The following is a 55,607-nucleotide window of genomic DNA, read 5'->3' as shown; positions in this document are numbered from 1 at the left end:
GGTTGGTATCTATTTCCTTCAGGACGCTATCGGTGAGACCATTCTCGGAAATGGATACAACAGGGTTCATGCCGTGAGCGCGAGCGCGCAGTTCACGACGTTGGACAGACGATAATTGCAGCATGGAATAACCTTTCAAAAACGGCATTTTACCGAATGAAGAGAACCAGAACCAGCAAGGCTTGGATGCGTGAGCATATCAATGATACTTATGTCCAGCTAGCAAGGAAGGAAGGTTGGCGTTCGCGTGCCGCTTTCAAGCTGATGGAGATTGACGACAAGGACAAACTGCTCAGGCATGGAGAGGTTGTGGTTGATCTGGGGGCGACACCCGGCGGCTGGTCTCAGGTTGCTGTAAAAAGGGTTGGTGGTAGCGGATTGGTGTTTGCGCTGGATTTGCTGGAAATGGAGCCGATTCATGGGGTGAACTTCATTCAGGGCGATTTTCGCGAGGATGATGTACTCAATCAGTTGAAAGAAAAACTGGGTGATCGGCGAGTGGGGCTTGTAATGTCTGATATGGCCCCCAATATGTCAGGTGTTCCTTTGGTTGATCAAGCCAGAATCATGCACTTGGCTGAACTTGGCCTTGAATTTTCTCGGGAGCACTTGAAACCGGATGGTGCTTTTCTGGTCAAAGTGTTTCAGGGCAGCGATTATGAGTCTTTCGTGAAAGCATTGCGCGAGACTTTCAAAACGGTCGCAGTGCGTAAACCCGACGCTTCGCGTGACCGTAGTGCGGAGATTTACCTGCTAGGTCGTACATTGCGTTGACTGTTTTGATTAGAATGATGTTTTTTTCGCTCGACGTATCAGAAGGAGTGCACGCTTGAACAACATGTTCAAAAATCTCGCGGTCTGGATGGTAATCGGCCTTGTGCTGATGACCATCTTCAACCAGTTCAACACCCGCCAGGTCGCTACCGGTGCGGTTGAGTACTCCGAGTTTCTCGAAGAAGTGAAGCAAGGGCGTATCTCGAAGGTGATCATGGAAGGCCGCACGCTGAAAGCCACGACGAGCGAAGGAAAACGGATCACCAGTTATGCGCCACCGGATCTTTGGCTGGTTTCCGATTTGCTGAAGCATGGTGTGAAAGTTGAAGCCAGGCCTGAAGAGGAGCCGTCGTTCCTGATGAATATTTTCGTCAGCTGGTTCCCTATGCTGTTACTGATCGGTGTCTGGGTGTTTTTCATGCGCCAGATGCAGGGGGGCGGCAAGGGTGGCGCTTTCTCCTTCGGTAAGTCGAAGGCGCGGATGATGGACGAGTCTACCAATGTCATCACATTCGCAGATGTGGCAGGCTGCGATGAGGCGAAAGAGGAGGTTCAGGAAGTTGTCGATTTCCTGCGCGACCCTTCCAAATTTCAGAAACTCGGTGGCCGTATTCCCAAAGGGATTCTGATGGTTGGTAATCCGGGTACGGGCAAGACGCTGTTGGCCAAGGCTATCGCAGGCGAGGCCAAGGTGCCTTTCTTCAGCATCTCCGGTTCGGATTTTGTCGAAATGTTTGTTGGCGTTGGTGCAGCGCGTGTGCGCGACATGTTTGAAAATGCCAAGAAACATTCGCCATGCATCATCTTCATTGATGAAATTGATGCGGTTGGTCGTCATCGTGGCGCTGGACTGGGTGGTGGCAACGATGAGCGAGAGCAGACGCTGAATCAGTTGCTGGTCGAGATGGACGGTTTTGAGGGGCATAGCGGCACGATTGTGATTGCTGCAACTAATCGTCCCGATATTCTTGATCCGGCGCTGTTGCGTCCAGGGCGTTTTGACCGCCAGGTTGTCGTGCCTTTGCCGGATATTCGTGGTCGCGAGGAAATTCTCAAAGTCCATATGCGCAAAGTGCCTATTGCCGGTGACATCAAGGCTGACGTCATTGCGCGTGGTACGCCGGGATTCTCCGGTGCAGATCTGGCTAATCTGGTGAATGAAGCCGCACTGTTTGCTGCCCGTCGCAACAAGCGTCTGGTGGATATGGACGATTTCGAGATGGCCAAGGACAAGATCATGATGGGGGCCGAGCGCCGCAGCATGGTCATGACTGAAGAAGAGAAGATGAATACGGCTTATCACGAATCAGGCCATGCCGTGATCGCCAAGCTGATGCCAAAGTCCGATCCGGTGCACAAGGTCACAATCATTCCGCGTGGTCGCGCGCTGGGTCTGACCATGCAGTTGCCTGAGCAGGATCGCTATGCTTATGATCGTCAATATCTGATGAGTCGCATTGCGGTGCTGTTTGGCGGCCGGATTGCCGAGGAGTTGTTCATGGATCAGATGACGACCGGCGCTTCGAATGATTTCGAACGGGCTACCGCGATGGCTCGTGACATGGTGACGCGCTATGGCATGTCAGATTTGGGTGTGATGGTATATGGCGAAAATGAAGGCGAGGTGTTCCTTGGCCGCTCGGTAACGCAGCACAAGAACGTTTCCGAGGCGACCATGCAGAAAGTTGATGCTGAAATTCGTCGTATCATCGACGAGCAATATACCTTGGCGCGCCAGCTCCTTGAAGCAAATCGCGACAAGGTTGAGGCGATGACCAAGGCGCTGCTTGAGTGGGAAACCCTTGATGCGGAGCAGATTGATGACATCATGGCTGACAAGCCACCGCGTCCGCCAAAACCGACCCAAAGCGTTTCGCGTCCGAGTGCGTCGGATGAGACGCCCGGTTCGGAACCGACAGCGCCAGCAACGGCTTGATTTGACGCAAACCTGACAGGCCGGGAGTTTTCTCCCGGCTTTTTTATTATGAACATACTAAATTGCGGTAGTTATCGCTTCGAACTGAATCGTCCCTTGGTGATGGGGATAATTAACCTGACGCCAGATTCATTTTCGGGTGAAGGAATTGTGGGTGATGTTGATCGGGCGATTGCGCATGCCCGACGGCAATATGAGGCCGGTGCCGATATTTTGGATATCGGCGCAGAATCTTCGCGACCGGGTGCCGTTCCTACGTCGGAGAAAGAAGAGTTGCAACGCCTGTTGCCAGTTTTGCGCGTGATAACCCAATGGGGGGTGCCGGTTTCTGTTGATACCTATAAAGCAGGTGTGATGGATGCCGCTCTGCGGGCTGGCGCCAGCATGATCAACGACATCACTGCGCTCACTTCGCCGGAGTCGCTGGCGGTTGTTGCGGGCAGCGATTGCGCGCTTTGCGTTATGCACATGCAGGGCTTGCCGGGCACAATGCAGCAGGCGCCAGTCTATGGCGATGTGGTTGCAGAAGTTGGCAGGTTTTTGCGTCTTGCGGTCGACCGCTGTTCTGCTGCAGGAATCGATCGGCAGCGTATTGTGGTCGATCCTGGTTTTGGTTTTGGCAAAAGTCTGGCGCACAATTTGGCATTGTTTCGCGCGTCGACCGCAGCAGAGTGGTTGGGCTTTCCCGTGCTGGTTGGTGTGTCGCGTAAATCCATGCTGGGGGAGATTACCGGCCGTCCAGTCAATCAAAGACTCGCTGCCAGCGTGGCAGCGGCGCTGATTGCGGTGCAAAAAGGTGCTGCTATCGTGCGTGTGCACGATGTGGCTGAAACTAGGGATGCCTTGGCTGTTTGGTCGGCAATCGATCAGGGGGAGTGATATGAGCAGAAAATATTTTGGTACGGATGGCGTGCGCGGGCGGGTGGGGTTGTCTCCCATTACACCGGATTTTGTGATGCGGCTCGGATTTGCTGCCGGGAAGGTTTTCCTTGATCGCTGCACAATGCCTGCAGGAGAGCGCCCAAGCGTATTAATCGGCAAGGACACCCGGGTTTCGGGTTATATGCTTGAGTCGGCACTTGAGGCGGGTTTTTCTGCGGCTGGTGTCGATGTATGTCTGGTAGGGCCAATGCCAACGCCGGCAGTGGCCTATCTGACAAGAGCGTTACGCTTGCAGGCGGGTATTGTGATTTCCGCTTCGCACAATCCTTATTACGATAATGGGATCAAGTTTTTTTCCGCCGTCGGTACCAAATTGCCAGATGAGGTCGAGCAGGCGATTGAAGCGGGAATTGATCAGCCAATGTCGTGTGTCTCATCGGCTGAGCTTGGTCGGGTAAAGCGCATAGACGACGCACGCGGCCGTTACATCGAATTCTGCAAGAGTACTTTTCCTAACGAGTTCGATTTGCGTGGCCTGAAAATAGTAGTGGATTGTGCGCATGGTGCTGCTTATCACATTGCCCCGGATGTTTTTCATGAGCTGGGTGCAGAGGTTGTTGCCATCGGCGCGCAGCCGAATGGCTTGAATATCAACGCAGAGGTTGGTGCAACCGCACCACAGGCATTGCGCGAGGCTGTTTTGGCCAATCGTGCCGATCTGGGGGTTGCCCTGGATGGTGATGCTGATCGTCTGCAAATGGTCGATGCCGAAGGTAATCTCTATGACGGTGACCAGTTGTTGCTGGCAATCGTGCGTAGTCGAGCGAAAAAAGGTCCGGTGCAGGGGGTGGTTGGGACTTTGATGAGCAATTTGGCACTTGAGCATGCATTGGCCGAATTGGGTATCCCGTTCGTGCGTGCCGCTGTCGGAGATCGTTATGTAGTAGAGATGTTGCACCGGAATGGGTGGTTGTACGGCGGGGAAAATTCCGGGCACATCCTTGCCTTGGATCGTCATTCAACTGGCGATGGCATTGTGGCTGCTTTGCAAGTCCTGGCGGCGTTGAAGGAGTTGGGCGGTGATCTGAAGTCGCTTCTTGGTACTTTGGTGCTTTACCCGCAACGTCTGATTAATGTGCCGGTAAATAAAGGCTTCAACTGGGCTGACTGCCCGTCTGTGCTTGAGGCGCAACGAGAGGCTGAGCGCCGCATGGCTGGGCGGGGTAGGGTGCTATTGCGGCCGTCTGGTACGGAGCCACTGCTGCGCGTTATGGTTGAAGGGGAGGATTCGCGCGATGTGGCGGAAGTGGCGGAAGCGATTGCCATGGCCGTGAGGGCGGCTGCTTCGGGTGGGGAGTGATTGGTTCGAAGATTGACCGCCAAGCTTGACGGTCGTTATAATCCTAAGGTTTTTCCCGTTGGGATTTGTCCTTTATGCGCCGCAAGCTAGTAGCAGGAAACTGGAAAATGCATGGCAGCTTGTCTCTTAATGAGCAACTGTTGCGTGAGCTTGTGCTGGGTGTGCAAGGATTGGAATGTGACGTTGCGGTTTTTCCCCCGTTCCCGTTTTTGGCTCAAGCGCAAGTTTTGCTTGACGGAGCGGCGCTGTGTCTGGGGGCGCAGACTGTTAGTCAGCATTCCTTTGGAGCATTTACCGGGGAAGTGTCACCCGGTATGCTCAAGGAATTCGGTTGTCGTTATGTGCTCGTAGGACACTCCGAGCGGCGCACGTTGTTTGCTGAGTCGGACGATTTGGTTGCGGCAAAATTTCTTGCGAGCAGAGAGTCGGGGTTGATTCCGGTGCTTTGTGTTGGTGAGACGCTTCTGGAGCGCGAGGCGGGTCTTACTGGCGTAGTCGTGGAGAGACAGTTGCTGGCGGTGCTGGATAAGGCGGGGGTGGCGGCGCTGGGTGGTGCTGTTGTTGCTTATGAGCCTGTCTGGGCGATAGGGACTGGCGTGACGGCAACGCCGTTGCAGGCCCAGGAGGTGCATGCAGCCATTCGGGGCTTGGTGGCGAGTTATGATGCGCCGATTGCTGACGGCTTGCGTATTTTGTACGGTGGTAGTGTTAAGCCAGGGAATGCCCTGGAGTTGTTTGGGCAGCCTGATATTGATGGTGGTTTAATTGGTGCTGCTTCTCTCATTGCAAAAGATTTTTTGGCGATTTGTCGCGCCGCAAACTGATAGGCATACAAGATGAGCTGGTTGTTTTCTGTTGTACTGACGGTCCATATTCTGGTTGCGCTGGTGATCATTGCCTTGGTGCTGATGCAGCATGGCAAGGGGGCAGACATGGGGGCGGCATTTGGTAGTGGTGCTTCGGGAAGTCTGTTTGGGGCTTCTGGGTCTGCTAATTTTTTAAGTCGTACTACTGGCGTGCTAGCGGCTGTGTTTTTTTTGACTAGTCTGACCTTGGCTTATATTGCTTCGGACAAGCCAAAAACGACTGGTAGTTTGATGCAGGAATCGGTACAATCCGTGCCTGCTTCAACTGCGGCTCAGGGCGTGGGCGAGGTGCCTGGGGGGGCTGCTGGCGCGGCATCTAAGGCAAAAGATATACCAAAATAATGCAAGGTTTTCTTCCGGAATTTCTTTCCTCGCCGGTAGATCCGAAATGTAGTGCCGACGTGGTGAAATTGGTAGACACGCTATCTTGAGGGGGTAGTGGCGCAAGCTGTGCGAGTTCGAGTCTCGCCGTCGGCACCAAAGACTGAGCTGGCCGTTGCAATTCGGCGGGTTCGTATAAAAAACTGACAACTTGGCGGCGGATTATGGAAGCATACTTTCCTATCCTTTTGTTCGTGCTCGTGGGAGTTGCGGTCGGTGTAATGCCGGTTGCAATGGGCTTTTTGCTTGCTCCGCGGCGGCCGGATCCTGAGAAGCTATCGCCCTATGAGTGTGGCTTTGAGGCTTTCGAGGATGCGCGCATGAAGTTTGATGTGCGCTACTACTTGGTTGCCATTCTTTTCATTCTGTTCGATCTTGAAATCGCTTTCCTAGTTCCGTGGGCGACGGTTTTCTCGGATATGGTTGCCATCGATTCGTTGAAGATCTTTGGCTTCGTCGAAATGTTGATCTTCATGGGTATTCTGGCGCTAGGCGATATATATGCTTGGGCCAAGGGTGCTCTCGAGTGGGAATGAGGGCATCAAATGGCTATCGAAGGAATTCTTCAGGAAGGTTTTGTCACCACGACGGCTGACAAATTAATCAACTACATGCGTACGGGTTCGATGTGGCCGATGACCTTCGGTCTTGCCTGTTGTGCTGTTGAGATGATTCATGCTGGTTGTTCGCGTTACGACCTTGATCGCTTTGGTGTGGTTTTTCGCCCCAGTCCGCGGCAGTCCGATGTGATGATTGTTGCGGGTACGCTGACTAATAAGATGGCACCTGCCTTGCGCAAGGTGTATGACCAGATGGCAGAGCCGCGCTGGGTGATTTCCATGGGCTCATGTGCCAATGGGGGTGGTTATTACCACTATTCCTATTCGGTGGTTCGTGGTTGTGATCGCATTGTTCCTGTTGATATCTATGTACCGGGCTGTCCCCCTACTGCGGAGGCTTTGCTGTACGGGATCATTCAGTTGCAGAACAAGATTCGTCGTACTAATACTATTGCTCGCTAATTTTCGAGGCTGATCCCTATGTCTGCCAAGCTTGAAGCGCTTAGCCAAAAATTGCAGGCTCGTTTTGGAAGCAAGCTGTCGTCATTGAAGCTCGCTTTGGGCGAGCTGACCATCGAGGTGTCCCCGGTCGACTATCGGGAGATGATGCAGGTGTTGCGCGATGAGTCCGAGTTCTCTTTTGAGGAATTGATCGATCTCTGTGGGGTGGATTACTCCGCTTGGGGTGACGGTGCTTGGCAAGGCAAGCGCTTTGCTACGGTGGTTCATCTGCTGTCGATTGCGCACAACACCCGCTTGCGGGTTCGTGTGTTTGCCGACTCCGACGAGTTTCCTGCGGTTGATTCGGTTACCTCGTTGTGGACGAGTGCGAATTGGTTTGAGCGCGAGGCTTTTGATCTTTATGGCATCGCCTATGTCGGCCATGAAGATTTGCGCCGGATTTTGACTGATTACGGTTTTATTGGGCATCCCTTCCGTAAGGATTTTCCGATTTCCGGGTATGTTGAAATGCGTTATGACCCTGATCAAGGTCGGGTAGTCTATCAGCCCGTTACCATCGAACCTCGCGAAAACACTCCAAGAATTGTTCGCGAAGATACCTACGGGGATCCGTTACATGGCTGATATTCGCAATTACACACTGAACTTCGGTCCGCAGCACCCGGCTGCCCACGGCGTTTTGCGTCTGGTGCTGGAGATGGATGGCGAAGTTGTTCAACGCGCCGACCCGCATATCGGGCTTTTGCACCGTGCTACGGAAAAATTGGCTGAGACGCGTACTTGGGTCCAGTCGGTTCCGTATATGGATCGACTCGATTATGTGTCGACGATGTGTAACGAACACGCATATTGTTTGGGCGTGGAAAAGTTGCTGCAGATCGAAGTGCCGGAGCGCGGCAAATACATCCGCACGATGTTCGATGAAGTGACTCGCATACTCAATCACTTGTTGTGGATCGGCTGTCACGCACTCGACGTCGGTGCGATGACCATGGCGCTGTATACTTTCCGCGAACGTGAAGACCTGATGGATGCCTACGAGGCTGTTTGCGGTGCTCGTTTGCACGCTGCCTACTATCGTCCGGGAGGGGTTTATCGCGATCTTCCAGATCGCATGCCGCAGTATCGTGAGTCGACTTGGACCAGTGCCAAGCGGGCAGGTGATCTCAACGCAAATCGTAGCGGTTCTCTGCTGGATTTTCTTGAGGATTTTACCGAGCGTTTTCCGAAGTATCACGCTGAATACCATACGCTGCTGACCGATAATCGAATCTGGAAGCAGCGCTTGGTCAACGTGGGTATTGTCAGTCCCGAGCGTGCGATGCAACTGGGTTTTACCGGTGCCATGCTGCGTGGTTCCGGCATTGCTTGGGATTTGCGTAGAAAGCAGCCTTACGCGGCTTACGACAAGGTCGATTTTGATGTGCCGGTCGGCGTTAGTGGCGATAGCTATGATCGCTATTTGGTGCGTATGGAGGAAATGCTCCAGTCGAATCGCATCATCAAGCAATGTATCGCCTGGCTGCGCAACAATCCTGGTCCGGTAATTACCGACAACCACAAGGTTGCGCCGCCGAATCGTGAAAGCATGAAGTCCAACATGGAAGAGTTAATCCATCACTTCAAGTTGTTCTCCGAGGGCATTCATGTGCCACCGGGCGAGGCTTATGCAGCGATCGAGCACCCGAAAGGTGAGTTCGGTATCTATTTTGTTTCCGATGGGGCCAACAAGCCTTACCGCATGAAGATTCGTGCGCCTGGTTTTGCCCATCTGGCCGCCATGGATGAAATGGCAAATGGCCACATGCTTGCCGACGTCGTTACGATCATCGGTTCCCAGGATGTTGTTTTTGGCGAGATTGACCGCTGATGTTTTCCGCTGACACCCTAGAAAAATTTGCCCGCGAGGTCGCCAAGTACCCGGTCGATCAAAAACAGTCGGCAGTCATGGCTTGCTTGGCGCACGCTCAGGAAGAAAAGGGCTGGCTGCCGGCCGATGCAGTCGAGGCTGTTGCCGACTATCTCGGCATGCCAGCTATTGCTGCGTATGAAGTGGCGTCGTTTTACAACATGTATGACCTCAAGCCGGTCGGCAAATACAAGATCACTGTGTGCACTAACCTGCCTTGTGCGTTATCCGGCGGTTACCACGCTGGTGAATACCTGCAGCACAAACTCGGTATCGGCTACGGTGAAACGACTGCCGACGGCAAGATTACGCTGAAGGAAGGCGAGTGCATGGGGGCTTGCGGCGATGCACCCGTTTTCATCGTCAATAATCGTTCGATGTGCAGTCACATGCATCCGGAACAGATCGACAAGCTGCTTGAGGAGTGCAAATAATGGCGATGCTTGGTGCGATCAATCCGGTGTTGATGGCCGGTCTGGATGGTGACAATAGCTGGAGTCTGAAGGATTACGTCGCTCGGGGTGGTTACGAGCAACTGAAGCGAATCTTGGTTAACAAGATGACCCAGGAAGACGTTATTGGTGAAGTCAAGAAATCCGTGCTGCGCGGTCGTGGTGGCGCCGGTTTTCCGACCGGTCTTAAATGGTCGTTCATGCCGCGCTCCTTTCCCGGCGACAAGTACGTTGTATGCAACACCGATGAAGGTGAGCCGGGTACCTTCAAGGATCGCGACATCATGCGTTATAACCCGCATGCAGTCATTGAAGGTATGGCCATTGCCGCCTTCGCGATGGGGGCGACACGCGGTTATAACTACGTGCATGGCGAAATCTGGGAAATTTACCAGCGCTTCGAAGCCGCGCTGGACGAGGCGCGTGCTGCCGGTTTCATCGGTCAGAATATTTTGGGTTCGGAATTCTGTTTTGAGCTCTTTGCCCATCACGGTTACGGGGCTTATATCTGTGGTGAAGAAACCGCATTGCTCGAGTCGATTGAAGGCAAAAAGGGACAGCCGCGTTTCAAACCGCCATTCCCAGCCTCTTTTGGTCTCTACGGCAAGCCTACGACAATTAATAATACGGAAACTTTCGCTGCCATTCCCTTCATCCTGAAAATGGGCGGCGAGGAGTTTCTCAATTTGGGCAAGCCGAACAACGGCGGTACCAAGTTGTTCTCGGTTTCGGGTCACGTCAATCGCCCGGGTAATTACGAAATTCCATTGGGTACCCCGTTTGCCACGCTGCTTGAGATGTGTGGCGGCATGCGCGGTGGTCGCAAGCTGAAGGCAGTCATTCCCGGTGGTTCCTCCGCTCCGGTGATGCCGGCCGATGTAATCATGGATTGCACCATGGATTACGACTCAATCAGCAAGGGGGGCTCGATGCTGGGTTCCGGTGCCGTTATCGTGATGGATGAAACAGTTTGTATGGTCAAGGCGCTAGAGCGTTTGTCCTTCTTCTATCACGAGGAATCCTGTGGCCAATGCACGCCATGTCGCGAAGGCACCGCCTGGATGTACAAGGTAGTGCAGCGCATCGAAAACGGTTTGGGACGTCCGGAAGATATTGATCTGCTAAACAGCGTACTCGGCAATATTGCTGGTCGTACGATCTGTGCATTGGGTGATGCTGCAGCCTTTCCGGTGCAGAGTTTCCTCAAGCACTTTGGCAGTGAATTCGAGTATCACATTGAGCACAAGACCTGTCTGGTCCCGAAGGATCGTCAGTGGGCCGGTAGCGGTTTCCACAAGATCCCGGCCTGATGGCTTACGCGTTAGTTACGAAAGAACTGGCTACAAGGTAGCGACATGCTAGAAATCGAAATCGACGGCAAAAAAGCGCAAGTGCCTGACGGCAGCACGGTGATGGATGCCGCGCAGCAGTTGGGTGTCTATATCCCGCATTTTTGTTACCACAAGAAGCTCTCCATTGCCGCTAACTGCCGGATGTGTCTCGTTCAGGTAGAGAAGGCACCGAAGCCCTTGCCTGCCTGTGCCACTCCGGTGACCAATGGCATGAAGGTCTTCACGCATTCCGATCTGGCCGTCAAGGCGCAGAAGGGCGTAATGGAATTCCTGCTGATCAATCATCCGCTGGATTGTCCGATCTGTGACCAAGGTGGTGAGTGTCAGTTGCAAGACATGTCAGTCGGTTACGGCCCGATGAAGAGCCGCTACACCGAAGAAAAGCACGTCGTCTTTCACAAGAATGTCGGTCCGCTTATTTCAATGGAGGAAATGAGCCGCTGCATTCATTGCACCCGCTGTGTTCGTTTCGGTCAGGAAATAGCTGGCATCATGGAACTTGGGATGACCAACCGGAATATGCATTCGGAGATCACGACATTTGTCGGTCGTACGGTCGACTCCGAATTGTCGGGCAATATGATCGACTTGTGCCCGGTCGGCGCCTTGACTTCCAAGCCTTTCCGTTACACCGCTCGCTCATGGGAGTTGCAGCGCCGTAAGTCGATCAGTCCGCATGATTCAGTTGGCGCTAATCTTGTCGTTCAGGTCAAACACGACAATGTCCTGCGTGTCTTGCCGCGAGAAAACGAGGCGGTTAACGAGTGCTGGATTTCCGACAAAGAGCGTTTTTCCTATCAGGCACTGAACTCCGATGCTCGCTTGACCAAACCTATGGTCAAGCAGGGTGGGGAATGGCGTGAGGTTGAGTGGAATGTCGCGCTCGATTACGTAGCCCATGGCTTAAAAGATGTCGCGAGAGAATACGGTGGCAATGCGGTTGCCGCGCTCGCTGCACAGTCTTCCACTATTGAAGAGTTGTATCTGCTCGGTAAGGTCATGAAGGGGCTGGGCAGCGGTAACGTCGATTTCCGTCCGCGCCAGTCCGACTTTGGAACTGATTTCAAACGTGCGGGCACGCCATGGTTGGGTATGCGGCTCTCTGAGATCAAGGAACTGGATGCTGCACTGGTTGTTGGCTCATTCCTGCGTAAGGATCATCCGCTGATTGCTCAGCGCTTGCGTCAGGCAGCCAAAAAATGGACCAAAGTTAGTATGTTGTCGGTCACGGCTGACGACCAGCTGATCAATCTGCATGCCCAGCTTACTGTTGCACCGTCGCAATTGGTGTTTTCGTTGGCAGCAGTGGTCAAGGCTGCTGCTGAAGGCAAGGGACAGGCTGCACCGATGGGTTTGGAGCAAGTCCAAGTTTGCGATATTGCTCGCCAGATTGCGCTCAGTCTGCTTGAAGGTGAAAAACGTGCCATTTTCCTCGGTAACGTTGCTACCCAATCTGCTGACGCAGCCCAAATTCACCTGCTGGCACTGGAATTAGGCCGTTTGACGGGAGCAACCGTTGGTTTTCTCGGTGAAGGTGCCAACACGGTGGGGGCGCATCTTGCTTGGGCTTTGCCCGCCGGTGCAAATGCCCGGGTCATGTTCGAACAGCCGCGCAAGGCCTATGTGCTGATGGGGATTGAGCCAGAGTTTGACTGTGCTAATCCGCAATTGGCCATCGGGGCTTTGAAGCAGGCATCGCTGGTTGTTTTCATGTCAGCCTTCAAGCATGAGGCTGCGCTTGAGTATGCCGACGTGATGCTGCCAATTTCACCCTACACTGAAACCTCAGGGACTTTCATTAATGTTGAGGGTCGGGTTCAATCGTTTAATGGTGTCGTCAAGGCACGCGGCGAGGCTCGTCCGGCTTGGAAAATTCTGCGTGTTCTTGGCAACGTGCTGAATCTCGAGGGCTTTGACTATCAATCCTGTGAAGCGGTGCGTGATGCTGTGCTGGGGCAGGGTACGGAATTCGTATCCGGGCTGAGCAATGAACTTAACGGTGTAACGTTGTCGTTGCCCTTGACGCCTTATTCGGGTCTGCAGCGTATTGCTGACGTGCCAATTCATTTCGCCGATGCAATGGCTCGGCGTGCGCCGGCTTTGCAACAAACCGCAGATGCCAAGGCGCCTGTGTTGCGTGCTTGCGCAGCGACCTTGACAGGTCTGGGTCTGGTTGAGGGGGGTATGGCCAAGGTCCGTCAAGGCGGTGGTGTTACTACATTGTCTGTACAACTGGACGAAGGCGTGCCAGAAGCTTGTGTTCGCGTCGCCGCAGCACATCCGACGACAATCATGTTGGGTGAGATGTTCGGCGAAATCACCGTGGAGCGTGCATAAATGGACGCACTGATGAATTTCGGTCAAGGGATTTTTGGTGGTATTTGGCCGGCAGTCTGGACTTTGATCAAAATCGTTCTGATTGTGGCGCCACTGATGCTGGGCGTTGCTTATCTGACATATTTTGAACGTAAAGTGATTGGTTTCATGCAGGTACGGATCGGTCCCAACCGGGTTGGTCCCTGGGGTCTGATTCAGCCAATTGCGGATGGCCTTAAGCTGCTGCTCAAGGAAATCATCGTTCCAAGTGGCTCCGCCAAAGGTGTTTTCATCATTGCGCCGATGCTGGCTATTGCACCAGCCTTGGCCGCTTGGGCTGTCATACCTTTCACCGACTCTTTGGTTCTGGCAAATATTGATGCGAGTTTGCTGTATATACTCGCGATCACCTCGATGGGTGTTTACGGCATTATCTTGTCTGGCTGGGCATCGAACTCCAAGTATGCGTTTCTTGGTGCAATGCGCTCCGCTGCTCAAATGGTGTCCTACGAAATCGCCATGGGTTTTGCACTGATTACGGTGCTGATGGTTGCTGGCAGCTTGAATCTGGTGGAAATCGTTAATGGACAGGCCAAGGGGCAGTTCGCAGACATGGGGCTTGGCTTCCTGTCGTGGAACTGGTTGCCGTTGTTGCCGATGTTCTTGGTTTACCTGATTTCCGGAACGGCCGAATTGAATCGCGCGCCATTCGATATCGCCGAAGGCGAGTCTGAAATTGTCGCTGGTTTCCATGTTGAATACTCCGGGATGGCTTTCGCGCTGTTCTTTTTGGCCGAGTATGCCAACATGATCCTGGTTGCAGCGCTGACCTCCATCCTCTTCCTTGGGGGCTGGTTGTCGCCGGTAGGCTTCCTACCGGATGGCATCGTCTGGATGTTCGCGAAGATGTCCTTCGTGCTCCTGCTTTTCCTCTGGTTCCGCGCTACCTTCCCGCGCTATCGCTACGATCTGCTGATGCGTCTCGGCTGGAAAGTCTTCCTGCCCCTGTGCTTCTTCTGGGTCATCATCGTCGGCGTGTGGATGATCACACCGCTGAATATCTGGAATTGAGGAGAGAACTAATGGGTTCGATGAAGGAAGTCTTCAACAGCCTCTTCCTCAAAGAGTTGCTGAAGGGCATGTCGGTCACAGGCAAGTATTTCTTTGCCCGCAAGATCACCGTCCAGTATCCGGAAGAAAAAACGCCGCAGAGTTTCCGTTTCCGCGGCCTGCATGCCTTGCGCCGCTATCCCAATGGTGAGGAGCGCTGCATTGCCTGCAAATTGTGCGAGGCGATCTGCCCGGCGATGGCCATCACGATTGAGGCGGAGCCGCGCGATGATGGTTCGCGCCGTACGACGCGCTACGACATTGATCTAACCAAGTGCATCTTCTGCGGTTTCTGCGAAGAGGCCTGTCCGGTTGATGCCGTTGTTGAAACGCGGGTGTTTGAATATCACGGCGAGAAACGCGGTGATCTTTACTACACCAAGCAGATGCTACTGGCCAACGGTGACCGCTACGAGGCGGAAATCGCCGAAGATCGCGCGCTCGACGCGCCTTACCGCTAACAGGTGCATGTGATGGATTTCTCCACCGTTGTTTTTTTCTTCCTGTCGGCGATTCTGATTTTTGCCGCCTTGCGCGTGATTACCGCACGCAATCCGGTATATGCCGCACTGCACCTGATGCTCGCATTTTTCACGACGGGCGGTATATGGGCGATGTTGCAGGCTGAGTTTCTGGCAATTGCACTAATTGTTGTTTATGTTGGTGCGGTCATGGTGCTCTTCCTATTCGTGGTCATGATGCTCGACATCAATATGGACCGTATTCGGGAAGGTTTCTGGAATTACCTTCCATTGGGTGCATTGCTTGGTCTGTTGATGGTTCTGGAAATGGGCTTGGTGCTTGGTAGCAAGTATTTCCAGGTGCCAATCGCCGAGGCGGTAGTGCCTGCCGGTGTATCAAATACCAAGGAAATCGGTGCTTTGCTGGTTACGGACTATGTGTTTCCCTTTGAACTCTCTGCCATTATTTTGTTGGTGGGCATGATCGCTGCAGTGGTCCTGACTTTCCGTGGCGTCAAGAAGTCGAAAATTTCGAATCCCAACCAGCAAGTTTTCGTCAAGGCCAAGGATCGCATGCGCGTCCTGCAGATGCCTGTTGAAAAAGACTGAAACCGGGCCAGCCAATGCTAACTCTCTCTCTTTCGCATTTCCTGATCCTCGGCGCAATCCTCTTTGCGATTGCCGTCGTTGGCATCTTCCTCAATCGCAAGAATCTGATCGTGCTGCTGATGGCCATCGAATTGATGCTTCTTGCGGTCAACATGAATTTTGTGGCGTTTTCGCACTTCCTCGGCGATCTCTCGGGGCAGGTCTTCGTTTTCTTCATTCTTGCAGTGGCCGCAGCCGAAGCAGCTATCGGTCTGGCAATCTTGATCGTGCTGTTCCGCAACCTCAAGAGCATCCATGTGGATGACCTGGGCAGCCTGAAGGGTTAATCATGGAAATGCAAAAACTCTATCTGCTCATCCCGCTGGCGCCGTTGGTCGGCGCCATGATTGCCGGCCTGTTCTGCCGCATCATCCCGCGCTGGGTTGCCCATACGGCCACCATCGCCGGTGTCGCCATCTCGTTCATCGCCTCGGTCCTTGTTTTCCAGGACGTCATGGCCGGCAATACCTTCAACGGTACGGTCTACACCTGGATGACCAGCGGCGAATACACCTTCGAGGTCGGTTTCCTGATCGATACGCTGACTGCGACGATGATGCTGGTCGTCACCTTCGTTTCGCTGATGGTGCATATCTACACCATCGGTTACATGCAGGAAGATCCGGGTTACAACCGCTTCTTCAGCTATATCTCGTTGTTCACCTTCTCGATGTTGATGCTGGTGATGGCCAACAACTTCATGCAGCTGTTCTTCGGCTGGGAAGCGGTCGGCCTGGTTTCCTACCTGCTGATCGGCTTCTGGTACACCCGGCCGACGGCAATCTTCGCCAACATGAAGGCCTTCCTGGTCAACCGCGTCGGCGACTTCGGTTTCATCCTCGGCATTGGCCTGGTGCTGGCCCATTTTGGTTCGCTCGACTACGCCACCGTATTCGCCAAGGCGCCGGAATTCGTCAGTGCCACGATCAACATCTGGGGTGATCAGCAGTGGTCGCTGATGACGGTTACCTGCATCTGTCTGTTCATCGGTGCCATGGGCAAGTCGGCGCAAGTGCCGCTGCACGTCTGGCTGCCTGACTCGATGGAAGGCCCGACGCCTATCTCGGCACTCATCCACGCGGCAACCATGGTTACTGCCGGCATCTTCATGGTCGCCCGTACCTCGCCGCTGTTCGAACTGTCGACGACGGCCCTGTCCTTCGTCATCATCATCGGTGCGATCACCGCGCTGTTCATGGGCTTCCTCGGCATCATCCAGAACGACATCAAGCGCGTCGTTGCCTACTCGACGCTATCGCAACTCGGCTACATGACTGTTGCGCTCGGTGCTTCGGCTTACTCGGTGGCGATCTTCCACCTGATGACGCACGCCTTCTTCAAAGCACTGCTGTTCCTCGCCGCCGGCTCCGTGATTATCGGTATGCATCATGACCAGGACATCCGCAACATGGGCGGCCTGCGCAAATACATGCCGATCACCTGGATCACCTCGCTGATTGGCTCGCTGGCGCTGATCGGTACGCCGTTTCTGGCCGGGTTCTATTCCAAGGACTCGATCATTGAGGCAGTGAAGTTCTCGAACATCCCGGGTTCCAGTTTCGCCTACTTTGCGGTGCTGGCTGGTGTCTTCGTCACCGCGTTCTATTCCTTCCGGATGTACTTCCTCGTGTTCCACGGCGAAGAGCGTTTCGGGAAGGAGGCTCACGGACACGACGCGCACCATGACGACGATCACGGCGATCATCACCATGGTCTGGCACCGGGGCAGAAGCCGCACGAAACGCCGTGGGTAGTGACGCTGCCGCTAGTGCTGCTGGCGATTCCGTCGGTGATCATCGGTTATATCGGTATTGGCCCGATGGTGGCTGGCGATTACTTCAAGGGCGTCATCCATGTCGATAGCGTGGCCCACCCGGCGCTGTCGCAATTCCTCGAACATTTCCACGGTGCCGCTGCGATGGGCCTGCACGCCTTCTCGACGCCGCCGTTCTATCTTGCGCTTGCTGGTGTTGTACTTTCTTGGTTCTTCTACATGAAGCGTCCGGACATCCCGGCAGCCATCCAGCGTCGTTTTTCTGCGGTCAACACGCTGCTAGAAAACAAATACTATTTCGACAAGATCAACGAGTTCGTCTTTGCTGGTGGCGCTCGCGTTCTGGGCAAGGCCCTGTGGCGTGTTGGCGATGTCGGCATCATCGATGGCCTGATTGTCAATGGTTCGGCCAGGTTGGTCGGTTGGGTGGCGACTATCAGCCGCCTCTTCCAGACCGGCTACGTTTATCACTACGCATTCATGATGATCATCGGCCTGTTTGCGCTGATGACCCTCTGGATCAACCGCGCATAGCCTGAATAGCTCGCAGAACAGCAAGGAATAACATGTCGAATTACCCGCTGCTATCTCTCGCCATCTGGACCCCCATCATCGCAGGCTTTGTTGTCCTGCTGACTGGTGGTGACCGGAATGCGCCGTTGGCCAGAATGCTTGCACTGCTAGGTGCAGTTGCTGGTTTTCTGGTTACGATCCCTCTTTGGACAGGCTTTGATGTCGCTCAGGGGGGCATGCAGTTCGTCGAACTGCAGGGCTGGATTCCCCGGTTCAACATCAACTACCACCTCGGCGTCGATGGCATCTCGATGCTGTTCGTGATCCTGAATGCCTTTATCACGATCATCGTCGTCGCCGCTGGCTGGGAAGTGATTCAGAACAAGGTTGCCCAGTACATGGCTGCCTTCCTGATCATGTCCGGTTTGATGAACGGCATCTTTAGCTCGCTCGACGGCATCCTGTTCTACGTCTTCTTCGAGGCCTCGCTGATTCCGCTTTATCTGATCATCGGTGTCTGGGGCGGCGCCAACCGCGTCTATGCCGCGTTCAAGTTTTTCCTCTACACGCTGTTCGGTTCGCTGCTCTTTCTGGTCGCTCAGATGTACCTGTTCTTCCAGTCTAATGGTAGTTTTTCCATTCTCGAATGGCACAAGCTGCCGATTGAACTGGGCCCGCAAATCTGGATTTTCTTTGCATTCCTGATCGCTTTTGCTGTCAAGGTGCCTATGTGGCCGGTGCATACCTGGTTGCCTGACGCTCACGTTGAGGCACCGACCGGTGGTTCCATCGTGCTTGCAGCTATCGGTCTGAAGCTCGGAGCCTACGGTTTCCTGCGTTTCTCCTTGCCGATCGTTCCGGATGCTGCTCATGAGCTTTCCGGACTGGTCATCGCGCTTTCGCTGATCGCTGTCGTGTATATCGGCTTTGTGGCCTTGGTTCAGGCAGACATGAAGAAGCTGGTTGCCTATTCATCGATTGCACACATGGGTTTTGTCACGCTTGGATTTTTCATGTTCAGTGCGCTGGCTATCGAAGGTGCGTTGGTGCAGATGATTTCCCACGGTTTTGTGTCTGGCGCAATGTTCTTCTGTATCGGGGTCATGTATGACCGCGTTCATAGTCGCCAGATCGCCGATTACGGCGGTGTGGTTAATACCATGCCAAAATTTGCTGCATTGTTCATGCTGTTCTCGATGGCCAATGCTGGATTGCCCGCAACCTCCGGTTTTGTTGGCGAGTTCATGGTTATTCTGGCTGCCGTAAAATTCAATTTCTGGGTTGCCTTCCTCGCCGCTACTTCACTAATTCTCGGCGCTGCCTATTCGCTTTGGATGTATAAGCGAGTCATTTTTGGTGACGTAGCTAACGCGCACGTAGCCGAATTGAGTGATATCAATGCTCGCGAGTTCGCCATTCTTGGTGTACTGGCACTGTGTACGCTGTGGATGGGTCTGTATCCGCAACCTTTCACTGAAGTCATGCACGCCTCGGTCACCGACCTGCTGCGTCACGTGGCTATCAGCAAGATTCAATAAACGGTAGCCGACATGTTCGACAATTTCGTTATTCCCGATTTTTTGCCTGCAGCACCGGAAATTTTTCTGGCAACCATGGCCATGTTCATTTTGGTAGTCGACTTGTTCGTCAAGGATAGTCGTCGAACCATAGTGTTCGTGCTCACGCAACTGACCCTGATTGCCTGTGCTGCGATCCAGCTATATACCAGCACTGGGGAGATTACCTATACATTCAGCAACATGTTCGTTGATGACATGATGGCGGATTTGCTGAAGATGTTTGTGTATCTGACCATGATCATGGTCATGTTCTATTCGCGCGCTTATTTGTTTGAGCGTCCGAATATGAATAAGGGCGAGTTTTACGTATTGGCCTTGTTCGCGACCCTTGGCATGCTGGTCATGATTTCAGCAAACAACTTCGTCACCATTTATGTCGGTCTGGAACTGCTCTCGCTGTCGCTTTATGCGATGGTTGCGATGAATCGTGATTCGCTTGCATCAACTGAAGCAGCAATGAAGTATTTCGTGCTTGGTGCTTTGGCATCAGGTATGTTGCTGTACGGGATGTCGATGATCTACGGTGCGACCGGCACACTGGAAATTACCGAAATTGCTGAATCGCTTTATCGCGGTGAGACCAATAAAACCGTTTTGATCTTCGGGCTGGTTTTCCTCGTATCCGGGCTAGCATTCAAGTTGGGTGTTGTTCCTTTCCACATGTGGATACCTGACGTCTATCACGGAGCTCCGACTCCCGTGACGCTCTTGATCGGCTCGGCTCCCAAGCTGGCAGCATTTGCCATCGTAATGCGTTTGCTGGTCAGTGGTCTTATTACCTTGTCTCAGGATTGGCAGGGGATGTTGATCATTCTTTCCGTTTTGTCGATGGCAATCGGTAATCTGGCTGCAATTGCTCAGACCAATCTGAAGCGGATGCTTGCCTACTCGGCTATCTCCCACATGGGTTTCATGCTGCTTGGTATTGTTACCGGCGTTGTTAGCGGTGATGCCCGTTATGCACTGAATGCCTACAGTTCCGCGATGTTCTATGTGATTGCCTACGTCCTGATGACGATGGGGGCTTTCGGTGTCATTCTTCTGATGTCCCGCGCAGGTTTCGAGGCTGATCAGCTTGATGATTACAAAGGTCTGAACAAACGTAGTCCGTGGTTTGCTTTCATCATGTTGATGATCATGTTCTCCATGGCCGGCGTACCATTCTTCATCGGCTTCTTCGCCAAATTCTCAGTACTGCAGGCGGTCGTTGCTGCGGGCTACCTCTGGTTGGCTATTGTCGCTGTCCTGTTCTCGCTGATTGGTGCTTTCTATTATTTGCGAGTTGTCAAATTAATGTATTTTGATGCTCCTGAAGATGAGACTCCCATCTCTACTGGTATGGATATGCGAATTCTGATTTCTGCCAATGGTTTGGCGGTGGCGATACTGGGTATTTTCCCTCAGGTCATCATGTCGCTCTGTGCTTACGCCTTGTTGCGTTCTCTATAACGCATTCTTTTTTGCTAATTAAAACGCCCCGCATGACGGGGCGTTTTTGTATCTAGGAGAGCTTCAATGTCGCACGATACCCATTTGATCGAGTCTGAAATTTCATCAGAGTCAAAATTCAAAGGAGTGCTATTGAATGTACGCGAAGACCGCGTTCGCCTTCCGAACGGTAACGAGTCTATACGTGAATATATTCAGCACCCGGGCGCTGTCGTGATATTGGCGTTTCTGCCCAATGGCAATCTGCTTTTCGAGCGTCAGTTTCGATATCCACTGCGCCGTGTTTTTCTTGAATTGCCTGCCGGCAAGATAGACCCAGGTGAGGCGCTTCTTGACACAGCAAAGCGTGAATTGCGGGAGGAGACTGGCTATTACGCAGATTTCTGGTCGCATCTTGGTGTGATGCATCCCTGTATTGGCTACTCCGACGAGCGTATTGAAATTTTAGAGGCCCGGGAGTTGTACTCAGCAGGTGCTCAGGAGCTTGATCACAACGAGTTTCTCGAGATTGTCGAGTTGACTCCTGAAGAGGCGAAACAGGCCGTTTGGGACGGCAGGATTACTGATGCCAAGACTATTAGCGCGTTATTTTGGCTTGATCGTCCTTGAATACACCAAGAGGAAAATTGCGGATATTTCATGACGTCACTTTGTGTTGTTGTCGTTTTGTCGGAAATGCCTGCGAAATACATAGACAAAAAAACCACTGATCAAGGCCGTCAGCATCGCATTGAGCAAGCCTGCTTGGCCTTCGCTAAGCCATTCGAAGCCGCTTACTCCCAGAAAGACTGCCAAAGTTTCGCTGATCGGCAGATTGTCCGGGTTGCCTAGCATTAGTGCGCCTGATGTACAGGTGCAACCACAAGTTGGGGTTGTTGTGCTGGTAGAAGGTCAAGCAAGTAGCTTCGTGCAGCAGCAAGAAATTCTTTTATATTCATCTCGATCATTTTGATTTCCTCTTGATGGGTAGTTTGTTCCATTTAGATGGAGCTATTCTAAGGGCGAAATAGGTGCTGACTGTTGCGCGACCGTTGCGCACGGGTAACCGCAATTGCACCTTGAATGACGGTTTGTAACCGTTGGCTTATTGGTGTGCTTTCCACCGCAAGGTAAAGCGTGCGCCACCCAGCGGGGAGTCTCCGGCAATTGCGGTACCTCCGTGTAATTCAAGGACTCGTCGGGCTATGGCCAGACCAAGGCCATAGCCGCCAGTAGAACGGTCCCGTGAGCGATCGAGCCGGGTAAATGCTGAAAATATGTGCTCGCGTTCTTCCTGAGGAATGCCGATCCCATCATCGTCAACATGGATGGCAATTTGGTCGCCAATCAATTCGGTGCTGACCTTTATTTCCCTTGTCGCATATTTGAAAGCATTGCGCAATAGATTGCGTAGGGCGTATGGCATTGCCTTGCGGTCAAGGTCAATGCAGAGGTTTTCTGGCAATTCACTATTGTCGACCGCAACATTTAGTTGTCGACCGAGCAGCCTAACTGAGTCAACCTCATCGCTGAGCCATTCGGAAAACCGGACACTTGAGAGGTGGGCTTCAGGGGCTTCGCGTTCAAAACGGGCGTAGGTCAGACTGGTATCGATCAATTGGTCGAGTTCATCAAGGTCGTCTTCCATCATTGCCCAAAGACGTTCCCGCTCGATTAACTCGTTGGTTTCCGGCAGCATTTCCAAGGCGAAGCGCATACGAGCAATTGGTGTTCGGAGTTCGTGAGAAATGCCACAGGATAATTCGCGGTGTGTTGCCAGAAGTTGCCGAACCCGTTCGGTCATGCTGATCAGTGTATCGGCCAGTGGCGCAAAAAGCTGGGTATGGACGACTGGTGTCTGTGCTTCGAAATTTCCATCGCCGAGATCGCGAGCCGTTTGCCGCAGCGCTTCTAGGTCACGCCAGACCGGGCGTATCCAAAACCATAGAGCAACGGCAAAAATGACGCCGATCAGGCTCCAGGTGAGGAGGCGAAGGCGCAGATCCAAAGGGAGTCGTTCACTGTGTTCCGAACTCTGACTTGCCGATAGTGGTCCGACGACAAGTACCTTGCTGCTGGTGCCAAGCCGGTGGTACATCACATCATGGTCATGTGCGATGGCAATGTCGCCGGCATCAAGTTTTTCTACTTGGGCGCTGGTCAATCGGGTGTCCAGCGTACGTCGCTCAACAATGCCGAGTTTGTAGTAAAACTTTTGATCAATTTCTCGAATCTTGCTTTCCCATTGCCGACGAGGCAAACGAAAAAGTTCTTCCTCGATCAAAGTGATCGTGCCGCGCATGAAGCGTCGGGCATAGTCGTCGGTAATCCCGCGCTGGGCCGTCGAAATGATGAAGTCAGCAGTAAATGCAATGGCGACGAACGAACCCATCGCCAATAGATAGAAATTGAAGAATAATTTGGAAAGGCTATAACGGCCTCCACGCCAGCGTGGAAGGGAAACACGGAAAAGGGAGCGGGCAAGTCCTTGTCGGACCAGTTTATTGCTATCCCCGTTTTCCGGATCAGTTCCAGTCATGTTTGCTGAACAGATAACCTTTACCGCGAACAGTTTTTATCCGCGTCGGATTTTCCGGATCGTCATTCAACTTTTTGCGCAAGCGCGAAATGCGCGCATCTATCGAGCGATCAAGGCCATCGAACCCTATGCCCCGCAGTTCCTGCAACAGGTCATCACGTGACAGGACATTGCCGGCATGAGTGGCCAACAGCCAGAGCAAATCAAATTCGGCAGTTGTAAGGTCAATGGGGTGACTGTTCAGTGTTGCAGTTCGGGTTGCCTGGCTGATCCGGAACTGTCCAAAGACCTGGCATTCATTGTCGGTGCTATCGGGGTTGTCACCGGCTGTCGGGAGTCGGCGCAGTAAAGCCTTGATGCGGGCGAGTAGAACCCGTGGCTGGACAGGCTTGGCAATATAGTCGTCAGCGCCGAGTTCCAAGCCGAGAATCTGATCGAAATCTTCGTCGCGTGCCGTCAGCATCAGGATTACCCCACGGTATTGCTGGCGTACCGCACGGCAAACCTCGAAGCCATCTTTTCCCGGCAACATGACATCTAAAATGACAAGGTCCGGTTGCTCGGACAGGATGCGTGCTTCAGCCGCGTCACCCCGTGGTTCGATACTGACAGTAAGGTCATTGCGGGAAAGATATTCAGCTGTCAATTCAGCCAAACGTTCATCGTCTTCGACAAGCAGGATACGCGTACTCATTGTGGCATCTTAACCAGCGTTACGCCGGCGGTCCACTGCTGCCTGTGATTCGTAGGTGACAATCAGGGCATTTCCATCTGCCAAGGCGATAACCAGCGACTCATCCCGACCCGATATGCAACGGTAAATGTGACTGGTGGCAACAGCTTCAGCAGAGGCAATCTCGTGCTGTGAGAGATAGTCTGCAAGGCTGCCGTGGTCGACATGCTGATAGCGGAGTTTTTTCTTCATGTCTCGGATAGATCAGCCAGCGTCCTGTTTTGCGTCAACATCAGTGTAAATTCGTCGTAGGGTACGGGACGGCTGAAGTAGTAGCCCTGCAACTGGTTGCAATCAAATTCACGCAGCAAGTCCAGTTGTGCTTTGCACTCCACCCCTTCAGCAATCACGTTAATGCCAAGTTTATGGGCCATGGCGATGACAGCATGAGCGATTGCTGCATCATCGCTGTCCTGATGTATATCGCGCACAAAGCTACGATCGATTTTGAGTGTGTCTATGGGAAAACGCTTGAGATAGGAGAGGCTGGAATAGCCGGTGCCAAAATCGTCCAGAGAGACTTTTGCTCCCAGTTTTTTCAATTCAAGTAAAGTTTCCAGCGTATTTTCGACATCGTGCATGACCATGCTTTCGGTCAATTCGAAAGTCAGTAAATGACCGTCGACTGATGTTTCATCCAGCACTTTGCTGATGGTTGCGGAAAGGTCTTCCTGGCGGAATTCCCGCGCTGACAAATTGAGTGAGACCTTGATAGGGGGGAGTCCGATGGCCTGCCAAGCCTTGATGTCGGCGCATACTTGGCGCAGGACGATTTGTCCCAACGGGATAATGAGGCCCGTTTCTTCAGCCAGAGGAATGAACTCACCTGGCTGTATCATACCGATGCGCGGGTGCTGCCAGCGGACAAGTGCTTCTGCCCCGACGATATGGCCAGATTGGATATCGACCAGCGGCTGATAGTAGACAAGCAATTCATCGCGCTCAAGTGCGCGCCGCAGATTGCCCTCCATGTCCAGTCGGTCAATCGCCATATGTGTCATTTCCGGGGTGTAGAAGCGGTAGTTGTTGCGACCATGCTCCTTGACGCGATACATCGCCACATCGGCATTGCGTAACAATATTTCCCCATGATCCCCATCGCGCGGATAGAGTGCTGCGCCGATCGAAGCGGTAACGAAAATTTCCTTGCCTTCCATGATGAAAGGCTGACTGAACGAACGAAGTATTTTCCCGGCGACGAGAGATAGATCGTCGGCTGATTGAAGCCGGCTGATGACGACAACAAACTCATCGCCGCCCAAACGGGCGACGGTATCCGTATCCCGGACACTTTGCATCAAGCGCTGTGCCACAGACTTGAGTAGTTCGTTGGCTGGCGAGTGCCCAAAGCCGTCATTCACCAGTTTGAAGCGATCCAGATCGAGTAGCAGTACGCCTGCCAGAAGATTGTCAGCACGTGCCTGAGCAAGTGCCTGGGTGATACGGTCATTCAGGAGGTTGCGATTGGCCAGTCCGGTGAGTGCATCGTGGTTAGCATGAAACTCAAGTTGTTGTTCGTAGCTGATTCGCTCGCTCACATCGTTCAGAATGCTGACAAAGTGGGTTGTCACGCTGCCATCTTCGTCGCGTACTGGGGCGATGAATAGTTCATTCCAGAAAAGCGTACCGTCTTTACGGTAGTTGCGCAGAATGGCGTGAGCTTCTCTCTGGTTGCGCAATGCTTCGCGGATTGTGCCAAGGCCTCGTTGATTGAGGTCGTCACGTACAAGAAAGCGACCACTCAAACCGATTACCTCTTCAGCGGCGTAACCAGTAATGCGTTCGAATGCCGGGTTTACATAAACGATAGGGTGATCGAGTTGAGTTGACGAAGTAATCATCACCCCATTCAAGCTGGACTCAAGTGCTCGGGAAAGTTGTCTCAGTTCGGATTGGAGGTTACTTTGCGTCACTGCTGCACGCAGATTGCTTAAGGTTTCGCCAATGTTTTTTGCGATGATGTCGAGAGCAATTCTCTCGTCGGCAGTAAAATTTGCGTCTAGGGTTTCAATGCCTAGCGACCCAATGGACTGTTCGTCATTGCCCAAGGGGATTTCCAGTGATTTCAGGGGTTTGCTGTCGTCAGTTTTTTGGGGGGTGGCAAGTTGGCTGCAGGACGGGTAAATGGCGACTTGTTGTAAAGCCTGATCCGGGAAGCCTGCCTGCTGTCTTGGCTGCAGGCGGATACTGGCACAGCGATAGCCGCCCGTATCGACCAGTATTTGGCATTGCTCGCTCAGCATCGTCGCTTCGTCGCCAGATTGATGGCGTGCGCGGTTGCATGCCTCAAGCAGGGCTAGTACGCGAGTAGCGTCTGGCTGGTGGGTGTGGTGAAGCAAACTCGTCTCCGTATATTTGTTAGCTGCTGAGCAGCCTTTTGTGACATTTTGCCGGGGTGGGTCGAGTTTTTGCAAGGTATTTGTTGCTTATGTAAGCAGTTGTTATTTTTGGAGAATTTTAGATGTGCGGGTTTTTGTCCAAGTGTATGTCCGGTTATTCAAATCGTGTATGGTTTGCCACTCTGGGGCTAGGCTGTCTTGGTGTTGTGGCGATTGGGATGGAGTTGCAGCATTTGTTGCGTTTGGCCCCATGTCCTTATTGCATCTTTCAGCGCCTGCTTTATATGCTGATTGGACTCATTGCTATGGCCGGATTTTTCCTGCCGGGTGCGGGACTGCTGTGGGCAGCGATGATTTTTGGGCTTGCTTTGTTAGGTGGAGGCATAGCGGCATATCAGAGCTGGATGCAGGCTTATCCAGAACTTGCCACTGAGTGCGGTTTCACTGATCCAAATTTGATTGAGCAATTGGTTGATTGGCTGGGGATGCAGTGGCCATCATTTTTCCTTGCTACAGGTTTCTGTTCTAGTAAGGAATGGGTTTTTATTGGTCTGTCAATGGCGAACTGGTCGCTGCTGCTGTTTTTTGGTATCGGGGTTCTGGCGCTGATTCTGTTTCGAGTGCGCAAGTTGTCGGCCTAAGTTCAATTAATATGAAAAGCAGAAAAGCAAAAACCCGCCAAAAGGCGGGTTTTTATAGTGAAGGATGCTGAGGATTACTTTAGCTTCACTTCCTTGTAGGCCACATGCTTGCGTGCCTTCGGGTCATACTTCATGAATTCCAGTTTTTCAGGCGTCGTACGCTTGTTCTTGGAAGTGGTATAGAAGTGACCGGTACCCGCAGTGGATTCCAGCTTGATCTTTTCGCGACCGCCTTTGCTAGCCATTTTTCAATACCTCTTGATTAGATTTCACCACGGGCACGCAGATCGGTAAGAATGACATCAATGCCCTTCTTGTCGATCAAACGCAGGCCGGCGTTGGAAACGCGCAGACGGACGAAGCGGTTTTCGCTCTCGACCCAGAAACGGCGATACTGCAGATTCGGCAGGAAGCGGCGCTTCGTTTTGTTATTGGCGTGGGAAACATTGTTCCCAACCATCGGGCCTTTACCCGTTACTTGGCAGACTCGCGCCATGATGGTGCTCCAGAATTGGCTAGAAGAAAGCCCGTGATTCTAACGATAAGACCCTATTTGATCAAGTTTTTTTGTTATTAAATCAATCCTCGCTCGGCAAAGGAGATGGGCTGGGCGTTTCCGGCGACGATGAAATGGTCAAGTAGTTTGACATCGACCATGTCGAGAGCAGCCTTCAGATTAGTTGTTAATAGCTCATCAGCTTGCGATGGTTCGCTGATCCCGGATGGGTGGTTGTGCGCCAAGATTACTGCTGCGGCATTGCGGGCCAGCGCAGTTTTGACCACTTCACGCGGATAGACCGATGTCTGGGTGAGCGTTCCGGTAAACAACAAGTCGGTTTGCAGCAGATGATTCTGTGCATCCAGCCACAGAGCCATAAACACTTCGTGTTGATTGTTGGCCAGTTTCAGGCGCAGCCAGTCCCGGACTTTGCCTGGGGAGTTGAAGTTGTCGCGTTCTGCCATTTCTTCGGTCAGTGCCCGTCGGGCCAGTTCAAAACTCGCTTTAAGTTGGGCTGCCTTGGCTTGGCCTATGCCGGATACTGACGATAATTGTTCCAGCGAGGCTTCAGCAAGAGCGCTCAGGCGGCCATTGTGGCGTTGCAGAAGGTCTCTTGCCAGATCGACCGCGCTTTTGCCGCGAATTCCGACGCGCAAATAGATGGCCAGCAATTCGGCATCGGAAAGTGCTTCTGGTCCAAGGGCAAGCAGTCGTTCTCGGGGGCGCTCCTGTGCTGGCCAATCAGTGATCCCCATGCCTGTTCCTCCAGTAGAATGTATTGGAGATCATTCTATCGAATATGACAATGGAATTAAATGGCAAGCGTATTGTAGTGGGCGTGACTGGTGGTATTGCGGCATATAAAGCGGCCGAACTGGTCAGGTTGCTGATCCGCCAAGGGGCGGATGTGCAGGTGGCGATGACTGATGGGGCAACACATTTTGTAACTTCGACGACTTTTCAGGCGCTTTCCGGGAAGCCTGTTTACGTGGATCAGTGGGATGCCAGAATGCCGAATGCGATGGCCCACATCGACCTATCGCGGCGTGCTGACCTGATTTTGATTGCTCCAGCCTCCGCTGATTTTCTGGCCCGGATTGCCCACGGAATGGCCAATGATCTCCTGGCGACCATGGTGTTGGCCCGCAATTGTCCTTTGCTTGTTGCGCCGGCCATGAATCGGCAGATGTGGGAAAATCCGGCGACACAGCGCAATGTCGCTTGTTTGCAGGGGGATGGCGTGCAGATTCTGGGGCCGGCAAGTGGCGAGCAGGCCTGCGGTGAAAACGGACAGGGCCGCATGTTGGAGCCAGAAGAGATTCTCGACCGGGTGCAAACTTTTTTCGTGCCCAAACTGTTGGCGGGGCGCAAGGTTTTGATCACGGCCGGGCCAACCTTCGAGGCCATTGATCCGGTGCGTGGCATCACTAACTTGTCATCGGGTCGGATGGGATACGCACTTGCTCGTGCCGCCCAGCAGGCGGGGGCCGAAGTTACGCTGGTTTCCGGACCGGTTGCTTTTTCCGCGCCACAGGGCGTTGACCGCATCAATGTCAGAAGTGCGCTCGACATGCACGCGGCGGTGATGGTGCGGGCGACTGATGCGGATATTTTTATTGCAGTGGCTGCCGTGGCAGATTATCGAGTCGCCAATGCGGCTGAACACAAGCTGAAAAAAGATCATGGCGGGGTGCCGCTGATTGAGTTGATCGAGAATCCCGACATTCTGGCTGAGGTTGCTGCATTGAAAGACGGGCCGTTTTGTGTCGGCTTCGCCGCCGAAAGCCACAATCTGGAGGCTTATGCGCAAGCCAAAAGGCGCAAGAAAAATATTCCGCTGATTGCCGGCAACCTGATACAGGACGGTTTCGGTGGCGATGCCAATCGTCTCATCTTGTTCGACGATACCGGCACCCATCCTTTGGCCCCTGCGTCAAAAGAGGAGTTGTCCAGGCAGTTGATCGAACATATTGCCAAACTTACAGGAGCACACTAATGCACCATATCGATGTCAAAATCCTTGATTCCCGTCTTAAAGATAGCCCGCCACACTATGCAACACCGGGGGCTGCTGGTCTGGATTTACGTGCCTGCCTCGATGCGCCGCTGGAACTGTCACCAGGCCAGACAGTGCTGGTACCTACCGGAATGGCTATTCATCTGGCGGATCCAGGCTTGGCTGCGATGATCCTGCCGCGCTCCGGGCTTGGCCACAAGCATGGCATCGTGTTGGGTAATCTGGTCGGTTTGATCGATAGTGATTATCAGGGACAGTTGATGGTCTCGGTATGGAATCGGGGGCAGGCATCTTTCACGATTACCCCGCTGGAGCGGATAGCCCAGTTGGTGGTGGTTCCTGTATTGCAGGTTGGCTTCAATATTGTTGATGAATTTTCAGCGACGGATCGTGGTGAGGGGGGGTTTGGCAGCACAGGGCACGCCTGATCGTCTTGAAAGTCGGATGTAAGTAAATTACGATTTAATGATTTTCTTTTGTATGAATGAACGGGGGAGTCATGAACAAATTTTTTACCGGTGTGGCAGGTTTGCTGTTGGCGGCTGTCTGCAGTGCGCCAGCGGGGGCCGCTGATGCGACGGATCTGGCTCGGGCTGAAGAAATTGTTGCTGGTCGCTGTTTCCTTTGTCACGGCATGGAAGGCGAGGCGGCCAGTGCCGTTTTCCCGCGTCTGGCGGGCCAGCATTGGGAATACACCGCTAAACAATTGTCCGAATTCAAGTCAGGCAAGCGCAAGAGCGACACCATGAAGCCCCAGGCCGAGGAACTGACGCCGGCGGAAATGAAGTCGATCGGCCTGTTCTTCCAAGGTAAGCAGGTGGCTGGGCGTGAGGTGAGTGATGTCGAACTGGCCGCTGTCGGTAAGTTTGTTTTCCATCGCGGCAATCAGTTCACCGGCTTGCCTAGTTGTGCCAGTTGCCACGGTGCGCAGGGGCACGGGACGCCGCAACTGCCTCGTCTGGCTGGTCAGCATCCGCGCTATACCGAAGATCAGATCAAATTGTTCAATACGCGCGAACGGACCAATGACAATGCCGTCATGCACACTGTTGCGTCCAAACTTTCCGAATTGGAGCGCCATGCCGTTGCGGCATATATCGCAACGCTGGATTGATTGCGCCGTTCTGTAGGCAAAAAAATGGCCGCCTTGCCGGGCGGCCATTTTTTTTGTGCGGGATAGATCAGGCCAGCATATCGGCCCAGATATTTTTCGCCCAGCCGATGGCGGCTTTGCCTTCCAGTTCATTGCGTGCGGCAGAAACGCCGCCGGCACCCTTGACCGGCTGAACCAGTTTCGTTGCAGCATCATACTGATGAATGGACGAGACGTGGATGACGTTCTTGGCATCAACAAAGCTGTAGCAGGTATTCATTACCACAGGGGTCGGATTCGGCTCCTGACCAGCCAACAGGTTGATGATGGCTGCTGCCGCGAGTTTGCCGTGCTGGTTGGCCATGTGGCCCGACTTGGGCATGGTTGGCGCCGGGAATACGGCATCGCCCAGAACGTGTACGCCGGGGGTGTTGGTCGACTCCATCGATAGCCAGTTCACATCAACCCAGCGGTTGTTGATCAGCTTGATGCCGGACTGGCTGGCAATATTGCCAGCGCGATGTGGCGGAATGATGTTCAGGACGTCTGCCTTGAATTTGTCGAATTCGAGAATGGCGGTGTTGGTGGCGACTTCGACATCCTTCACTTCGCTATTCGGGCGGTACTCGAGGTTGTTCTTGTAGAGGTCGGCCCAGGCCTTCATGAAAAGACCTTTTTTGGACTGAACATCCTCGTTGGCATCAAGAATGACGACCTTCGACTTGGGTTTGTTCTTCTTGAAGTAATCAGCAACCAGGCAGGCGCGCTCATAAGGTCCGGGCGGGCAGCGATAGGGCGCCTTGGGAATGGCAACGGCGAAAGTCCCGCCATCCGGCATGGCTTCCAGTTGCTTGCGCAATGCGACAGTCTGAGCGCCAGCCTTCCAGGCATGCAGAATCTTTTCCTGGGCGGCTGCATTGTTCAGGCCGGGAATCTGGTCGAACATGAAGTCGACGCCCGGTGACAAGACGATGCGGTCGTAGCTCAGATCGCCGCCTTTGGCGAGTTTGACCGAGCGCTTTGCGGCGTCGAGTGCAATCACGTCATCCTGAATGATGCGGACACCCCATTTGCTTTTCAGGTTGTCGTAACTGACCGTAATGTCTTCCATGGTCTTGGTGCCACCAATGACCAAATTGGAAATCGGGCAGGAAATGAAGGTCGGATTACGTTCGATCAGCGTGACCTGGATGCTGCCTTCGCTCCACATACGCAGATACTTGGCGATTGTGGCGCCACCGTACCCACCACCGACAACGACCACATGACCGCCAGCCTTGTTGCCGCCAGCACAGCCGTAAAGCGAGGCCATTGCGCCACTTGCCGCACTAACCTTCAGAAATTCACGTCTTTTCATCAGCATCATTTTTGTCTCCCCTTATTTTTGTGCTGCGAAATATTCAGCAATCAGTGCCAATTGTTCTTCCGAGTAGCCCTTGCTGATCTGGTGCATGATCGACGCCGGTTTGTCACCACTCTTGAAGTCAGCCAGTTTTTGCAGCAGCTTGGCCTTGCTCTCTCCTGCCAGTGAGTCCATGCCGGCGCCTGGAACAGCCTTGCCATTGGTGCCATGACAATTTGCACAGGTGGCTGCCAGATTGCGGCCCAGGTTCGGGTCCGCCGCATGGGCGGCACTGGCTGCTGCCAACAGGCAGGCAGTAATGATGCTGGGGAGGAATTTCATTGATACATCTCCTTTTTATCTATGCGGATTAAGTTGTTTTTCAGGCGTTCTGGTTTGCTCCGTATTATCTAGCCTATATGGATTTACGGCGAATTGCATGCTGCATTGCAACAATATAAGTTGTTGACTATATAAATACTCAGTTATACATTGATATTGATGCGGATCAAAAATAACATGGACGAGACATCTCAGGTGTTCGAGCGGGTAGCCCAATACTTTGGCCTTTTGGCTGACCCAACGCGCCTGCGTATTCTTTCGTGCCTGTGTGTGGATGAGCGGCCGGTTCATGAGGTGGTCGAACAGGTTGGTCTGACGCAGGCAAATATCTCCAGGCATCTGAATATTCTCTATCGCGCGGGCGTGGTCGGCCGGCGGAAGGTCGGAAATTCTGTTTTCTATCGGGTCGTCGATCCCAATTTTGTCGATATCTGCAGAACGGTCAGCATCACGGTAGCCAGCCGCGATATTGGTGAGCATCTGGGAATTTCGATAGAGCATTGCATTACTTGAAATCAATAAAGCGGAGGGGAAAAATCTCTATGGGTGATTTGTCGAAACAACCGGGGCATTTGCGGCCCGCTCCGGAAAACTTCCTGTCGGATGAGCAGGTCAAGGCCGTTGCTGCAGGACGGCGTGATTTTCTGCGCAAGAGTTTTCTTGCAGCGGGTGCCGCGATGGCCGCACCGATTGCAGCCAGAGCGAGTGACGGTGATCCGGAAATCCTTAATCTGCCGCCTTGGTCGACCAGTCTGGGTATGCCGGTTGCCGTCAATCCTTATGGTCAGCCATCCAAGTTCGAAGGCCAGTTGTTGCGTCGTGAATCGCCGGGGCTGACCCGGGTTGGCGGCGCCTCGGTTTCCTTTGCGCCGTTGCAGGGGCTATTCGGCATCATTACGCCCTCCGGTCTGCATTTCGAGCGGCATCATCAGGGTTGGCACGATGTTGATCCGGCCCGTCATCGCCTGATGATCAACGGTTCCGATCCGGCTTTTCTGAAAAAGCCCAAGGTCTACACCATGGATCAGTTGATGCGCCTGCCATCGGTATCGCGTATCCATTTTATTGAGTGTGGCGCCAATACCGGTCTCGAGTGGGGCAACGTCGCTGTGCCGACCGTGCAATACACGCACGGCATGCTGTCCTGTTCCGAGTTCACCGGTGTGCCGCTCAAACTGTTGCTGGAAGATTGCGGTGTTGACTACAAGAAGGCGCGTTATGTCCTGGCTGAAGGTGCCGACGGCTCGTCAATGACCCGCACCATCCCGATGGAAATGGTCGAGAACGGCGAAGTCTTTGTCGCCTACGGCATGAACGGGGAAATGTTGCGTCCGGAAAACGGTTATCCGTTGCGTCTCGTCGTACCTGGGGTGCAGGGCGTTTCCTGGGTCAAATGGCTGCGCCGCATCGAAGTGGGCGACAAGCCTTATGCGACCAAGGATGAAGCCGTTCATTACATCGATTTGATGCCGGATGGCTTGCATCGCCAGTATTCATCGATTCAGGAATGCAAGTCGGTCATCACCACACCCTCTGGCGGTCAGCGTTTGCTGGAAAAGGGGTTCTACAACATTACCGGCCTTGCCTGGTCAGGGCGCGGCAAGATTACCCGGGTCGATGTTTCGGTCGACGGCGGTATCAACTGGAAAACCGCGCGCATCGAAGGGCCGGTACAGAACAAGGCGCTGACCCGCTTCAATATCGATTGGGTCTGGGACGGCAAACCGGCCATGCTGCAGTCGCGCGCCATCGATGAGACAGGCTATGTGCAGCCGGCTTACGGCCAGTTGCGTGAAGTCCGCGGCACCAAATCGATTTATCACAACAACGCGATCCAGTCCTGGAAAGTCGTCGAAAGCGGGGAGGTCAGCAATGTCCAGGTTCTCTAAATCGGTTCTGATTCTGGCTTTCGGTTTTTCTGCCTTGGGAGCGTCGACCGCAACATTGGCCTTTGATAACTATGCCGGCGTCGGCCGTCAGGCCACGCCGGCTGAAGTCAAGGCCTGGGATATTGACGTCCGTCCGGATTTCAAGGGCTTGCCCAAGGGCGCCGGCAACGTCTCGCGCGGCAACGATTTGTTTGAGGAAAAGTGTGCTTCCTGTCACGGTTCCTTCGGCGAGTCGAACGAGGTCTTCACCCCGCTGGTTGGCGGCACGACCAAGGCCGATATCCAGAATGGACGGGTGGGCGGTTTTGTCACCGGCGACATTCCGCAGCGTACGACCTTCACCAAGGTGGCGACCATTTCCACGGTGTGGGACTACATCTATCGTGCCATGCCATGGACCGAACCCAAGTCGCTGAAGCCGGATGAGGTGTACGCCATCCTGGCGTATTTCCTGAACTTGGCTGAGATCGTTCCCGCCGACTTCGAATTGTCCGACAAGAACATCGCTGATGTGCAGAAACTGATGCCCAACCGCAACGGCATGACGACCGACCACGGCATGTGGCCAGGACCATCGGCAGCCAAGGGCGGGATGGGCAATGGTGGCAAACCGGATGTGAAGAACAGCGCGTGCATGAAGAACTGCAAGAAGGATGTGCAAGTGGGTTCCGTGTTGCCAGACTACGCACGGACGGCGCACGGCAATCTGGAAGAGCAGAACCGCAGTTTTGGCCCGGTGCGCGGTGTGCGTACCGTCGACGCGGCAACCGCCGCACCGGCCAAGTAATCCCCATTTTTGAGAGGAGAAGTCATGAATAATCAACGTCGCAAGGTTCTTAAAACGGGTACGGGCGCCGCGGTTCTGGGTGCGCTGGCCGCTGCCGGCCTGATCACGCCGGGTATGGCACTGGCCGACTGGAACAAGGCTGCATTCGAGGCCAAGAGCATGGCTGACACCCTGAAGGCACTCGGTGCGGTACAGCCGGCTGACAGCAAGGATGTTCAGGTGACCGGCCCCGATATCGCTGAAAACGGTGCCGTGGTTCCGGTGGGCGTCACTTCCGCCATTGCCGGGACGACCATGCTGGCCATCCTGATCGACAAGAACCCGAATGCGCTGGCGGCCAGTTTCACCCTGCCGGCCGGTACGGAAGCCAACGTTCAGACGCGCGTCAAGATGGGGCAAACCTCCAACGTGTATGCGCTGGTCAAGGCGGGCGACAAGTTCTACATGGCGACCAAGGAAATCAAGGTCACGCTCGGCGGCTGCGGCGGCTGATCGATCGATAAACAGACGAATTCAAGGAGATAACGATGGCAACAAAGCCCATGCGAATCCGCGCCTCGGTCAAGGATGGCGTTACCGAAATCAAGGCACTGATTGCCCATGAAATGGAAACCGGTCAGCGCAAGGATGCCAACGGCGCAATCGTGCCGGCACATTTCATTACTGAACTGACCGCTACGCACAATGGCAAGGTCGTGTTGAGTTCGGAATTTGGCACCGCCATTTCCAAAAACCCCTACCTGGCTTTCAAATTCAAGGGCGGCGCTGCTGGCGACAAAATTGCCCTGACCTGGAAAGACAACAAGGGTGAAACACGGACTGACGAAGCGGCTATCGCCTAAGTCAGCGCATCTGCGGCAAGCCAGGCGTTGGATGCCGAGGCTTGCCGTTTTTGCAACCCGCCAACACGGCGATAGATCGTGTCTCGGGACAAGTCAGGGAAAAAATTGGAGGAGTTTATGTTAGCCCCAAAGAAATACACTGTATTTGTGCTTGCCGCATTGCTGGCTGGCCCCGCGTTTTCTGCCTCGGCCAGTGACAAGTTGCTGGACGGCATCAATGAGTATCGCGAAGCTTTGGCTGATGGTAATCCGTCAGAACTTGCTGCGGCAGAAGGCGAAGAACTTTGGAAAACCAAGCGTGGACCGAAGAATTCCAGCTTGGAACGATGCGATCTCGGTCTTGGGCCGGGTGTCATCAAGGGGGCTTCCGCCCAGTTGCCACGCTTTTTCAAAGATACCGGCAAAGTGCAGGATCTGGAAACCCGTCTGATGACCTGTATGGAAACCTTGCAGGGCCTCGATCCACAGGCCGTTGTCAAGGCTGGCTGGTTAAAGGGCGAGAAAGAAAAAGTGGCAGCCTTGGTGGCTTATGTCGTGACCGAGTCGAACGGACACAAAATCAAGATTGATATGCGTCCGCCGGAAATGAAGAAAATGTACGAAATGGGCAAGCTGGCGTTCTATCACCGGGCCGGCCCGATGGATTTCTCCTGTGCCACCTGCCATGGCGAGCAGGGCAAGCGTATACGTATGCAGGAGTTGCCAGACCTGCGTACCCAGGAAGGTGCTGCCGCTGGTTGGGGAAGTTGGCCCGCATACCGCGTATCGGCAGGGCAGTTCTGGACCATGCAGCACCGCCTGAACGATTGCTATCGCCAGCAGCGAGCGGCTGAACCGATCTATGGCGCCGACGTCACCATCGCGCTTTCCGTCTATCTGGCGGCGACTGCCAACGGCGGCAAGGTCGTCACCCCCGGTATCAAGCGCTAAGGAGGCGACCATGAAAAAGATTACGACGCTGGCTGCACTGCTGCTTGTCTTGCCGGCTGCCTGGGCCGGTAGCGAGGATACCTATGCAGAATTCAAGGCCATGATGGATCGCTCGTTCCAGACGAACGGGATTGCCGCGAAGCATCGCATGTACCAGCTTGATTTCCAGAAAGCCTGTTCGGTCGAGAAGCAGCCGTCGAAGCAGGTGATGGCGCAGATCGAGGCGGCCCAACTGAAAACCATCCGTTACCCAGCCGATGGCAAGTATTTCGGTAACTGGAAAGAGGGCGAGAAAATTGCCGTCAGCGGTCGTGGTTTGACCTGGACTGACCAGACCCCGCACAACAACGGCGGTGGTTGCTACAACTGTCACCAGATGAGCCACCACGAAGTGTCCTACGGCACCATCGGTCCCAGCCTGCTCGAATACGGCAAGGTTCGTGGCAACAGCGATGAAATCGTCAAATACACCTGGGGCAAAATCTACAACGCCAAGGCGTTCAATGCCTGCAGCAACATGCCGCGCAATGGTGACGCGGAAATTCTGACCGAACAGCAGATCAAGCATTTGATGGCTTTCCTGTTCGACCCGGCTTCCCCAGTCAACCAGAAATGAACCTTGCGTGACTTAACCCGGCTGGTGAACCCGCCGGGTCTTTTTTTGAAGGATTGAATATGAGCATGAATCGTCGGGAGTTTCTTCAGGTCATGGCGGTTGCTGCCGCGGGCGGCATGTCCTTGCATAGTGAATTTGCCATGGCAGAAAAAGGGGCGGCCAAGCTCTATGACTTGCCCAAGTTTGGCAACGTCAGTCTGCTGCACATCACCGACTGTCATGCCCAGTTGCAGCCCATTTATTTCCGCGAGCCGAGCGTCAACCTTGGTTTTGGCGATCAGTTCGGCAAGGTGCCGCACTTGGTTGGTGCCAATCTGCTGAAACATTTCGGCTTCAAGCCGAACAGCATCGAAGCGCACGCCTACACCTATCTGAATTTCGAAAAAGCCGCCGAGACCTACGGCAAGGTCGGCGGCTTCGCGCACCTCGCGACGCTGGTCAAACGCATGAAGGCGACCCGTCCGGGGGCGTTGCTGCTTGACGGCGGCGATACCTGGCAAGGCTCCGGTACCGCATTGTGGACCAACGCGCAGGACATGGTCGACGCCTGCAAGGCGCTCGGCGTCAATGTCATGACCCTGCATTGGGAGTCAACTTATGGCGAAGAGCGGGTCAAGGAAATCGAGGAAAAGGATTTCGCCGGCCAGATCGATATCGTCGCCCAGAACGTCAAGACCACCGACTTCGGCGATGCGGTGTTCAAGCCCTTCGTGATGAAGAACATGAACGGCGTGCCGGTCGCCATCATCGGCCAGGCGTTTCCCTACACGCCAATTGCCAACCCGCGCTGGCAGACGCCGAACTGGAGCTTCGGCATCCAGGAAGAGAACATGCAGAAGACGGTCGACGAAGCCCGCGCCAAGGGCGCCCAGGTCGTCGTAGTGCTGTCGCATAACGGCATGGACGTCGACCTGAAAATGGCCTCGCGAGTCAAGGGCATCGACGCCATCATGGGTGGCCACACGCACGACGGCATGCCGGCGCCGGTCATCGTCAAGAATGCCGGCGGCCAGACGTTGGTCACCAATGCCGGCTCGAACGGCAAATATCTCGGCGTGCTCGATTTCGACGTCAAGAATGGCAAGATCGCCGGCTATCGCTACAAGCTGCTGCCGGTGTTCGCCAACCTGCTGCCGGCCGACAAGGACATGCAGGCCTTGATCGACAAGGCACGTGCGCCTTACCTCGACAAGCTCAACGAAAAACTGGCCGTTACCGAGGGCACGCTGTACCGCCGCGGCAACTTCAATGGCACCTTCGACCAGGTCATCGTCGATGCGCTGATGCAGGTGAAGGATGCCGAAATTGCCTTCTCGCCCGGCTTCCGCTGGGGCACCTCGTTGTTGCCGGGCCAGCCGATCCTGATGGAGCATGTGCTCGACCAGACGGCGATCACCTATCCGTGGACGACGGTCAGCAACATGAGCGGCGAGATGATCAAGACCATTCTCGAAGACGTCTGCGACAACCTGTTCAATCCCGATCCGTACTACCAGCAAGGTGGCGACATGGTGCGCGTCGGCGGCCTGCAATACACCTGTGACCCGACGGCGAAGGCCGGTCAGCGCATCCAGAACATGATGTTGCGCGGTCAACTGATCGATCCGGCCAAAAACTACCGCGTCGCCGGTTGGGCACCGGTATCGGAGGAGGCGAAAAACTCCGGTGAACCGATCTGGGAAGTCGTCGCCCGTTACCTGCGCGACGTCAAGACCTTGAAGCCGGTGACGCTGAACATGCCGAAGCTCAAGGGTGCTGAAAACAATCCGGGGATTGCCCTATGAAAACCCTCAAATTTGCCGTAGCCGGTGTTGCACTGGCCTTTTCCGCCCTGAGTTTTGCTGCTGACTGGGCGCCGGGTGCAACGAACTGGGACAAGCTGCCGGAAATCAAGGTCAGCAAACTGGGCTTGTATCTGACGCCGCAGCAGGCTTACGACATGAAGAAAAAGGACGCGAAGGGCGTAGCGCTATTCGATATCCGGACACGGGCCGAAGCTGTTTACGTCGGGATGGCGACGGATGTCGATGCGCTGGTGCCATTTGTCGAACACCAGGAAATCATGAGCGATTGGGATGAAAAGCGCACCATGTACAAGCTGGAGCCGAACCAGGATTTCGTACCGGAGATCGAGCGCCGGTTGAAGGAGCTGGGTTTGGCCAAGGATGCGCCAGTCATACTGCTCTGTCGCTCCGGCGACCGTAGTTCGAAGGCGGCGGATCGCCTGCAGGCGGCTGGTTACACCCGTGTTTACAGTGTGGCCGAGGGCTTCGAAGGCGACCGTGCTTCAGAGGGGCCGAAGAAGGGGCAGCGCGTGGTCAATGGCTGGAAGAACAGCGATTTGCCGTGGAGCTACAAACTGGAGAAGGGGAAGATGTACTTCCCGCGTTGATTGTTCTGACAAGGCGATCCCGGTTCTCAGGTACTTGCTGAGGCCAGGGTCGCTTTTTCAGGTCTTGATATTTAGTATTCACTAATTTGCTTATTGTTGTTTGGCGCTCATCAAAGGGAGGTCATGCGTATGTACAAGGACGCACTGAAGGCGGTTCTGGACGATGCCGGAAAGAAAAATCTGGATCGTCGTTCGTTCCTGATGCTTGGCGCGGCGGGGGCAGGTTCTTTGCTGCTGGCGCCGGGCGTGGCGCGGGCCGAGAGCAAGCTAAAATCGTCGGCCCGCATCGTCATCGCCGGTGCTGGGGCGGCAGGTCTGGCTGCTGCCTCACATCTGGCCAAGCGGCTCGATGGCGCAAAAATCACGCTGATCGATGCGCGCAAGGAGCATTTTTATCAACCGGGTTTTACGCTGGTCGCTGCCGGTATCAAGCCGGTTTCCTATCCGCTATCCACGACGCGGGAATATGTGCCTGACGGTGTCGAACTGGTTGAAGAGCGGGTCGTCGAGTTCGATCCGGAAGGCAACAAGGTCGTCAGCGAGAGCGGCAAGTCTTATCCGTACGATTTCCTGATCGTCGCGACCGGTTTGAAGCTGGATTACGAGGCCATTCCCGGCATGGATGTCGAGCAGATCGGCAACAACGGTCTGGGCAGCATTTATCACAGTCCGGCCAAGGCTGAGGCGACCTGGCGGGCGATGTCGGATTTTGCCGACAAGGGTGGCGTTGGCGTATTCCAGCGTCCCGGAACCGAGATGAAATGTGCCGGCGCACCGCTCAAGTACTCCTTCATCACCGACGATTACCTGCGTCGCCGTGGCAATCGTGGCAAAGCCGAGATCATTTACAACGCCAACAACAAGGCCTTGTTCAGCGTGCCCATCGTGCATGAAAAGGTCCGCATGCTGTTCGAGGAGCGCGGCGTCAAGGTCAATTACGAGCGGGTGCTGGAATCGATCGATCTGGCCAAGAAACTGGCCGTGTTCAAGACGCCGATCGGACCAGTCGAACTGCAGTACGACTTCATCAACGTCATCCCGCCGATGCGTGCGCCGGACTCGGTACGCAACAGTCCGCTACCCTGGCAGGAAGGCGGCTGGGCCAAGGATGGCTGGATCGAGGTGGATAAGCATAATTTGCGGCACAAGCGTTTCGACAACGTGTTCGCTGTCGGCGACGTGGCCGGCGTGCCCAAGGGCAAGACGGCAGCCAGCGTCAAGTGGCAGGTGCCGGTTGCGGTCGACCACCTGATCGCCGCGATTTCCGGCGCCGAGACGACGGCACGCTACGACGGTTATACCTCTTGCCCGCTGATTACCCGACTGGGGCAGGCGATGCTTGTCGAATTCGACTACAAGGACAATCTGACACCATCCTTCCCGGGCATCATTGCGCCGCTCGAAGAGTTGTGGATCAGCTGGGTCATGAAGACGATGGCCCTGAAACCGACCTATCTCAGCATGTTGCGCGGTCGCGCCTGATTTCTGGAGGAATGCAAAGATGAAAGAACTCGATCCGCTGGTCTTCCTGGCCGTCTTTCAGGAAATGCTCGGGCCGCTGCTGTGGCTGATGATTTTGCTCATTGTCGCGGGCACGGCAGCGTTTGTCATGCTGCTGCTCAAGGAGCGGACAATCGATTCGAAGCGTCTGGTGCGCGCCGAACTGGTTGGCTTGGTGGGCGGTGTATTGGCGCTGGTCCTGATGGCCAAAGTCTCGTCGTCGGGCTTTACCGACGCTGGTGGTCCGGCCGACTGGTTCCTGATTGCGCTGGTCTTTGGTTTAGGTCTGGCCGGGACCTCCATCCTCGCTTATACCTTCATGGGGTGGCGCAAACCGGCCCGGTAGCAAGTTATCAAGGTCGGCGTGTCGGCTTGTCGATCAGCGCATCGGCCAGTCCGGCGCCGGCCCACATGCCGATCAGCGAAATCCAGGCGGTCAACGCAAAGACCGCGGCGCCCGAGACGCCGGCGCCGACGGCACAACCGCCGGCCAGCATGCCGCCGAAGCCCATGCATAGCGCGCCAGCGATGTAGCGACGCATGCTCAGCCCATCCGTGAAGCCTTCCAGCTTCAACTCCTTGCCCCACAATGCGGCGAGAAAAGAGCCGAGGACGACGCCCGGTACCAGACCGATATCGAAATCCCAGGGTTGCCCCGGTGGCGACAGCACCAGCATCAGCACGTCGGCTGAAGGGCCGGTGAAGCTGAGGCTTTGCACCGGCATGACTTCGAAGGCATTGCTGCCGATGGCAAAGGTGGTCAGCCAGGCAATGGCGACCATCAGGCCGACCCCGATGCCGCCGACCCATTCTCTTGCGGTCAACCGGGCTTGCCGGGCAAAAACGATGGCGGCGGCCAGCCACAGCAGGCCGAACAGCATGCCGCCGAGCTGTCCGACATGCGCTGTGGCAAGCAGGTCGCGGGTACTCCCTTCGATGGTCCACCAGGCGGATATCCAGCTGCGCAATGGTGACAGGATGCCGTTCAGCGAGGCCTGCGCAGTCACCGCGAAAATCAGGCCGGTGAGCAGGGCGCGCAGGTTGCCGTTGGCTGCCAGCACCAACATGCGCGATGAGCAGCCGCGCGCCAGGATCATGCCGATGCCGAACAGCAGACCACCGACCAGCGCACCGGAAATGCTGCCCCGGGCCGATAACTGGCGGGCCTGCGAAACATCCAGCCAGTCGCCGGCAATGAAACCTTGCGTGGCAATGACGGCCGTGGAAAACGCGAATAACCAGATCGCCAGCTTGGCGCAGCCCTGACGGCTCCAGAATTCAACGACCGCCGAGCGCAGGCAGAAGCGCGAGCGCTGGGCAAAGATGCCGAACAGCAAGCCGATCAGCAAGCCAGCGATGGCGATCAGGGGTTTTTCGCCGAAGGTTTCCAGAAGCTCGGTAAACCCCATGATTTATTGAGAAATATTGCGGTCGACCGCAATATTTCGTGCTTTTTCGTTCAGGTCAGAAAAGTTCGATCGCGCCATCGCCTTGTCCTTGATTGCCGGTCGATTTCATGTGGTTGCGCAGCGCATCGGATTTGACGTGCGAATCCACCAGCAGTTCGAGCAAACGCTGGCTACGCTTGCGGAAGCGTTGTATGCCGTCGCTTTCATCCTGATCGTGGTGCAGGCTGAGGAAAGCGTGCATATAAGAACCCACATGATCGGTGCGCTGACTGATGCGCGTGATCATCTGGGTCACGATGTCCTCGAATTGCATGGCCATGACGCCTTCCTGCGTCAGGTCGCGCATTTTCTCAGTGATGCTGGTGATGTTGCTGGAGTGTTCGCGTGCCTTCTCGGTCAGGCCGAGCAGTTCCGTGCCGAGTTCATCGAGCGTGGCGCGTGAGCGTTCTGCGACACTGAGGTCAATCTGGCTGGCTGCATCGACGCGTTGTCCCACATCGCGCAAGGATTCGAGAATGTCGTTCAGGGCCTGGCGGATATCGACGTTGAACTCGCCGGTTCGTGCTGCCAGCGTGCGTACTTCATCGGCCACCACGGCGAAGCCTCGTCCAGCCTCCCCGGCGCGGGCAGCTTCGATCGCGGCATTGAGTGCCAGCAAGTCGGTTTGTTTGGTGATGCCGGAAATGTCGTTGAGTGTGCCGGTAATCCGTGCAACCTTGTCCTGCATCTGGCGGAAACTCTCGGCAACGCCCCGGCTCGTGCCCTGCAATTGCTCCATCTTGCCAACGAATTCGGCGATCAGTGCATTGGTTTCACTGAAGAAGCGTTGCAGACCGGCATGCTCTGCGGCGTGACTATCGTCGGAGCCGGTCATGCTGAGCATTTCGCTGATCAGCGAACGGAGGATTTCCTGCTGGCTGTTCGACTGCGATTCGAGGCCGGTCAGGCTGCCGTAAAGACTGAATACCGATTCGCGGATCAGCGTCTGGGCATCGTGCATTTCCTTTTCCAGTGACGAGAACTGCATTTCGGCATGTGCCATCGCTTCATTGGAAAGCACATGGTATTCGGACATGACGCCGGTCAATTCGTTGACATAGCCTTTTTGCCGCGCTTTCCACTGTTCGCGTTCGCGCAGTGAAAACAGGGTAGCGGTAGTCAGCAAAACGGCCAGCACGGCAAACCAGTGATTCGGTTGAGCTTCGGCAATCCACGACCATAGCCAGAGCGCCAAAGCCAGTAATGCGCTGCCACGGGTCAGGAGGTCATCAAATCTTTTCATTCAGTATCCTGGGTGAGTCTCGGTTCGCAATTATACGAGTGCTATCTGCCTGCCCGATGTTACAGAGGGGCGTGAACTGACGGCAGACCTTCTTGTTCTGGCGGGCAGTTCACGAAACGCAACTCTTCCGGATAAGGGAAAAAGTCTTCGACATGGCCGTTGCGAATCTTCTCCTGCGCGCCCTGCCAGAAGGTGGTCGACAGCAAATCCTTGTGGTGCTTGATGAACAGCTTGCGCACCAGCGGCATGCTGAGCAGGAAGGTGGCGAATTCTTCCGGGAACACATCGTTGCGTGCCACGCCGTACCAGACCTCGCCGGACATCTCGGTTTCAAAGTCCGGCGCCGGCGGGATTTTGCGGAAGTTGATGTCGGTCATGTATTCGATTTCGTCGTAATCGTAAAACACGACGCGGCCGTAGCGCGTGATGCCGAAGTTCTTCCACAGCATGTCGCCGGGGAAAATGTTGGCTTGCGCCAGTTCGCGGATCGCGCTGCCGTATTCCTTGATCGCGTGCTCCATGCCTGGCAGGTTGTTCGCCCTGTTCATCCGCTCCAGGTGGATATTCAGCGGCTCCATGCGGCGCTCGATGTACAGGTGCTTGATGATCAACTGCTCGCCGTCGATCTCGTAGCATGATGGGGCGAGGCGTTCCAGCTCTTCCATGACCTCGGCGCTGAAGCGGGCCAGCGGGAACATCACGTTGGAAAACTCCAGCGTATCGGCCATGCGGCCGACGCGGTCGACCTGCTTGACCATCATGAATTTCTTTTTGACGGTAGCGCGGTCCATGTCCTTGGAACTGCCGAACACGTCCTTGATGATCTTGAACACGTAGGGGTAGGAGGGCAGCGTGAATACCAGCATGACCAAGCCGCGAATGCCGGGTGCCATGATGAACTTGTCCTGCGAGTGATGCAGGTGATAGATGAAATCGCGGAAGAACATCGTCTTTCCCTGCTTGCCCAGCCCGAGCATGATGTAAATCTCGGAGCGCGGCTTGTTCGGCATGATGGCGCGCAGGAACTGGACGTAGCTGGACGGCACTTCCATGTCGACCATGAAATAGGCGCGCGACAGTGAAAACAGCAGGCCGATCCGCCAGGCATCGAGCAGCACGGTATCGAGGAAGAGCTTGCCATCCTGGTCATGCAGTACCGGAATGGTGAAGGGATATTCCTGTGCCCCGTTGATTGCCTTGCCGATGATGTAGGCGGCCTTGTTGCGATAGAAGGCCGAGCCGAGGACCTGGATCTGGAAATTGTCCTCGCGGCGCGGCATTTCCTGCAGATAGTGACGAATCGCCTGATACACGTAATTCACGTCGCGTTCGAGATCGGCAAACGGGCGCTGCCAGTTGAAATCCCGGACGATTTCGCGGATTGCCCCGCGCAGGCCTTTGATATCGGCGTAGTAACTGCGGTAGGTGGGGGCTTCGTCGCCTTCCAGGTTTTCCGTGGAAATGGTCGGGCGGACGAAAATGAAATCGTTGTGGAAATAAGTCCGGTGCAGAATCTTGGTCGTTACCGAATTGAAGAAGGTTTCGGCCAGTTCCGGCTGCTTGTGATTGAGCAACAGGCCGATGTAGAGCAACTTGATCTGTTGCCAGGTCGCATCGTCCAGGTTTTCGCCATCGAATTCCCCGCGCAGGCGTTCGACGCATTCATCGACCCGGTCGTCGTAGAAACGGATGCGTTCACTGACTGCACGGTGTACGTCCTGCCAGTCGCCTTTTTCAAAACGTCTCTTGGCCTCCTGGCAGGTCTGGCGAAACAGCGTGTAATGCTTGTTGAAACCCTGAATCAGGGCCAGCGCGATCTGGTGGGCGTTTGCACCATACAGGCCGAGCGAAATCTTCATCGTCATCACTCCCGGGGAAGTCGGTCAGTTTAGCACCCGGAAATCCCCAAAAATGGTGCATTTTTGGCGTAATTCGCACTGTGAAAACCGATTTCACCGTTGACCGATAGCGTGCTGATGCGGATACTCCCGAGGTTGCTGTAAGCACCGCGCAAGGGTGCCGGCGTATCGTCGGCCCGCATATCAAACACCATCACCAAGGGGTTAGCATGTCCGCAGGCAAGTCCAAGATTATCTACACGCTCACCGACGAGGCGCCGTTGCTGGCGACTTGTGCCTTTTTGCCGATCATCCGCACCTTTACGGGGCCGGCCGGCATCGAGATCGAGAAGGCCGATATTTCCGTTTCTGCCCGCGTGCTGGCCGAATTCCCCGAGTGTCTGACGGAAGAACAACGCGTCCCGAATACGCTCGGCGAATTGGGCAAGAAGTGCCTGCAACCCGAGACAAACATTATCAAGCTGCCGAACATCAGCGCCTCCGTTGCTCAGTTGAAGGCTTGCGTCAAGGAACTGCAGGAAAAGGGCTACGCCATTCCCGACTATCCCGAGATGGCCAATACCGACGAAGAAAAGGCCCTCAAGGCCCGCTTCGGCAAGTGCCTCGGCTCCGCCGTCAATCCGGTGCTGCGCGAAGGCAACTCCGATCGCCGCGCGCCGATGGCTGTCAAGAATTACGCCAAGAAGCGTCCGCACTCGATGGGCGAATGGAAACAGTGGTCGCAGACTCACGTTTCGCACATGAATCATGGCGACTTCTACCATGGCGAAAAGTCGCTGACCCTGGACAAACCGCGCGAAGTGCGCATGGAGCTGATCGCCAAAGGCGGCAAGACCACTGTGCTGAAGCCGAAGCTGTCGCTGCTCGAAGGCGAAATCATCGACTCGATGTTCATGAGCAAGAAGGCGCTGTGCGATTTTTACGAGCAAACGCTGGAAGATTGCCGCCAGTCCGGCATCCTGTACTCGCTGCACGTCAAGGCGACGATGATGAAGGTCTCGCACCCGATCGTTTTCGGCCATTGCGTCAAGATCTACTACAAGGAAGCCTTCGAGAAGCACGGCAAGACCTTCGACGAGCTGGGCATCAACGTCAATAACGGTATGGTCGATCTGTACGAGAAGATCAAGACCCTGCCGGAATCCAAGCGCGACGAAATCATCCGTGACCTGCACGCCTGTCAGGAACACCGTCCGCGTCTGGCCATGGTCGACTCGGCCAAGGGCATCACCAATTTCCATTCGCCGAACGACATCATCGTCGACGCTTCCATGCCGGCCATGATCCGTCAGGGCGGCAAGATGTGGGGTGCCGACGGCAAGCAGTACGACAGCAAGTGCGTCATGCCGGAATCGACCTTTGCCCGCATCTATCAGGAGATGATCAACTTCGTCAAATGGCATGGCAACTTCGATCCGAAGACCATGGGCACCGTCCCGAACGTCGGTCTGATGGCTCAGCAGGCCGAAGAATACGGCTCACACGACAAGACTTTCGAAATCGCCGAAGACGGCATCGCCAACATCGTCGACAACAACAGCGGTGAAGTGCTGCTGACACAAAACGTCGAAGCCGGCGACATCTGGCGCATGTGTCAGGTCAAGGACGCGCCGATCCGCGACTGGGTCAAGCTGGCCGTCACCCGCGCTCGCAATTCCGGCATGCCGGCCGTGTTCTGGCTCGACGCCTATCGTCCGCACGAAAACGAGCTGATCAAGAAGGTCCAGAAGTATCTCAAGGATCACGACACCAGCGGTCTCGACATTCAGATCATGTCGCAAGTGCGCGCCATGCGCTTCACGCTGGAGCGCGTCGCCCGTGGCCTGGACACCATTTCGGTGACCGGCAACATCCTGCGCGATTACCTGACCGACCTGTTCCCGATCATGGAACTCGGCACCTCGGCCAAGATGCTGTCCATCGTGCCGCTGATGAACGGCGGCGGCATGTACGAAACCGGTGCCGGCGGTTCGGCCCCGAAGCACGTGCAGCAGCTGACGCAGGAAAACCACCTGCGCTGGGATTCGCTGGGTGAGTTCCTGGCCCTGGCGGTGTCGCTGGAAGAACTGGGCATCAAGGAAAACAATGCCCGCGCCAAGCTCTTGGCCAAGACGCTCGATGCCGCCACCGGCAAGCTCTTGGACAACAACAAGTCGCCGTCGCCGAAGACCGGTGAGCTGGACAATCGCGGTTCGCAGTTCTACCTCGCCATGTACTGGGCGCAGGAACTGGCCACCCAGAAGGACGATGCCGAACTGGCTGCGCACTTCACCAAGCTGGCCAAGGTTCTGGCCGACAGCGAAGCGCAAATCGTTGCCGAGATGAAGACGGTGCAGGGCAAGCCGGTCGACATCGGTGGTTACTACAAGGCTGATCCGGAGAAGTGCAAGGCCGTGATGCGTCCGAGCCCGACGCTGAACGCCGCACTGAAGGCTGCGCGTATCGCCTGAGCCAGCTGCTGAATCAGGAAGCCCGGCCTCTGCGTGAGCGGAGGGCCGGGTTTTTTTATGCTCATCCAGAGCCTTCTTGGCTGTATGGCTGTCACGCTGACATTCCCATGCAATTTGTTCCATAATTGACCGGGCTGGCCGCCGGGGACGTAAAACCGGACAGGTCAGGGAGTCCAACAGGCTTTCTGCCGCCTGAAAACAAAATCATAGGAGTCGCCATGACATCTCATATCAAGGTTCCGCAGGGTGGTGCGAAAATCGTTCCGGGGCAGCCGACCCCGGATAATCCGATCATTCCTTTCATTGAAGGCGATGGTATCGGCATCGATATCACACCGGTCATGATCAAGGTCATCGATGCTGCGGTCGACAAGGCTTATGGCGGCAAAAGGAAAATTCACTGGATGGAAGTTTATGCCGGGGAAAAATCCACCCAGTTGTATGGTCCGGACGAGTGGTTACCGCAGGAAACCTTCGCCGCCTTGAAGGAATATTCGGTCTCCATCAAGGGGCCGATGACGACACCGGTCGGGGGCGGCATCCGTTCGCTGAATGTGGCCCTGCGCCAGGAGCTGGATCTCTATCAGTGCGTCCGCCCGGTGCAGTATTTCAAGGGCGTGCCGTCGCCGCTGAAACATCCGGAACTGACCAACATGGTCATCTTCCGCGAAAACACCGAAGATATTTACGCCGGGATCGAGTGGTCGGCGCAGTCGGATGGGGCGAAGAAGGTCATCGAATTCCTGCAGAAGGAAATGGGCGTCAAGAAGATTCGTTTCCCGGAAACTTCAGGCATCGGCATCAAGCCGATTTCCATCGAGGGGACGACCCGCCTGGTGCGCGCTGCGCTGAAGTATGTCATCGCCAACGACCGCAAGTCGCTGACCATCGTGCACAAGGGCAACATCATGAAGTTCACGGAAGGCCTGTTCCGCGACACCGCCTACAAGGTGGCCATCGAGGAATTCGGTGCCGAATTGATCGATGGCGGTCCGTGGTGCAAGTTCCGCAATCCGAACAGCGGTCGCGAAGTCATCGTCAAGGATTCCATTGCCGATGCCTTCCTGCAGCAGATCCTGCTGCGTCCGGCCGAGTACGACACCATCGTCACCACCAACCTGAACGGCGACTACATTTCCGACGCGCTGGCGGCGCAGGTCGGCGGCATTGGCATTGCCCCGGGCGCCAACATTTCCGACCAGTACGCCTGTTTCGAAGCGACGCACGGGACCGCGCCGAAGTATGCCGGCCTCGACAAGGTCAATCCCGGCTCGCTGATCCTGTCAGCCGAAATGATGCTGCGCCACCTGGGCTGGAAGGAAGCTGCCAATCTCGTCATCAAGGCGATGGAAGCGGCGATCTGCGACAAGAAAGTGACCTACGATTTTGCCCGCCTGATGGACGGGGCTGATGAGTTGTCATGCTCCGAGTTTGGTGATGCGATGATCGCGCGCATGTAAGCTGCTTGCTGGAAAACTGCCTCATCCAACGGTGAGGTTTTTACGTCGTTAAAGGAGACTCAAATGAAGAAAATCATCTTTTTTGCGCTGGCTCACCTGTTTGCTGCCAGCTTTGCCATTGCCGAGCCCGCGAACTGTGAAGCCCAGGCAGTCAGCAAGGAAGGCAAGCCACTGGCTGGTGCGGCAAAAAATTCCTTCATGAAAAAATGCGAACGCGAACAGCTCGGCCAGCAGTGTGCCAGCAAGGCGCTCGACAAAAATGGCAAGCCGCTGGCTGGTGCTGCCAAGAACTCTTTCATGAAGAAGTGCGAGTCTGGAAAATAAGTGGAACATGAGCGGCCAGTAAGGCGCTTTGGCTGATTTTTCGCGCGATTCCGGCGCAGCGAAGCCCCCATGAGGGGGCTTTCGTGTTTTCGGGAAGTACAATTCCGCCATGACATCAATTGCCAACAATGAAGTTGCCGAGTCCAGCGTGGATAGCGATCCGGATTCCGTCGTCAATGAAGCGCGCCTTTGGCGCAACAACGGCTGGACTGCCCGCGTCATCAAGAATGAAGACGATGAGGGCTGGGCGGTCGAAATGATCAAGGACGGCGAAGCGGAGCCGGCGCTGGTCGGTCCGTGGACCATGGGGCGCGACAAGAAAAACCCGAAGCCGCTCGATGCCTCGGCTTTCCAGGTGCTGGTCAAGACGGCTTCGGAAGTCATCCGGCGTCATGAACATCACCTGCACGCGATGCTGCACAAGAAACTTGCGGTCAACGGGCCGGATGGGCCACTTTCCATCAGTCTCGATATCGAACCGGATGAAGACGACCCTTATGCCGTGCTGGCGGCGACGGACGCCGCGGGGGAGTTGCTCGCACAAGTGCGGGTGCCACCCAATTTCAAGTTCAACGCCGCGACGGTCGAGGCGTGGATTGCCGATGAGTTTCGCCAGCCAGAATAACTGTTGCGAGGGCTTTTCCTTGGGGAAGGGCGCTTCAAGTAGAAAAATGCCGGAAGGGGATTGGACGTGTTGATCAACTGTGTGGCCTATGAAAACGGCTCTCGTCTGACCGAGCTTTCCGTCGAGGAAATCAGCGATTACCTGGAACGGCCGGATTGTTTTGTCTGGGTGGCCTTGCGCGACGCAACGCCTGAAGAGCTGGACAAGATGCAGGAGGAGTTCAAACTCCACGAACTGGCGGTCGAGGATGCGCGGCATGGCCATCAGCGGCCCAAGGTCGAGGAATACGGCGATTCGATTTTCGCCGTCATGCACCTGGTGGAGCCGGATAAGGGTGAAAACGATCAGGGCGAATACAACCTGGGTGAGGTTGATGTATTTGTTGGCCCCAATTACGTGTTGTCGGTCAGAAACAGGAGTCAGCAGGGATTTCTTGGCGTGCGCGAACGTTGCGAACGGGAACCGCATTTGCTGAAACATGGCGCCGGTTTTGTCCTGTATGCCCTGATGGATGCGGTGGTGGATCGTTATTTTCCGATTGTCGACCAACTGGAATCAGCGCTTGAAGCCGTGGAAGAGAGGATTTTCGTCAAAGGTGCGGCGCGGGCCAATATCGAACAACTCTACGCGCTGAAGCGCAAGGTGATGTTGCTCAAGCATGTGGTGGCGCCGCTGATGGAAGTCGCCGGGAAACTCTCCGGCAATCGTGCCCCGGCCATTTGTCTCAGCAGCCGGGATTATTTTCGCGATGTGTACGACCACCTTGTGCGTATCGATGCGTCGATCGATACCATCCGCGACACCATCGGCACGGCCATCCAGGTCAATCTGTCGATGGTCGCCATAGAGGATAGCGAAGTCAGCAAGCGCCTTGCCGCCTGGGCCGGGATTTTCGCCGTCGCTACGGCATTTGCCGGCATCTGGGGCATGAATTTCGCGCATATGCCGGAACTGGATTGGGAGTACGGTTACCCGACTGCCTTGCTGGCGATCAGTACGACCTGTTTTTTCCTCTTCCGGCGTTTCAAGCGTGCCGGCTGGTTGTAGCATTTCAAATTTGCCGCTCATTACCTTGTGAAATCCCGACCCATCGCCGTCTTCGATTCCGGTCTCGGTGGTTTGACCGTCTTGCGTGCCTTGCGCGGTCGACTGCCGCAGGAAGACTTTTTCTATTTTGCCGATACGCGTTTCCTGCCCTATGGCGACAAACCCGAGATTTTCCTCAAGGCGCGTGGTGTGGCGATTGCCGAGGCGCTGGTCAAACGCGGTGCCAAGGCCTTGGTGATTGCCTGCAATACGGCCACGGCGGCGGCGGCTGAGGCGATCCGGGCGGCGGTGGATTTGCCCATCGTCGCGCTGGAACCCGGCGTCAAGCCGGCGGTGAGCCTGACGCGAAGCGGCGTGATCGGTGTGCTGGCGACGACACGGACGTTGGCCAGCGAGCGGTTTCAGCGCCTGGTCGGCAATCATGCCCCTCACTTGCAGGTCATCCCGCAGGCTTGCCCCGGTCTGGCCGAGGCGATTGAAACCGAGGGGCCGGACAGCCCGCCGGTGGCCGTCTTGCTCGATGCCTTCGTGGCGCCGCTGGCGGCGGCTGGTGCGGATGTCGTGGTGCTCGGCTGCACGCATTACCCGTGGGTGGCTGAGGCGATTGCCGCTCGCCTGCCGGCCGGCGTGACTTTGCTCGATACCGGCGAGGCGGTCGCCAGGCAGTTGGAGCGCCTGCTCGCGGCGGGCAATCTGCAGGGCGGCGGAGCGGCCGGTCAGGGAAAACTTGTTGTAGCGACCAGCGGATCGCCGCAGCAGGTCATTGCTACGGTCGACCGCCTGTGGGGGCAGAAATTGCCTGTAGAACATTGGGAGCCTTGAGATGAGTGAAACGCAAAAGCAGAGCGAAACGCCGAAGCCGGGCGATACACAAAAGCAGGGCGCCGCGCAGAAACCCTTGGCCGGCCTGAAGGTGGTCGAACTCGGGACGCTGATTGCCGGGCCGTTCTGCACGCGGATCATGGCCGAGTTCGGTGCCGAGGTGATCAAGGTCGAGTCGCCCGATGGCGGCGACCCGCTGCGCAAATGGCGCAAGTTGTACGAGGGCACCTCGCTGTGGTGGTACGTGCAGGCGCGCAACAAGAAATCGGTGACTGCCAACCTGAAGCACTCGGAAGGTGTGGCCTTTGTGCGCAAGCTGATCGCCGAGGCCGACATCCTGGTTGAAAACTTCCGGCCCGGCGTGCTGGAAAAGCTTGGTCTTAGCTGGGAAAGCCTGCATGCCGACAATCCGGGGCTGGTCATGGTCCGCCTGTCGGGTTTCGGCCAGAGCGGGCCGTACAAGGATCAACCCGGCTTTGGTGCCGTTGGCGAATCGATGGGCGGTTTGCGTTACATCACCGGCTTTGCCGACCGGCCGCCGGTGCGCACCGGGATTTCCATCGGCGATTCGATTGCCGCGTTGTGGGGCGCCATCGGTGCGCTGATGGCGCTGCGCCACAGGGAAATCAATGGCGGTGCCGGGCAGGTGGTCGATGTGGCGCTTTATGAGGCGGTGTTTGCGATGATGGAGTCGATGGTGCCCGAGTTCGACGTCTTCGGTTTTGTCCGCGAACGCACCGGCAACATCATGCCCGGCATCACGCCGTCGAACACGCACACGACCCGCGATGGCAAGCACGTCACCATCGGCGCGAATGGCGATGCAATCTTCAAGCGTTTCATGCAGGCCATCGGGCGCCCCGATCTCGCCGACGATCCGACGCTGGCCGACAATGCCGGCCGCGACGCCCGGCGCGATGAAATCTATGCCTTGATCGACGGCTGGTGTGCCGAACACGACGAAGCAGAGGTGCTGGCCGTGCTGGCCAAGGCCGAAGTGCCGTCGTCACGCGTTTATTCTGCGGTCGACATGTTCGCCGACCCACAATTCATCGCCCGCCAGATGTTTCAGAGTGCAACGCTACCGGATGGCAAACCGTTTCGGATGCCCGGCATCGTGCCGACCTTGTCGGCCACGCCGGGCGGTACCGAATGGATCGGCCCGGCGTTGGGGGCGCATACCGATGAAGTGCTGGCCGCACTGGGTTATGCAGCAGAACGCATTGCCGAATTGCGCGCCGCCGGAGCTGTCTAGGCTTAAACCTTGAAGCGGCTGATCAGTTGCTTCAGGCTGACGGCAATATCCTGCAGTTGATGCGCTGTGGCCGCCGTGCCGCGGATGGTGTCGGTGGTTTGCTCGACCATGTTGGCGATCTGCTCGACGCGCTGGGCAATCGACGTACTGGCTGAACTTTGCTCCTTGGTTGCATCGGCGACTTCGCCGATGCGCGACAGCGTACGGCGGGCACCTTCCTCTATGGCGCGCAGCGATTCCGAGGCCGAAGCGGCCAGTTCAACGCCTTGTTGCACTTCCGGCAAGGCGGCGTTCATCGCTTCGACGGCACCGACGGTGTCGCTCTGGATACCGACAATCATTTGTTCGATTTCGGTGGTGGCCAGCGAGGTGCGTTCGGCCAGTTTGCGCACTTCGTCGGCAACCACCGCGAAGCCGCGCCCCTGTTCGCCGGCGCGGGCGGCTTCGATGGCGGCATTGAGCGCCAGCAGGTTGGTCTGGCCGGCGATATCCTTGATCACGTTGGCGATGCTGGAAACCTGCCTGGCGCGCTCTTCCAGCGCATGGATGCGGCTTGAGGCATCGGACACCGTATCCGAAATCTGCTGGATGGCCTGCGAGGCCTGATCGACACGGGCCGATCCCTGACCGGAAAGTTCGACGGCGGCAATGGAGTCCTGCGAGGTGTCGCGGGCGCTGTCCGAGATATGGTTCGAGCTGACCGTCAGTTCTTCGATGGCTGCCGCCATGGCGGAGGTGGCGTCCGATTGCTGTTCGGCTGCGCTGGCGACGTCATCCGATGCCAAGGCGATTTTCTCGGCATTGTCGACCAGATGGTTGGCATCCTTGTTGATTTCACCGACCATCTGGCGCAACGAGGTGACCATGCCACCAAGGGCATGCAACAGACTGCCTGGTGCCGCCTGGCTGATGCTGGCTGTCAGGTCGCCGCTCGCAACACGTTCCATGATTTCGGTCGCTTCCTTGGGTTCGCCACCCAGTTGCCGGAGCACACTGCTGCCGACCAGATACCCGAACAGGACGAGAATCGTCAGCAGGACCAAGGAAATCCCGCCGAGCATGACAGCGCTTTTCTTGTATTTCTGGTCGATGTCATCGATGTAGATGCCGGTGCCGATCACCCAGTTCCACGCGCCAAACAGTGTGGCGTAGGAAAGTTTCGGTTCGGCTTTTTCCTGGCCGGCTCTGGGATAGTCGTATTCGACAAAGCCGCCACCGCCTTGTGCCGTGGCAATCAGTTCGCGGACGAGGAATTTCCCGTTGGCGTCCTTCGTTTCGATCCGGTTCTGCCCTTCGGCGGCCGGATTGACGCCCAGCATGATGTAATTGCCGGCGGTATCAATGATGAAGAAATAATCCTTGTCGCCGTAGCGCAAGTCTCGCAGGCTGTCGCGGGCAGCTTTCTGCGCGGCTTCGGTGCTGAGCAGGCCGGATGTCGCCAGTTTATGGTGATGTTCAAGAATCCCCTTGGCAACCTCCACCAGGTTGTGGGTTTTTTCCTTGCGATCTTCGAGCATGCTGCCCTTGAGCTGAAAGAGCGAAATCAGACATAAAACCAGCAAACCGATCAATGTCAGGCCGATCAGTAGTTGAATGCGGGTAGCCACCCGCAGATTGGCTAAAGTGCTCATGCTGAAAATCCCCCTGGAAATTTATTCTCGTCATGCTGCGATGCGATATAAGCATATCAGCGGATAGGAATTTCATGGTTTTCTACATCGATGATTTTTCTACTAATAGTACTTTTGTACTATAGATCATGAGTCTGGCTTGTCGAACCCGGTAAGCGCAGGCTTACCCGCAGGCCTC

General features: G+C 55.3%; 61 protein-coding genes and 1 tRNA gene (2 of these 62 running past the window's edge). 44 read left to right on the top strand and 18 right to left on the bottom strand.

The window, feature by feature from the left end:
• Positions 1 to 124, bottom strand: partial view of a ribosome assembly RNA-binding protein YhbY gene (gene yhbY / locus RCI20_RS08815; protein WP_306604449.1) — the 5' portion only. The gene continues 239 nt to the left of window position 1, outside the view; only the first 124 of its 363 coding nucleotides appear in the window; it begins with the start codon at positions 122 to 124; its stop codon lies beyond the left edge, outside the window.
• Between the two features lie 32 nt (positions 125 to 156).
• Between yhbY and rlmE the strand changes: the two genes are divergently transcribed.
• The 22 genes from rlmE to RCI20_RS08705 all read left to right on the top strand — a co-directional run bounded on the left by rlmE (position 157) and on the right by RCI20_RS08705 (position 21,394).
• Positions 157 to 774, top strand: a complete 618-nt coding sequence (rlmE, locus tag RCI20_RS08810; RefSeq protein ID WP_306604447.1) for a 23S rRNA (uridine(2552)-2'-O)-methyltransferase RlmE — start codon at positions 157 to 159, stop codon at positions 772 to 774.
• Positions 775 to 829: 55 nt separating this feature from the next.
• The gene (ftsH, locus tag RCI20_RS08805) at positions 830 to 2,710 is read left to right on the top strand and encodes an ATP-dependent zinc metalloprotease FtsH (protein WP_306604445.1); all 1,881 of its coding nucleotides are present in this window, start codon (positions 830 to 832) and stop codon (positions 2,708 to 2,710) included.
• A 48-nt stretch (positions 2,711 to 2,758) separates the two neighbouring features.
• On the top strand, positions 2,759 to 3,589 hold the full coding sequence (gene folP, locus RCI20_RS08800; protein ID WP_306604442.1) for a dihydropteroate synthase: 831 nt from the start codon (positions 2,759 to 2,761) through the stop codon (positions 3,587 to 3,589).
• Position 3,590: 1 nt separating this feature from the next.
• Positions 3,591 to 4,952 carry a phosphoglucosamine mutase gene (gene glmM, locus RCI20_RS08795; protein WP_306604439.1) on the top strand — a complete coding sequence of 454 codons (1,362 nt, stop codon included), beginning with the start codon at positions 3,591 to 3,593 and terminating at the stop codon, positions 4,950 to 4,952.
• A 74-nt stretch (positions 4,953 to 5,026) separates the two neighbouring features.
• A complete protein-coding gene (tpiA, locus tag RCI20_RS08790) occupies positions 5,027 to 5,776 on the top strand; it encodes a triose-phosphate isomerase (RefSeq protein WP_306604437.1) in 750 nt (249 codons plus the stop codon).
• 12 nt (positions 5,777 to 5,788) lie between these two features.
• Positions 5,789 to 6,160: a preprotein translocase subunit SecG gene (gene secG / locus RCI20_RS08785; RefSeq protein ID WP_306604435.1), complete on the top strand. Its 372-nt coding sequence runs from the start codon at positions 5,789 to 5,791 to the stop codon at positions 6,158 to 6,160.
• A 53-nt stretch (positions 6,161 to 6,213) separates the two neighbouring features.
• Positions 6,214 to 6,298 (top strand) — tRNA-Leu (locus RCI20_RS08780).
• A 62-nt stretch (positions 6,299 to 6,360) separates the two neighbouring features.
• On the top strand, positions 6,361 to 6,735 hold the full coding sequence (gene ndhC / locus RCI20_RS08775; RefSeq protein ID WP_373691503.1) for an NADH-quinone oxidoreductase subunit A: 375 nt from the start codon (positions 6,361 to 6,363) through the stop codon (positions 6,733 to 6,735).
• 9 nt (positions 6,736 to 6,744) lie between these two features.
• Complete coding sequence (locus RCI20_RS08770; protein WP_121457681.1) at positions 6,745 to 7,221, top strand: NADH-quinone oxidoreductase subunit B family protein; 477 nt, start codon at positions 6,745 to 6,747, stop codon at positions 7,219 to 7,221.
• A gap of 18 nt (positions 7,222 to 7,239) precedes the next feature.
• Positions 7,240 to 7,845: an NADH-quinone oxidoreductase subunit C gene (locus RCI20_RS08765; RefSeq protein WP_306604430.1), complete on the top strand. Its 606-nt coding sequence runs from the start codon at positions 7,240 to 7,242 to the stop codon at positions 7,843 to 7,845.
• Positions 7,838 to 9,091, top strand: a complete 1,254-nt coding sequence (locus tag RCI20_RS08760) for an NADH-quinone oxidoreductase subunit D (protein WP_306604428.1) — start codon at positions 7,838 to 7,840, stop codon at positions 9,089 to 9,091. The genes RCI20_RS08765 and RCI20_RS08760 overlap by 8 nt, the downstream gene beginning before the upstream one ends.
• Positions 9,091 to 9,564, top strand: coding sequence for an NADH-quinone oxidoreductase subunit NuoE (gene nuoE, locus RCI20_RS08755; protein ID WP_306604425.1), 474 nt, complete (start codon positions 9,091 to 9,093; stop codon positions 9,562 to 9,564). The genes RCI20_RS08760 and nuoE overlap by 1 nt, the downstream gene beginning before the upstream one ends.
• The gene (nuoF, locus tag RCI20_RS08750; protein ID WP_306604423.1) at positions 9,564 to 10,892 is read left to right on the top strand and encodes an NADH-quinone oxidoreductase subunit NuoF; all 1,329 of its coding nucleotides are present in this window, start codon (positions 9,564 to 9,566) and stop codon (positions 10,890 to 10,892) included. The genes nuoE and nuoF overlap by 1 nt, the downstream gene beginning before the upstream one ends.
• Before the next feature lie 45 nt (positions 10,893 to 10,937).
• On the top strand, positions 10,938 to 13,271 hold the full coding sequence (gene nuoG / locus RCI20_RS08745) for an NADH-quinone oxidoreductase subunit NuoG (protein WP_306604421.1): 2,334 nt from the start codon (positions 10,938 to 10,940) through the stop codon (positions 13,269 to 13,271).
• A complete protein-coding gene (gene nuoH, locus RCI20_RS08740) occupies positions 13,272 to 14,321 on the top strand; it encodes an NADH-quinone oxidoreductase subunit NuoH (RefSeq protein WP_306604420.1) in 1,050 nt (349 codons plus the stop codon).
• A gap of 11 nt (positions 14,322 to 14,332) precedes the next feature.
• Complete coding sequence (nuoI, locus tag RCI20_RS08735) at positions 14,333 to 14,821, top strand: NADH-quinone oxidoreductase subunit NuoI (protein ID WP_076094862.1); 489 nt, start codon at positions 14,333 to 14,335, stop codon at positions 14,819 to 14,821.
• Positions 14,822 to 14,833: 12 nt separating this feature from the next.
• Positions 14,834 to 15,430, top strand: coding sequence for an NADH-quinone oxidoreductase subunit J (locus tag RCI20_RS08730; RefSeq protein WP_306604419.1), 597 nt, complete (start codon positions 14,834 to 14,836; stop codon positions 15,428 to 15,430).
• 14 nt (positions 15,431 to 15,444) lie between these two features.
• Positions 15,445 to 15,756, top strand: coding sequence for an NADH-quinone oxidoreductase subunit NuoK (gene nuoK / locus RCI20_RS08725; RefSeq protein ID WP_028994591.1), 312 nt, complete (start codon positions 15,445 to 15,447; stop codon positions 15,754 to 15,756).
• Between the two features lie 2 nt (positions 15,757 to 15,758).
• A complete protein-coding gene (gene nuoL, locus RCI20_RS08720; protein ID WP_373691498.1) occupies positions 15,759 to 17,777 on the top strand; it encodes an NADH-quinone oxidoreductase subunit L in 2,019 nt (672 codons plus the stop codon).
• 32 nt (positions 17,778 to 17,809) lie between these two features.
• Positions 17,810 to 19,294, top strand: coding sequence for an NADH-quinone oxidoreductase subunit M (locus RCI20_RS08715; protein ID WP_306604417.1), 1,485 nt, complete (start codon positions 17,810 to 17,812; stop codon positions 19,292 to 19,294).
• Between the two features lie 12 nt (positions 19,295 to 19,306).
• A complete protein-coding gene (gene nuoN / locus RCI20_RS08710) occupies positions 19,307 to 20,785 on the top strand; it encodes an NADH-quinone oxidoreductase subunit NuoN (RefSeq protein ID WP_306604415.1) in 1,479 nt (492 codons plus the stop codon).
• Between the two features lie 66 nt (positions 20,786 to 20,851).
• Complete coding sequence (locus RCI20_RS08705) at positions 20,852 to 21,394, top strand: NUDIX domain-containing protein (protein ID WP_306604413.1); 543 nt, start codon at positions 20,852 to 20,854, stop codon at positions 21,392 to 21,394.
• Between the two features lie 36 nt (positions 21,395 to 21,430).
• Here RCI20_RS08705 and RCI20_RS08700 read toward each other — a convergent pair whose 3' ends face one another.
• The 6 genes from RCI20_RS08700 to RCI20_RS08675 form a co-directional block, all read right to left on the bottom strand.
• The gene (locus tag RCI20_RS08700; RefSeq protein ID WP_306604411.1) at positions 21,431 to 21,619 is read right to left on the bottom strand and encodes a hypothetical protein; all 189 of its coding nucleotides are present in this window, start codon (positions 21,617 to 21,619) and stop codon (positions 21,431 to 21,433) included.
• Positions 21,619 to 21,765, bottom strand: coding sequence for a hypothetical protein (locus RCI20_RS08695; protein ID WP_306604408.1), 147 nt, complete (start codon positions 21,763 to 21,765; stop codon positions 21,619 to 21,621). Before RCI20_RS08695 ends, RCI20_RS08700 begins: the two co-directional genes overlap by 1 nt.
• A gap of 104 nt (positions 21,766 to 21,869) precedes the next feature.
• Complete coding sequence (locus tag RCI20_RS08690) at positions 21,870 to 23,303, bottom strand: ATP-binding protein (RefSeq protein ID WP_306604406.1); 1,434 nt, start codon at positions 23,301 to 23,303, stop codon at positions 21,870 to 21,872.
• Positions 23,290 to 23,997, bottom strand: coding sequence for a winged helix-turn-helix domain-containing protein (locus tag RCI20_RS08685; protein WP_306604404.1), 708 nt, complete (start codon positions 23,995 to 23,997; stop codon positions 23,290 to 23,292). Before RCI20_RS08685 ends, RCI20_RS08690 begins: the two co-directional genes overlap by 14 nt.
• Before the next feature lie 9 nt (positions 23,998 to 24,006).
• The gene (locus RCI20_RS08680; protein WP_306604402.1) at positions 24,007 to 24,228 is read right to left on the bottom strand and encodes a hypothetical protein; all 222 of its coding nucleotides are present in this window, start codon (positions 24,226 to 24,228) and stop codon (positions 24,007 to 24,009) included.
• Positions 24,225 to 26,450 (bottom strand): bifunctional diguanylate cyclase/phosphodiesterase, encoded by a 2,226-nt coding sequence (locus RCI20_RS08675; protein ID WP_306604400.1) that lies wholly within the window; start codon positions 26,448 to 26,450, stop codon positions 24,225 to 24,227. The genes RCI20_RS08680 and RCI20_RS08675 overlap by 4 nt, the downstream gene beginning before the upstream one ends.
• 47 nt (positions 26,451 to 26,497) lie before the next feature.
• Here RCI20_RS08675 and RCI20_RS08670 point away from each other — a divergent pair, with 47 nt between their 5' ends.
• Positions 26,498 to 27,016, top strand: a complete 519-nt coding sequence (locus tag RCI20_RS08670) for a disulfide bond formation protein B (RefSeq protein WP_306604397.1) — start codon at positions 26,498 to 26,500, stop codon at positions 27,014 to 27,016.
• 74 nt (positions 27,017 to 27,090) lie between these two features.
• Here RCI20_RS08670 and rpmG read toward each other — a convergent pair whose 3' ends face one another.
• From rpmG to radC, 3 genes are all read right to left on the bottom strand, one after another.
• Positions 27,091 to 27,261, bottom strand: a complete 171-nt coding sequence (gene rpmG / locus RCI20_RS08665; protein WP_028994601.1) for a 50S ribosomal protein L33 — start codon at positions 27,259 to 27,261, stop codon at positions 27,091 to 27,093.
• Between the two features lie 17 nt (positions 27,262 to 27,278).
• A complete protein-coding gene (rpmB, locus tag RCI20_RS08660; RefSeq protein ID WP_306604392.1) occupies positions 27,279 to 27,512 on the bottom strand; it encodes a 50S ribosomal protein L28 in 234 nt (77 codons plus the stop codon).
• 77 nt (positions 27,513 to 27,589) lie between these two features.
• Positions 27,590 to 28,270, bottom strand: a complete 681-nt coding sequence (gene radC / locus RCI20_RS08655) for a DNA repair protein RadC (protein ID WP_306604390.1) — start codon at positions 28,268 to 28,270, stop codon at positions 27,590 to 27,592.
• Between the two features lie 50 nt (positions 28,271 to 28,320).
• Between radC and coaBC the strand changes: the two genes are divergently transcribed.
• From coaBC to RCI20_RS08640, 3 genes are all read left to right on the top strand, one after another.
• The gene (gene coaBC, locus RCI20_RS08650; protein ID WP_373691502.1) at positions 28,321 to 29,511 is read left to right on the top strand and encodes a bifunctional phosphopantothenoylcysteine decarboxylase/phosphopantothenate--cysteine ligase CoaBC; all 1,191 of its coding nucleotides are present in this window, start codon (positions 28,321 to 28,323) and stop codon (positions 29,509 to 29,511) included.
• Positions 29,511 to 29,960: a dUTP diphosphatase gene (gene dut, locus RCI20_RS08645; protein ID WP_306604386.1), complete on the top strand. Its 450-nt coding sequence runs from the start codon at positions 29,511 to 29,513 to the stop codon at positions 29,958 to 29,960. The genes coaBC and dut overlap by 1 nt, the downstream gene beginning before the upstream one ends.
• Before the next feature lie 71 nt (positions 29,961 to 30,031).
• The gene (locus RCI20_RS08640; RefSeq protein ID WP_306604384.1) at positions 30,032 to 30,646 is read left to right on the top strand and encodes a c-type cytochrome; all 615 of its coding nucleotides are present in this window, start codon (positions 30,032 to 30,034) and stop codon (positions 30,644 to 30,646) included.
• A 67-nt stretch (positions 30,647 to 30,713) separates the two neighbouring features.
• Here RCI20_RS08640 and RCI20_RS08635 read toward each other — a convergent pair whose 3' ends face one another.
• Positions 30,714 to 31,991 (bottom strand): FCSD flavin-binding domain-containing protein, encoded by a 1,278-nt coding sequence (locus RCI20_RS08635; protein ID WP_306604383.1) that lies wholly within the window; start codon positions 31,989 to 31,991, stop codon positions 30,714 to 30,716.
• Between the two features lie 12 nt (positions 31,992 to 32,003).
• On the bottom strand, positions 32,004 to 32,309 hold the full coding sequence (locus tag RCI20_RS08630) for a c-type cytochrome (RefSeq protein WP_306604382.1): 306 nt from the start codon (positions 32,307 to 32,309) through the stop codon (positions 32,004 to 32,006).
• A gap of 159 nt (positions 32,310 to 32,468) precedes the next feature.
• Between RCI20_RS08630 and RCI20_RS08625 the strand changes: the two genes are divergently transcribed.
• The 11 genes from RCI20_RS08625 (at position 32,469) to RCI20_RS08575 (ending at position 41,611) form a co-directional block, all read left to right on the top strand.
• The gene (locus RCI20_RS08625; protein WP_306604381.1) at positions 32,469 to 32,822 is read left to right on the top strand and encodes a metalloregulator ArsR/SmtB family transcription factor; all 354 of its coding nucleotides are present in this window, start codon (positions 32,469 to 32,471) and stop codon (positions 32,820 to 32,822) included.
• A 29-nt stretch (positions 32,823 to 32,851) separates the two neighbouring features.
• Positions 32,852 to 34,198: a sulfite dehydrogenase gene (gene soxC, locus RCI20_RS08620; protein WP_306604379.1), complete on the top strand. Its 1,347-nt coding sequence runs from the start codon at positions 32,852 to 32,854 to the stop codon at positions 34,196 to 34,198.
• Positions 34,182 to 34,985, top strand: a complete 804-nt coding sequence (locus tag RCI20_RS08615; RefSeq protein WP_306604378.1) for a c-type cytochrome — start codon at positions 34,182 to 34,184, stop codon at positions 34,983 to 34,985. Before soxC ends, RCI20_RS08615 begins: the two co-directional genes overlap by 17 nt.
• 24 nt (positions 34,986 to 35,009) lie before the next feature.
• A complete protein-coding gene (gene soxY / locus RCI20_RS08610; RefSeq protein WP_306604377.1) occupies positions 35,010 to 35,477 on the top strand; it encodes a thiosulfate oxidation carrier protein SoxY in 468 nt (155 codons plus the stop codon).
• A 35-nt stretch (positions 35,478 to 35,512) separates the two neighbouring features.
• Complete coding sequence (gene soxZ / locus RCI20_RS08605; protein WP_306604376.1) at positions 35,513 to 35,827, top strand: thiosulfate oxidation carrier complex protein SoxZ; 315 nt, start codon at positions 35,513 to 35,515, stop codon at positions 35,825 to 35,827.
• Between the two features lie 117 nt (positions 35,828 to 35,944).
• Complete coding sequence (gene soxA / locus RCI20_RS08600; RefSeq protein WP_306604375.1) at positions 35,945 to 36,757, top strand: sulfur oxidation c-type cytochrome SoxA; 813 nt, start codon at positions 35,945 to 35,947, stop codon at positions 36,755 to 36,757.
• Positions 36,758 to 36,767: 10 nt separating this feature from the next.
• Positions 36,768 to 37,373 carry a sulfur oxidation c-type cytochrome SoxX gene (soxX, locus tag RCI20_RS08595; RefSeq protein ID WP_306604373.1) on the top strand — a complete coding sequence of 202 codons (606 nt, stop codon included), beginning with the start codon at positions 36,768 to 36,770 and terminating at the stop codon, positions 37,371 to 37,373.
• 59 nt (positions 37,374 to 37,432) lie between these two features.
• Positions 37,433 to 39,157, top strand: a complete 1,725-nt coding sequence (gene soxB, locus RCI20_RS08590; RefSeq protein WP_306604371.1) for a thiosulfohydrolase SoxB — start codon at positions 37,433 to 37,435, stop codon at positions 39,155 to 39,157.
• Entirely contained in the window at positions 39,154 to 39,765 is a 612-nt protein-coding gene (locus RCI20_RS08585) for a rhodanese-like domain-containing protein (protein WP_306604370.1), read from the top strand. Before soxB ends, RCI20_RS08585 begins: the two co-directional genes overlap by 4 nt.
• A gap of 123 nt (positions 39,766 to 39,888) precedes the next feature.
• The gene (locus RCI20_RS08580; RefSeq protein WP_306604369.1) at positions 39,889 to 41,247 is read left to right on the top strand and encodes an NAD(P)/FAD-dependent oxidoreductase; all 1,359 of its coding nucleotides are present in this window, start codon (positions 39,889 to 39,891) and stop codon (positions 41,245 to 41,247) included.
• Positions 41,248 to 41,266: 19 nt separating this feature from the next.
• Positions 41,267 to 41,611, top strand: coding sequence for a DUF5368 domain-containing protein (locus tag RCI20_RS08575; protein WP_306604367.1), 345 nt, complete (start codon positions 41,267 to 41,269; stop codon positions 41,609 to 41,611).
• Between the two features lie 7 nt (positions 41,612 to 41,618).
• Here the strand turns inward: RCI20_RS08575 and RCI20_RS08570 are convergent, their stop codons facing one another.
• Genes RCI20_RS08570 through RCI20_RS08555 form a run of 4 tightly spaced genes read right to left on the bottom strand, consistent with a single transcriptional unit; the run spans position 41,619 to position 45,997 of the window.
• Positions 41,619 to 42,674, bottom strand: a complete 1,056-nt coding sequence (locus RCI20_RS08570; RefSeq protein ID WP_306604366.1) for a YeeE/YedE family protein — start codon at positions 42,672 to 42,674, stop codon at positions 41,619 to 41,621.
• Between the two features lie 55 nt (positions 42,675 to 42,729).
• Complete coding sequence (locus tag RCI20_RS08565; protein ID WP_306604365.1) at positions 42,730 to 43,956, bottom strand: methyl-accepting chemotaxis protein; 1,227 nt, start codon at positions 43,954 to 43,956, stop codon at positions 42,730 to 42,732.
• Between the two features lie 59 nt (positions 43,957 to 44,015).
• A complete protein-coding gene (gene aceK, locus RCI20_RS08560) occupies positions 44,016 to 45,815 on the bottom strand; it encodes a bifunctional isocitrate dehydrogenase kinase/phosphatase (protein WP_306604364.1) in 1,800 nt (599 codons plus the stop codon).
• 29 nt (positions 45,816 to 45,844) lie between these two features.
• Positions 45,845 to 45,997: a hypothetical protein gene (locus RCI20_RS08555; protein WP_306604363.1), complete on the bottom strand. Its 153-nt coding sequence runs from the start codon at positions 45,995 to 45,997 to the stop codon at positions 45,845 to 45,847.
• Positions 45,998 to 46,024: 27 nt separating this feature from the next.
• On the opposite strand from RCI20_RS08555, the gene RCI20_RS08550 reads away from it, so the two are divergent.
• The 7 genes from RCI20_RS08550 to RCI20_RS08520 all read left to right on the top strand — a co-directional run bounded on the left by RCI20_RS08550 (position 46,025) and on the right by RCI20_RS08520 (position 53,798).
• Entirely contained in the window at positions 46,025 to 48,265 is a 2,241-nt protein-coding gene (locus RCI20_RS08550) for an NADP-dependent isocitrate dehydrogenase (protein ID WP_306604362.1), read from the top strand.
• 218 nt (positions 48,266 to 48,483) lie between these two features.
• Positions 48,484 to 49,725, top strand: a complete 1,242-nt coding sequence (gene icd, locus RCI20_RS08545; protein ID WP_306604360.1) for an NADP-dependent isocitrate dehydrogenase — start codon at positions 48,484 to 48,486, stop codon at positions 49,723 to 49,725.
• A 63-nt stretch (positions 49,726 to 49,788) separates the two neighbouring features.
• Positions 49,789 to 50,049 carry a hypothetical protein gene (locus RCI20_RS08540; protein WP_306604357.1) on the top strand — a complete coding sequence of 87 codons (261 nt, stop codon included), beginning with the start codon at positions 49,789 to 49,791 and terminating at the stop codon, positions 50,047 to 50,049.
• 109 nt (positions 50,050 to 50,158) lie between these two features.
• Positions 50,159 to 50,674, top strand: coding sequence for a hypothetical protein (locus RCI20_RS08535; protein ID WP_306604355.1), 516 nt, complete (start codon positions 50,159 to 50,161; stop codon positions 50,672 to 50,674).
• Positions 50,675 to 50,740: 66 nt separating this feature from the next.
• Positions 50,741 to 51,721, top strand: coding sequence for a magnesium and cobalt transport protein CorA (locus RCI20_RS08530; protein WP_306604353.1), 981 nt, complete (start codon positions 50,741 to 50,743; stop codon positions 51,719 to 51,721).
• Between the two features lie 27 nt (positions 51,722 to 51,748).
• Positions 51,749 to 52,543, top strand: a complete 795-nt coding sequence (murI, locus tag RCI20_RS08525; protein ID WP_306604352.1) for a glutamate racemase — start codon at positions 51,749 to 51,751, stop codon at positions 52,541 to 52,543.
• Position 52,544: 1 nt separating this feature from the next.
• Positions 52,545 to 53,798 (top strand): CaiB/BaiF CoA-transferase family protein, encoded by a 1,254-nt coding sequence (locus RCI20_RS08520; RefSeq protein WP_306604351.1) that lies wholly within the window; start codon positions 52,545 to 52,547, stop codon positions 53,796 to 53,798.
• A gap of 2 nt (positions 53,799 to 53,800) precedes the next feature.
• Here the strand turns inward: RCI20_RS08520 and RCI20_RS08515 are convergent, their stop codons facing one another.
• Positions 53,801 to 55,429, bottom strand: a complete 1,629-nt coding sequence (locus RCI20_RS08515) for a methyl-accepting chemotaxis protein (protein ID WP_306604349.1) — start codon at positions 55,427 to 55,429, stop codon at positions 53,801 to 53,803.
• Positions 55,430 to 55,548: 119 nt separating this feature from the next.
• A protein-coding gene (locus tag RCI20_RS08510; RefSeq protein ID WP_306604348.1) for a sensor histidine kinase crosses the window boundary here: on the bottom strand, positions 55,549 to 55,607 show its 3' portion. The gene runs 1,729 nt beyond the window's last position; only the last 59 of its 1,788 coding nucleotides appear in the window; the start codon falls outside the window, past its right edge — the gene reads right to left on this strand; its stop codon occupies positions 55,549 to 55,551.

It is taken from the genome of Azonexus sp., from assembly GCF_030824335.1.
GTDB lineage: Bacteria > Pseudomonadota > Gammaproteobacteria > Burkholderiales > Rhodocyclaceae > Azonexus.
This window is presented reverse-complemented; position numbering and strand designations above follow the sequence as displayed.

Coding starts and splice junctions, on each gene's coding strand:
- RCI20_RS08680 (WP_306604402.1), bottom strand. CDS start 24,228: ATGAAGAAAAAACTCCGCTATCAGCATGTCGACCACGGCAGCCTTGCA.
- tpiA (WP_306604437.1), top strand. CDS start 5,027: ATGCGCCGCAAGCTAGTAGCAGGAAACTGGAAAATGCATGGCAGCTTG.
- soxZ (WP_306604376.1), top strand. CDS start 35,513: ATGGCAACAAAGCCCATGCGAATCCGCGCCTCGGTCAAGGATGGCGTT.
- folP (WP_306604442.1), top strand. CDS start 2,759: ATGAACATACTAAATTGCGGTAGTTATCGCTTCGAACTGAATCGTCCC.
- RCI20_RS08585 (WP_306604370.1), top strand. CDS start 39,154: ATGAAAACCCTCAAATTTGCCGTAGCCGGTGTTGCACTGGCCTTTTCC.
- nuoE (WP_306604425.1), top strand. CDS start 9,091: ATGTTTTCCGCTGACACCCTAGAAAAATTTGCCCGCGAGGTCGCCAAG.
- RCI20_RS08625 (WP_306604381.1), top strand. CDS start 32,469: ATGCGGATCAAAAATAACATGGACGAGACATCTCAGGTGTTCGAGCGG.
- RCI20_RS08520 (WP_306604351.1), top strand. CDS start 52,545: ATGAGTGAAACGCAAAAGCAGAGCGAAACGCCGAAGCCGGGCGATACA.
- radC (WP_306604390.1), bottom strand. CDS start 28,270: ATGGGGATCACTGATTGGCCAGCACAGGAGCGCCCCCGAGAACGACTG.
- rpmB (WP_306604392.1), bottom strand. CDS start 27,512: ATGGCGCGAGTCTGCCAAGTAACGGGTAAAGGCCCGATGGTTGGGAAC.
- soxB (WP_306604371.1), top strand. CDS start 37,433: ATGAGCATGAATCGTCGGGAGTTTCTTCAGGTCATGGCGGTTGCTGCC.
- aceK (WP_306604364.1), bottom strand. CDS start 45,815: ATGAAGATTTCGCTCGGCCTGTATGGTGCAAACGCCCACCAGATCGCG.
- nuoG (WP_306604421.1), top strand. CDS start 10,938: ATGCTAGAAATCGAAATCGACGGCAAAAAAGCGCAAGTGCCTGACGGC.
- nuoL (WP_373691498.1), top strand. CDS start 15,759: ATGGAAATGCAAAAACTCTATCTGCTCATCCCGCTGGCGCCGTTGGTC.
- soxY (WP_306604377.1), top strand. CDS start 35,010: ATGAATAATCAACGTCGCAAGGTTCTTAAAACGGGTACGGGCGCCGCG.
- soxA (WP_306604375.1), top strand. CDS start 35,945: ATGTTAGCCCCAAAGAAATACACTGTATTTGTGCTTGCCGCATTGCTG.
- RCI20_RS08635 (WP_306604383.1), bottom strand. CDS start 31,991: ATGATGCTGATGAAAAGACGTGAATTTCTGAAGGTTAGTGCGGCAAGT.
- RCI20_RS08580 (WP_306604369.1), top strand. CDS start 39,889: ATGCGTATGTACAAGGACGCACTGAAGGCGGTTCTGGACGATGCCGGA.
- RCI20_RS08565 (WP_306604365.1), bottom strand. CDS start 43,956: ATGAAAAGATTTGATGACCTCCTGACCCGTGGCAGCGCATTACTGGCT.
- nuoH (WP_306604420.1), top strand. CDS start 13,272: ATGGACGCACTGATGAATTTCGGTCAAGGGATTTTTGGTGGTATTTGG.
- nuoK (WP_028994591.1), top strand. CDS start 15,445: ATGCTAACTCTCTCTCTTTCGCATTTCCTGATCCTCGGCGCAATCCTC.
- rlmE (WP_306604447.1), top strand. CDS start 157: ATGAAGAGAACCAGAACCAGCAAGGCTTGGATGCGTGAGCATATCAAT.
- RCI20_RS08535 (WP_306604355.1), top strand. CDS start 50,159: ATGACATCAATTGCCAACAATGAAGTTGCCGAGTCCAGCGTGGATAGC.
- glmM (WP_306604439.1), top strand. CDS start 3,591: ATGAGCAGAAAATATTTTGGTACGGATGGCGTGCGCGGGCGGGTGGGG.
- soxX (WP_306604373.1), top strand. CDS start 36,768: ATGAAAAAGATTACGACGCTGGCTGCACTGCTGCTTGTCTTGCCGGCT.
- RCI20_RS08760 (WP_306604428.1), top strand. CDS start 7,838: ATGGCTGATATTCGCAATTACACACTGAACTTCGGTCCGCAGCACCCG.
- dut (WP_306604386.1), top strand. CDS start 29,511: ATGCACCATATCGATGTCAAAATCCTTGATTCCCGTCTTAAAGATAGC.
- RCI20_RS08550 (WP_306604362.1), top strand. CDS start 46,025: ATGTCCGCAGGCAAGTCCAAGATTATCTACACGCTCACCGACGAGGCG.
- nuoI (WP_076094862.1), top strand. CDS start 14,333: ATGGGTTCGATGAAGGAAGTCTTCAACAGCCTCTTCCTCAAAGAGTTG.
- secG (WP_306604435.1), top strand. CDS start 5,789: ATGAGCTGGTTGTTTTCTGTTGTACTGACGGTCCATATTCTGGTTGCG.
- icd (WP_306604360.1), top strand. CDS start 48,484: ATGACATCTCATATCAAGGTTCCGCAGGGTGGTGCGAAAATCGTTCCG.
- RCI20_RS08575 (WP_306604367.1), top strand. CDS start 41,267: ATGAAAGAACTCGATCCGCTGGTCTTCCTGGCCGTCTTTCAGGAAATG.
- coaBC (WP_373691502.1), top strand. CDS start 28,321: ATGGAATTAAATGGCAAGCGTATTGTAGTGGGCGTGACTGGTGGTATT.
- RCI20_RS08515 (WP_306604349.1), bottom strand. CDS start 55,429: ATGAGCACTTTAGCCAATCTGCGGGTGGCTACCCGCATTCAACTACTG.
- RCI20_RS08540 (WP_306604357.1), top strand. CDS start 49,789: ATGAAGAAAATCATCTTTTTTGCGCTGGCTCACCTGTTTGCTGCCAGC.
- RCI20_RS08730 (WP_306604419.1), top strand. CDS start 14,834: ATGGATTTCTCCACCGTTGTTTTTTTCTTCCTGTCGGCGATTCTGATT.
- RCI20_RS08700 (WP_306604411.1), bottom strand. CDS start 21,619: ATGCTAGGCAACCCGGACAATCTGCCGATCAGCGAAACTTTGGCAGTC.
- soxC (WP_306604379.1), top strand. CDS start 32,852: ATGGGTGATTTGTCGAAACAACCGGGGCATTTGCGGCCCGCTCCGGAA.
- RCI20_RS08770 (WP_121457681.1), top strand. CDS start 6,745: ATGGCTATCGAAGGAATTCTTCAGGAAGGTTTTGTCACCACGACGGCT.
- RCI20_RS08715 (WP_306604417.1), top strand. CDS start 17,810: ATGTCGAATTACCCGCTGCTATCTCTCGCCATCTGGACCCCCATCATC.
- RCI20_RS08705 (WP_306604413.1), top strand. CDS start 20,852: ATGTCGCACGATACCCATTTGATCGAGTCTGAAATTTCATCAGAGTCA.
- RCI20_RS08570 (WP_306604366.1), bottom strand. CDS start 42,674: ATGGGGTTTACCGAGCTTCTGGAAACCTTCGGCGAAAAACCCCTGATC.
- RCI20_RS08685 (WP_306604404.1), bottom strand. CDS start 23,997: ATGAGTACGCGTATCCTGCTTGTCGAAGACGATGAACGTTTGGCTGAA.
- rpmG (WP_028994601.1), bottom strand. CDS start 27,261: ATGGCTAGCAAAGGCGGTCGCGAAAAGATCAAGCTGGAATCCACTGCG.
- RCI20_RS08555 (WP_306604363.1), bottom strand. CDS start 45,997: ATGCGGGCCGACGATACGCCGGCACCCTTGCGCGGTGCTTACAGCAAC.
- RCI20_RS08670 (WP_306604397.1), top strand. CDS start 26,498: ATGTGCGGGTTTTTGTCCAAGTGTATGTCCGGTTATTCAAATCGTGTA.
- RCI20_RS08765 (WP_306604430.1), top strand. CDS start 7,240: ATGTCTGCCAAGCTTGAAGCGCTTAGCCAAAAATTGCAGGCTCGTTTT.
- RCI20_RS08690 (WP_306604406.1), bottom strand. CDS start 23,303: ATGACTGGAACTGATCCGGAAAACGGGGATAGCAATAAACTGGTCCGA.
- RCI20_RS08615 (WP_306604378.1), top strand. CDS start 34,182: ATGTCCAGGTTCTCTAAATCGGTTCTGATTCTGGCTTTCGGTTTTTCT.
- RCI20_RS08695 (WP_306604408.1), bottom strand. CDS start 21,765: ATGGAACAAACTACCCATCAAGAGGAAATCAAAATGATCGAGATGAAT.
- RCI20_RS08640 (WP_306604384.1), top strand. CDS start 30,032: ATGAACAAATTTTTTACCGGTGTGGCAGGTTTGCTGTTGGCGGCTGTC.
- nuoF (WP_306604423.1), top strand. CDS start 9,564: ATGGCGATGCTTGGTGCGATCAATCCGGTGTTGATGGCCGGTCTGGAT.
- RCI20_RS08630 (WP_306604382.1), bottom strand. CDS start 32,309: ATGAAATTCCTCCCCAGCATCATTACTGCCTGCCTGTTGGCAGCAGCC.
- nuoN (WP_306604415.1), top strand. CDS start 19,307: ATGTTCGACAATTTCGTTATTCCCGATTTTTTGCCTGCAGCACCGGAA.